Origin of the sequence: Tsukamurella spumae (assembly GCF_012396015.1) — a bacterium.
In the GTDB taxonomy this organism is placed as follows: Bacteria; Actinomycetota; Actinomycetes; order Mycobacteriales; family Mycobacteriaceae; genus Tsukamurella; species Tsukamurella spumae.
The window spans coordinates 113,220-169,627 of sequence record NZ_JAAXOQ010000001.1 but is presented as its reverse complement, the minus strand read 5'-3'; the positions used below and the strand labels follow the sequence as shown (position 1 = coordinate 169,627).

General features: G+C 71.0%; 56 protein-coding genes (1 of these 56 only partly in view). 21 read left to right on the top strand and 35 right to left on the bottom strand.

From position 1 onward, the window contains the following. The first annotated feature begins 32 nt into the window (after positions 1-32). Positions 33-749 carry a VIT1/CCC1 transporter family protein gene (locus HF999_RS00825; protein ID WP_168544043.1) on the top strand — a complete coding sequence of 239 codons (717 nt, stop codon included), beginning with the start codon at positions 33-35 and terminating at the stop codon, positions 747-749. Between the two features lie 12 nt (positions 750-761). On the opposite strand, the gene HF999_RS00820 is transcribed toward HF999_RS00825, so the two are convergent. The 8 genes from HF999_RS00820 to HF999_RS00785 form a co-directional block, all read right to left on the bottom strand. Beyond that, complete coding sequence (locus HF999_RS00820) at positions 762-2,390, bottom strand: ABC-F family ATP-binding cassette domain-containing protein (RefSeq protein WP_168544042.1); 1,629 nt, start codon at positions 2,388-2,390, stop codon at positions 762-764. 92 nt (positions 2,391-2,482) lie between these two features. Further along, a complete protein-coding gene (locus HF999_RS22905; protein WP_168544041.1) occupies positions 2,483-3,583 on the bottom strand; it encodes a GGDEF domain-containing protein in 1,101 nt (366 codons plus the stop codon). Between the two features lie 79 nt (positions 3,584-3,662). Next, entirely contained in the window at positions 3,663-4,445 is a 783-nt protein-coding gene (trpA, locus tag HF999_RS00810) for a tryptophan synthase subunit alpha (RefSeq protein ID WP_168544040.1), read from the bottom strand. After that, entirely contained in the window at positions 4,442-5,761 is a 1,320-nt protein-coding gene (trpB, locus tag HF999_RS00805) for a tryptophan synthase subunit beta (protein WP_312853962.1), read from the bottom strand. Before trpB ends, trpA begins: the two co-directional genes overlap by 4 nt. Positions 5,762-5,882: 121 nt before the next feature. Continuing rightward, positions 5,883-6,632 carry a GntR family transcriptional regulator gene (locus HF999_RS00800; protein WP_168544039.1) on the bottom strand — a complete coding sequence of 250 codons (750 nt, stop codon included), beginning with the start codon at positions 6,630-6,632 and terminating at the stop codon, positions 5,883-5,885. 69 nt (positions 6,633-6,701) lie between these two features. Further along, the gene (gene trpC, locus HF999_RS00795) at positions 6,702-7,520 is read right to left on the bottom strand and encodes an indole-3-glycerol phosphate synthase TrpC (protein ID WP_168544038.1); all 819 of its coding nucleotides are present in this window, start codon (positions 7,518-7,520) and stop codon (positions 6,702-6,704) included. A 40-nt stretch (positions 7,521-7,560) separates the two neighbouring features. After that, positions 7,561-8,253, bottom strand: a complete 693-nt coding sequence (locus HF999_RS00790; RefSeq protein WP_168544037.1) for a TIGR02234 family membrane protein — start codon at positions 8,251-8,253, stop codon at positions 7,561-7,563. Next, positions 8,250-9,806, bottom strand: coding sequence for an anthranilate synthase component I (locus HF999_RS00785; RefSeq protein ID WP_168544156.1), 1,557 nt, complete (start codon positions 9,804-9,806; stop codon positions 8,250-8,252). The genes HF999_RS00790 and HF999_RS00785 overlap by 4 nt, the downstream gene beginning before the upstream one ends. Positions 9,807-9,843: 37 nt before the next feature. Here HF999_RS00785 and HF999_RS00780 point away from each other — a divergent pair, with 37 nt between their 5' ends. Continuing rightward, on the top strand, positions 9,844-10,302 hold the full coding sequence (locus HF999_RS00780) for a peroxiredoxin family protein (RefSeq protein ID WP_168544036.1): 459 nt from the start codon (positions 9,844-9,846) through the stop codon (positions 10,300-10,302). 3 nt (positions 10,303-10,305) lie between these two features. Here HF999_RS00780 and hisI read toward each other — a convergent pair whose 3' ends face one another. The 9 genes from hisI to HF999_RS00740 form a co-directional block, all read right to left on the bottom strand. Continuing rightward, positions 10,306-10,653, bottom strand: coding sequence for a phosphoribosyl-AMP cyclohydrolase (gene hisI, locus HF999_RS00775; protein WP_168544035.1), 348 nt, complete (start codon positions 10,651-10,653; stop codon positions 10,306-10,308). Beyond that, complete coding sequence (hisF, locus tag HF999_RS00770) at positions 10,650-11,426, bottom strand: imidazole glycerol phosphate synthase subunit HisF (RefSeq protein WP_168544034.1); 777 nt, start codon at positions 11,424-11,426, stop codon at positions 10,650-10,652. Before hisF ends, hisI begins: the two co-directional genes overlap by 4 nt. 25 nt (positions 11,427-11,451) lie before the next feature. Beyond that, positions 11,452-12,312, bottom strand: coding sequence for an inositol monophosphatase family protein (locus tag HF999_RS00765; protein ID WP_168544033.1), 861 nt, complete (start codon positions 12,310-12,312; stop codon positions 11,452-11,454). After that, positions 12,312-13,046, bottom strand: a complete 735-nt coding sequence (gene priA, locus HF999_RS00760) for a bifunctional 1-(5-phosphoribosyl)-5-((5-phosphoribosylamino)methylideneamino)imidazole-4-carboxamide isomerase/phosphoribosylanthranilate isomerase PriA (RefSeq protein WP_168544032.1) — start codon at positions 13,044-13,046, stop codon at positions 12,312-12,314. The genes HF999_RS00765 and priA overlap by 1 nt, the downstream gene beginning before the upstream one ends. Before the next feature lie 9 nt (positions 13,047-13,055). After that, positions 13,056-13,301, bottom strand: coding sequence for a hypothetical protein (locus HF999_RS00755; RefSeq protein WP_168544031.1), 246 nt, complete (start codon positions 13,299-13,301; stop codon positions 13,056-13,058). Then, positions 13,298-13,927: an imidazole glycerol phosphate synthase subunit HisH gene (gene hisH, locus HF999_RS00750; protein ID WP_168544030.1), complete on the bottom strand. Its 630-nt coding sequence runs from the start codon at positions 13,925-13,927 to the stop codon at positions 13,298-13,300. The genes HF999_RS00755 and hisH overlap by 4 nt, the downstream gene beginning before the upstream one ends. Positions 13,928-13,980: 53 nt before the next feature. Further along, positions 13,981-14,082 (bottom strand): hypothetical protein, encoded by a 102-nt coding sequence (locus HF999_RS23145; protein WP_343953936.1) that lies wholly within the window; start codon positions 14,080-14,082, stop codon positions 13,981-13,983. Further along, positions 14,079-14,471, bottom strand: a complete 393-nt coding sequence (locus HF999_RS00745; protein WP_168544029.1) for an MDR/zinc-dependent alcohol dehydrogenase-like family protein — start codon at positions 14,469-14,471, stop codon at positions 14,079-14,081. The genes HF999_RS23145 and HF999_RS00745 overlap by 4 nt, the downstream gene beginning before the upstream one ends. 181 nt (positions 14,472-14,652) lie before the next feature. After that, complete coding sequence (locus tag HF999_RS00740; protein ID WP_168544028.1) at positions 14,653-15,417, bottom strand: IclR family transcriptional regulator; 765 nt, start codon at positions 15,415-15,417, stop codon at positions 14,653-14,655. 456 nt (positions 15,418-15,873) lie between these two features. On the opposite strand from HF999_RS00740, the gene HF999_RS00735 reads away from it, so the two are divergent. From HF999_RS00735 to HF999_RS00705, 7 genes are all read left to right on the top strand, one after another. Then, positions 15,874-17,358 (top strand): NCS2 family permease, encoded by a 1,485-nt coding sequence (locus tag HF999_RS00735; RefSeq protein WP_168544027.1) that lies wholly within the window; start codon positions 15,874-15,876, stop codon positions 17,356-17,358. A 242-nt stretch (positions 17,359-17,600) separates the two neighbouring features. Continuing rightward, positions 17,601-19,079: a xanthine dehydrogenase small subunit gene (locus tag HF999_RS00730; RefSeq protein WP_312853961.1), complete on the top strand. Its 1,479-nt coding sequence runs from the start codon at positions 17,601-17,603 to the stop codon at positions 19,077-19,079. After that, positions 19,076-21,490, top strand: a complete 2,415-nt coding sequence (xdhB, locus tag HF999_RS00725; protein ID WP_168544025.1) for a xanthine dehydrogenase molybdopterin binding subunit — start codon at positions 19,076-19,078, stop codon at positions 21,488-21,490. Before HF999_RS00730 ends, xdhB begins: the two co-directional genes overlap by 4 nt. A 7-nt stretch (positions 21,491-21,497) precedes the next feature. Further along, positions 21,498-22,307, top strand: coding sequence for a xanthine dehydrogenase accessory protein XdhC (xdhC, locus tag HF999_RS00720; RefSeq protein WP_168544024.1), 810 nt, complete (start codon positions 21,498-21,500; stop codon positions 22,305-22,307). Next, positions 22,304-23,608: a guanine deaminase gene (gene guaD, locus HF999_RS00715; RefSeq protein WP_168544023.1), complete on the top strand. Its 1,305-nt coding sequence runs from the start codon at positions 22,304-22,306 to the stop codon at positions 23,606-23,608. The genes xdhC and guaD overlap by 4 nt, the downstream gene beginning before the upstream one ends. Positions 23,609-23,735: 127 nt before the next feature. Further along, complete coding sequence (locus tag HF999_RS00710) at positions 23,736-25,007, top strand: DUF6986 family protein (RefSeq protein ID WP_168544022.1); 1,272 nt, start codon at positions 23,736-23,738, stop codon at positions 25,005-25,007. Beyond that, on the top strand, positions 25,004-25,825 hold the full coding sequence (locus HF999_RS00705) for a bifunctional allantoicase/(S)-ureidoglycine aminohydrolase (RefSeq protein WP_168544021.1): 822 nt from the start codon (positions 25,004-25,006) through the stop codon (positions 25,823-25,825). Before HF999_RS00710 ends, HF999_RS00705 begins: the two co-directional genes overlap by 4 nt. 22 nt (positions 25,826-25,847) lie before the next feature. Here the strand turns inward: HF999_RS00705 and HF999_RS00700 are convergent, their stop codons facing one another. Both HF999_RS00700 and HF999_RS00695 read right to left on the bottom strand, forming a co-directional pair. After that, entirely contained in the window at positions 25,848-26,570 is a 723-nt protein-coding gene (locus HF999_RS00700; RefSeq protein WP_168544020.1) for an aspartate/glutamate racemase family protein, read from the bottom strand. 11 nt (positions 26,571-26,581) lie between these two features. Further along, positions 26,582-28,126 carry an NCS1 family nucleobase:cation symporter-1 gene (locus HF999_RS00695; protein ID WP_168544019.1) on the bottom strand — a complete coding sequence of 515 codons (1,545 nt, stop codon included), beginning with the start codon at positions 28,124-28,126 and terminating at the stop codon, positions 26,582-26,584. A 244-nt stretch (positions 28,127-28,370) separates the two neighbouring features. Here HF999_RS00695 and allB point away from each other — a divergent pair, with 244 nt between their 5' ends. After that, positions 28,371-29,720, top strand: a complete 1,350-nt coding sequence (gene allB / locus HF999_RS00690) for an allantoinase AllB (RefSeq protein WP_168544018.1) — start codon at positions 28,371-28,373, stop codon at positions 29,718-29,720. A gap of 46 nt (positions 29,721-29,766) precedes the next feature. Here the strand turns inward: allB and hisB are convergent, their stop codons facing one another. Genes hisB through hisD form a run of 3 tightly spaced genes read right to left on the bottom strand, consistent with a single transcriptional unit; the run spans position 29,767 to position 32,848 of the window. After that, positions 29,767-30,381, bottom strand: coding sequence for an imidazoleglycerol-phosphate dehydratase HisB (gene hisB / locus HF999_RS00685; protein WP_168544017.1), 615 nt, complete (start codon positions 30,379-30,381; stop codon positions 29,767-29,769). Continuing rightward, the gene (locus HF999_RS00680; protein WP_168544016.1) at positions 30,378-31,505 is read right to left on the bottom strand and encodes a histidinol-phosphate transaminase; all 1,128 of its coding nucleotides are present in this window, start codon (positions 31,503-31,505) and stop codon (positions 30,378-30,380) included. The genes hisB and HF999_RS00680 overlap by 4 nt, the downstream gene beginning before the upstream one ends. After that, positions 31,502-32,848, bottom strand: a complete 1,347-nt coding sequence (gene hisD, locus HF999_RS00675; RefSeq protein ID WP_168544015.1) for a histidinol dehydrogenase — start codon at positions 32,846-32,848, stop codon at positions 31,502-31,504. The genes HF999_RS00680 and hisD overlap by 4 nt, the downstream gene beginning before the upstream one ends. A 121-nt stretch (positions 32,849-32,969) precedes the next feature. Here hisD and HF999_RS00670 point away from each other — a divergent pair, with 121 nt between their 5' ends. Further along, positions 32,970-33,683, top strand: coding sequence for a lysophospholipid acyltransferase family protein (locus HF999_RS00670; protein ID WP_168544014.1), 714 nt, complete (start codon positions 32,970-32,972; stop codon positions 33,681-33,683). A gap of 45 nt (positions 33,684-33,728) precedes the next feature. Here HF999_RS00670 and HF999_RS00665 read toward each other — a convergent pair whose 3' ends face one another. From HF999_RS00665 to nadA, 4 genes are read right to left on the bottom strand one after another with little or no spacing between them, the layout of a single operon-like run. Next, on the bottom strand, positions 33,729-34,778 hold the full coding sequence (locus tag HF999_RS00665; RefSeq protein WP_281347293.1) for an NAD(P)-dependent alcohol dehydrogenase: 1,050 nt from the start codon (positions 34,776-34,778) through the stop codon (positions 33,729-33,731). Between the two features lie 39 nt (positions 34,779-34,817). Next, positions 34,818-35,681: a carboxylating nicotinate-nucleotide diphosphorylase gene (nadC, locus tag HF999_RS00660; protein ID WP_168544012.1), complete on the bottom strand. Its 864-nt coding sequence runs from the start codon at positions 35,679-35,681 to the stop codon at positions 34,818-34,820. After that, positions 35,678-37,147 carry an L-aspartate oxidase gene (gene nadB / locus HF999_RS00655; protein ID WP_168544011.1) on the bottom strand — a complete coding sequence of 490 codons (1,470 nt, stop codon included), beginning with the start codon at positions 37,145-37,147 and terminating at the stop codon, positions 35,678-35,680. Before nadB ends, nadC begins: the two co-directional genes overlap by 4 nt. Beyond that, a complete protein-coding gene (nadA, locus tag HF999_RS00650; RefSeq protein ID WP_168544010.1) occupies positions 37,144-38,196 on the bottom strand; it encodes a quinolinate synthase NadA in 1,053 nt (350 codons plus the stop codon). Before nadA ends, nadB begins: the two co-directional genes overlap by 4 nt. Positions 38,197-38,245: 49 nt before the next feature. Here nadA and HF999_RS00645 point away from each other — a divergent pair, with 49 nt between their 5' ends. From HF999_RS00645 to HF999_RS00630, 4 genes are all read left to right on the top strand, one after another. Next, entirely contained in the window at positions 38,246-38,968 is a 723-nt protein-coding gene (locus tag HF999_RS00645) for an NUDIX hydrolase (protein ID WP_168544009.1), read from the top strand. 42 nt (positions 38,969-39,010) lie between these two features. After that, positions 39,011-39,988: a patatin-like phospholipase family protein gene (locus HF999_RS00640; protein WP_168544008.1), complete on the top strand. Its 978-nt coding sequence runs from the start codon at positions 39,011-39,013 to the stop codon at positions 39,986-39,988. An 88-nt stretch (positions 39,989-40,076) separates the two neighbouring features. After that, entirely contained in the window at positions 40,077-41,210 is a 1,134-nt protein-coding gene (locus HF999_RS00635; RefSeq protein ID WP_168544007.1) for an LLM class flavin-dependent oxidoreductase, read from the top strand. 2 nt (positions 41,211-41,212) lie between these two features. Next, positions 41,213-41,866 carry an FMN reductase gene (locus HF999_RS00630; protein WP_168544006.1) on the top strand — a complete coding sequence of 218 codons (654 nt, stop codon included), beginning with the start codon at positions 41,213-41,215 and terminating at the stop codon, positions 41,864-41,866. 589 nt (positions 41,867-42,455) lie between these two features. Here HF999_RS00630 and bsaP read toward each other — a convergent pair. The 5 genes from bsaP to HF999_RS00605 all read right to left on the bottom strand — a co-directional run bounded on the left by bsaP (position 42,456) and on the right by HF999_RS00605 (position 46,963). Then, positions 42,456-42,674 carry a biotin synthase auxiliary protein BsaP gene (gene bsaP, locus HF999_RS00625; RefSeq protein ID WP_210733335.1) on the bottom strand — a complete coding sequence of 73 codons (219 nt, stop codon included), beginning with the start codon at positions 42,672-42,674 and terminating at the stop codon, positions 42,456-42,458. A 5-nt stretch (positions 42,675-42,679) separates the two neighbouring features. Then, complete coding sequence (bioB, locus tag HF999_RS00620; RefSeq protein ID WP_068569921.1) at positions 42,680-43,687, bottom strand: biotin synthase BioB; 1,008 nt, start codon at positions 43,685-43,687, stop codon at positions 42,680-42,682. Positions 43,688-43,804: 117 nt separating this feature from the next. Further along, a complete protein-coding gene (bioD, locus tag HF999_RS00615; RefSeq protein WP_312853976.1) occupies positions 43,805-44,506 on the bottom strand; it encodes a dethiobiotin synthase in 702 nt (233 codons plus the stop codon). Continuing rightward, positions 44,506-45,687: an 8-amino-7-oxononanoate synthase gene (locus HF999_RS00610; RefSeq protein WP_168544004.1), complete on the bottom strand. Its 1,182-nt coding sequence runs from the start codon at positions 45,685-45,687 to the stop codon at positions 44,506-44,508. The genes bioD and HF999_RS00610 overlap by 1 nt, the downstream gene beginning before the upstream one ends. Positions 45,688-45,691: 4 nt before the next feature. Further along, a complete protein-coding gene (locus HF999_RS00605) occupies positions 45,692-46,963 on the bottom strand; it encodes an adenosylmethionine--8-amino-7-oxononanoate transaminase (protein ID WP_168544003.1) in 1,272 nt (423 codons plus the stop codon). 32 nt (positions 46,964-46,995) lie between these two features. Here HF999_RS00605 and treY point away from each other — a divergent pair, with 32 nt between their 5' ends. From treY to HF999_RS00580, 5 genes are all read left to right on the top strand, one after another. Continuing rightward, complete coding sequence (treY, locus tag HF999_RS00600; RefSeq protein ID WP_312853960.1) at positions 46,996-49,353, top strand: malto-oligosyltrehalose synthase; 2,358 nt, start codon at positions 46,996-46,998, stop codon at positions 49,351-49,353. Between the two features lie 34 nt (positions 49,354-49,387). Next, on the top strand, positions 49,388-50,065 hold the full coding sequence (locus tag HF999_RS00595; protein WP_168544002.1) for a hypothetical protein: 678 nt from the start codon (positions 49,388-49,390) through the stop codon (positions 50,063-50,065). 18 nt (positions 50,066-50,083) lie between these two features. Then, entirely contained in the window at positions 50,084-51,823 is a 1,740-nt protein-coding gene (gene treZ / locus HF999_RS00590) for a malto-oligosyltrehalose trehalohydrolase (protein ID WP_168544001.1), read from the top strand. Positions 51,824-51,880: 57 nt separating this feature from the next. After that, positions 51,881-52,921: an LLM class F420-dependent oxidoreductase gene (locus tag HF999_RS00585; RefSeq protein ID WP_168544000.1), complete on the top strand. Its 1,041-nt coding sequence runs from the start codon at positions 51,881-51,883 to the stop codon at positions 52,919-52,921. 66 nt (positions 52,922-52,987) lie between these two features. Next, the gene (locus HF999_RS00580) at positions 52,988-54,013 is read left to right on the top strand and encodes an LLM class flavin-dependent oxidoreductase (RefSeq protein WP_168543999.1); all 1,026 of its coding nucleotides are present in this window, start codon (positions 52,988-52,990) and stop codon (positions 54,011-54,013) included. Positions 54,014-54,070: 57 nt separating this feature from the next. On the opposite strand, the gene HF999_RS00575 is transcribed toward HF999_RS00580, so the two are convergent. Then, a complete protein-coding gene (locus tag HF999_RS00575) occupies positions 54,071-54,586 on the bottom strand; it encodes a hypothetical protein (RefSeq protein WP_168543998.1) in 516 nt (171 codons plus the stop codon). 261 nt (positions 54,587-54,847) lie between these two features. On the opposite strand from HF999_RS00575, the gene HF999_RS00570 reads away from it, so the two are divergent. Beyond that, positions 54,848-55,348 carry a hypothetical protein gene (locus tag HF999_RS00570; RefSeq protein ID WP_168543997.1) on the top strand — a complete coding sequence of 167 codons (501 nt, stop codon included), beginning with the start codon at positions 54,848-54,850 and terminating at the stop codon, positions 55,346-55,348. A gap of 54 nt (positions 55,349-55,402) precedes the next feature. Here the strand turns inward: HF999_RS00570 and HF999_RS00565 are convergent, their stop codons facing one another. The 3 genes from HF999_RS00565 to HF999_RS23215 form a co-directional block, all read right to left on the bottom strand. Further along, positions 55,403-55,585, bottom strand: coding sequence for a PIN domain-containing protein (locus tag HF999_RS00565; protein WP_168543900.1), 183 nt, complete (start codon positions 55,583-55,585; stop codon positions 55,403-55,405). Positions 55,586-55,764: 179 nt separating this feature from the next. Further along, entirely contained in the window at positions 55,765-56,031 is a 267-nt protein-coding gene (locus tag HF999_RS23220) for a DUF1501 domain-containing protein (protein WP_281347292.1), read from the bottom strand. Next, a protein-coding gene (locus tag HF999_RS23215; RefSeq protein ID WP_168543995.1) for a DUF1501 domain-containing protein crosses the window boundary here: on the bottom strand, positions 55,943-56,408 show its 3' portion. The gene runs 173 nt beyond the window's last position; the window shows 466 of its 639 coding nt (coding positions 174-639); its start codon lies beyond the right edge, outside the window; the stop codon is at positions 55,943-55,945. Before HF999_RS23215 ends, HF999_RS23220 begins: the two co-directional genes overlap by 89 nt.

The following is a 56,408-nucleotide window of genomic DNA, read 5'->3' as shown; positions in this document are numbered from 1 at the left end:
GCACGGGTCCGTCCGCGGGTAGCATCACCGCAATGGTCGACGGTCCGCTCGCGCCGCGCCGGTCCGCCTGGTCGCGGGCCCGGTATCGGATGCGCCGATCGTCGTCGCCCCGGAGTTGGGCCGTCGACGCGAACGACGGCATCATCGGCACCGCCGGGCTCCTCGAGGGCTTCGTCGGATCGGGCGCCGGCGATGCGGTGCTGATGACGGCCGCCTGCGCGGCCACGGTCGCCGGATCGTTCGCCGTCGGGGGTGCGAAATGGGCGGAGGCCGAGGCCGAGCGCGAGTCCGAGGCGCACATCATCGACGAGGAGCGCGCTCAGCTGGCCGCGGATCCCGACGACGGGTTGGCGGAACTCGCGGCGTACTGGGAGTCGAGAGGCCTGGACGCGGCCGCCGCAGCGGACATTGCGGAGCAGCTCAGCGCACGCGACGCACTGGCGGCACAGCTGGAGTACGAGCACGGCATCGTCCGGCCGATCCCCGCCTGGCACCCTGCGTGGGCGGGGGCGTCGTCGTCCCTCGCGTACATCAGTGGCGCGCTCGTCCCCTTGGTACTGACGGTGTCGGTTCCGGTGGGTGTCGAGGTGTGGGCGATCGCGATCGCCGTGATCGCGTCGTTGATCCTGACATCGGTGATCGCCGGTCGACGAAGCCGCATCTCCGTCCGCCGGCTCATCGTGCGCACCGTGCTCGTCGGGGTCGCGACGATGCTGATCAGCTACCTGATCGGGTCGCTGCTCCTGTGACCCCGGACGGGCTCACGCCAGCTCGATGAGCTCCTGGTACTCGGCGTTCCAGTGGTCCTCGGTGCCGTCGGGCAGCAGGATGACGCGCTCCGGGTTCAGCGCCTCCGCCGCGCCCGGGTCGTGCGTCACCAGCACGACGGCGCCCTCGTAGGAGCGCAGCGCCTCGAGCACCTGCTCGCGGCTGACGGGGTCCAGGTTGTTCGTCGGCTCGTCGAGGAGCAGGACGTTCGCGGCCGAGGAGACGAGGCCCGCCAGAGCGAGTCGGGTCTTCTCACCACCCGATAACGTGCCCGCGGGCTGCTCGAGCTGCGGGCCCGTGAACATGAACGCGCCGAGCAGTCCGCGCAGGTCCTGCTCCCCCGCGTCCGGGGACGCGTGCCGGATGTTGTCCCACACGGAGGCCTCGTCGTCGAGGGTGTCGTGCTCCTGCGCGAAGTAGCCGATCTTCAGGCCGCGGCCGGGCTCGAGGCCCCCCGTGTCCGGCGTCTCGACGCCCGCCAGGAGCTTGAGCAGCGTGGTCTTACCCGCGCCGTTGAGACCCAACACGACGACGCGCGAGCCCTTGTCGATGGCGAAGTCGACACCGGTGAAGATCTCCAGGGAGCCGTAGGTCTTGGTGAGGTTCTTGACCATGAGCGGCGTCTTGCTGCAGGGCGCCGGAGCGGGGAACTTGATCCGCGCGGTCTTGTCCTCGACGCGCACGTCGTCGAGCTCGCTCATCATCCGCTCGGCGCGGCGCAGCATGTTCTGCGCGGCGACGGCCTTGGTCGCCTTGGCGCCCATCTTCGCGGCCTGCACGCGCAACGCGCCCGCCTTCTTCTCCGCGTTGGCGCGCTCACGACGACGACGCTGCTCGTCGGTGGCGCGGGCGTCGATGTACTTCTTCCAGCCCATGTTGTAGACGTCCGCCTCGCCGCGCACGGCGTCCAGGAACCAGACGCGGTTCACGACATCGGCGAGCAGGTCCACGTCGTGGCTGATCACGATGAGGCCTCCGTCGTGGTTCTGCAGGAAGGTGCGCAGCCAGCCGATGGAGTCGGCGTCGAGGTGGTTGGTCGGCTCGTCGAGGAGCAGCGTGGTGTCGGACTTGCCGCCCGAGCCGTCGGACGCGGCGAACAGGATGCGCGCCAGTTCGACGCGGCGGCGCTGGCCGCCCGAGAGCGTGCGCAGCGGCTGCTCGAGCACCCGGTCCGGCAGGGCCAGGCTGTTGCAGATCCTGGCGGCCTCGGACTCGGCGGCGTAGCCGCCCAGCGAGGAGAAGCGCTCCTCGAGATTGCCGTACTTGCGCACCGCCGTGTCGAGCTCGTCGCCGACGAGCTCCGCCATCCGGACCTGCTGCTTGGCCATCTGGGCGACGATCTGATCCAGCCCGCGGGCCGAGAGCACCCGGTCCTTCGCGAGCACGTCGAGGTCGCCCTCGCGCGGATCCTGCGGCAGGTAGCCGACGTCGCCGGAGGAGATGATCCGCCCCGCGTAGGGCTCGCCCTCCCCCGCCAGGATGCGCATGGTGGTGGTCTTGCCGGCGCCGTTGCGGCCGACGAGGCCGATCCGGTCGCCCGCCTGCACACGCAACTGGTCGCCGGGCGCGGTCAGCAGGGTGCGGACGCCGGCGCGCACTTCGAGGTCGGTCGCGGTAATCACAACGGTCCAGCTTACCGGTCCGCGGGTCCGATTCTCACCTCCGATTCCCTCCGGTGACGGCGCTCACTCCCACTCGTCGGCGGTACCCGCGCTCACCCGTCGCCCCGAACGTGCCCGGGGCGCCGCACGATGACGGCGTCGGTCGCACTGCGCTTCGCCTCGTACAGCGCCTCGTCGGCGTCCGCCGCCAGCGAATCGAGCCGGTCACGGTCGTCGACCGGGGCGAGCACGATGCCCATACTGGCCGGGAGCCCCGGGGCCTCGGGGCCACCCGTCCGCTGCCGAACGAGCGCGCGAAGCTGTTCGACGGTGCGCTGCGCCGCCTCCGCATCGGACCGGATGGCCAGAACACTGAACTCGTCCCCGCCGTTGCGCGCGACGATCAGGCGCGGTACCGAGTGCAGCCGGGCGGCGACGGTGCTGAGCAGCTCGTCCCCGGCGAAATGCCCGCGGGTGTCGTTGAAGAGCTTGAACTCGTCGAGGTCCAGTGCGCCCACCACGAAGACACCGTCGGAACCACCGTGCCGGGCCGTCGCGCGCCGAACCGCGAGATCCATGCCGCGCCGGTTGTACACGCCGGTCAGGCTGTCCATGTACCACTCCTTGGACACCCGCGTTATGCCGGCCCGGCCGGCCTCCACGACCACCTGAATGATCACGGGCAGTCCGACGACCGTCGCGATCGCGGGGGTCGTGTACACGTACAGATCGAGCAGCGTGCGCCCGTCGAACGCGATGGCGTAGGCGGTGAGACCACCGATGAGCAGCAGCGAGTAGATGCAGTGCACCAGGAGGACTCGCCAACCGAGGAAGAAGGCGGCGAACAGCCCCAGCATGGCGAGGTGGATCGCTCCGCAGATCCGCGCCGTGGGATCGGACAGCACGGACGCGGCGACGCCGATGAGGAGATCCGCGAGCAGGAGGAACTTGATCGCCTGCCGGGCGGTCGGCCATCTGCCCTTCAACCATTGCAGCCCGAGCCCGAATCCCAGCAGCGCCGAGCCGACTTGGACGGTCCGCAGGACGACGCCGTGCGGCCCCATCGGATTGAACTGCATGACCAGGGCCAGCGGCAGCATCATCATCGCCAAGGACGCGATGGCGATCCGTAGCAGACCGGTGCCGTGGATGAACCGGATCGCCTCCGTGGTGAAGGCGAACTCGGCTATGCCGGCGGTCCGCCACTCGCCCACATCCGTCAGCTCGCGCCAGGTGTACCGTGCGAGCCGCCGCCAACTCGTCCGGCGACGTGCGCCGCGGTGTCCGGTGGAATCAGCGGCCAGATCGCACCCCCACGGCCAGTTCCGCGGTGAGGTTGCGCACCGCGTCGAGCGACTCGCCCGCGGCGCTCACCAGTGCGGAGCCCACGATGACCGCGTCCGCGTACGCGGCGATCTCGGCGGCCTGCTCGCGCGAGCGCACGCCGAGGCCCACGCCCACAGGGATGTCCGACACCGCACGCACGCGGGCCACGAGCTCGGGCGCGACATTGTCGACCGCGTCCCGCGCACCGGTGACGCCCATCGTCGACGCGACGTACAGGAAGCCCGACGACGCGTCGGCCGTCATCGCGAGCCGCTCCGGGGTCGACGACGGCGCGACCAGGAAGATCTTGTCGAGTCCGTGCCGATCGGCCGCCGCGATCCACTCGTCGGCCTCCTCGGGAATGAGGTTCGGCGTGATCAGGCCCTTGCCGCCCGCAGCGGCGAGGTCGCGGGCGAAGGCCTCGACGCCGTACTTGAGCACGGGGTTCCAGTACGCCATCACGACCGGAGCGGCGCCCGCGGTGGCGACCGCCTCCGCGTAGGCGAAGATGTCGCGCACCCGGATGCCGCCGCGCAACGCGTCGTCGGCGGCGCGCTGGATGACGGGGCCGTCCATCACGGGATCGCTGTAGGCGACACCCAGCTCGACGATGTCGGCGCCGGACTCCGCCATGGCGACCACGGTATCGATGCCGCCCTGCTTGGTCGGGTACCCGCAGGGCAGGTAGGTCACCAATGCCGCGCGGTTGTCCGTACGGCACTGCTCGAAGACCGGTGCGAGTGCGCTCACTTGTTCTCCCCCTCGAACTCCGCGTTCCGCAGCTCCGTGTTCAGATCCGCGCCGACCACCTTCTGGCCGACGACCTCACCCTGTTCGTCGAGCAGTCCGAACCACTTCCCCGCCGTGTCGACGTCCTTGTCGCCCCGGCCGGACAGGTTCACCACGATCACCGCGCCGGGACCGAGCTCGCGTCCCAGTTCGAGCGCGCCCGCCACGGCGTGCGCCGACTCGATCGCGGGGATGATCCCCTCGGTGCGGCACAGCAGCGCGAAGGCGTCCATCGCCTGGGCATCGGTGATCGGCACGTACTCCGCGCGGCCGTCCTCCTTGAGCTGCGCGTGCTCCGGGCCGACGCCCGGGTAGTCCAGGCCGGCCGAGATCGAGTGCGACTCGATGGTCTGGCCGTCCTCGTCCTGCAGCAGATACGAGTAGGCACCCTGGAAGGCACCGGGGCTGCCACCGGTGAAGGTCGCGGCGTGCCGGCCGGTCTCGACGCCGTCGCCGGCGGCCTCACAGCCGACGAGCCGGACGCCCGCGTCGCCGATGAACGGGTGGAAGATGCCGATCGCGTTCGACCCACCGCCCACGCAGGCGACCACGGCGTCGGGCAGGCGGCCCGCGGCGTCGAGCACCTGCGCGCGCGCCTCCATGCCGACGATGCGCTGCAGATCGCGGACCATGAGCGGGAACGGGTGCGGGCCCGCGGCGGTGCCGAAGCAGTAGTACGTGGTGTCGGCGTTGCTCACCCAGTCGCGCAGCGCCTCGTTGATGGCGTCCTTGAGCGATGCGGAACCGGAGGCGACGGCGATCACCTCGGCACCGAGCAGACGCATCCGCGCGACATTGAGCGCCTGGCGATCCGTGTCGACCTTGCCCATGTAGACGACGCACTCGATCCCGAGCAGAGCGCAGGCGGTGGCCGTCGCGACGCCGTGCTGGCCCGCACCGGTCTCGGCGATCACCCGCGGCTTGCCCATGCGCTTGGCGAGGAGCACCTGTCCGAGCACGTTGTTGATCTTGTGGCTGCCGGTGTGGTTGAGGTCCTCGCGCTTGAGGTAGAGCTGCGCGCCACCCGCGTGCTCGTTCAGGCGCACGCAGGGGTACAGCGGCGACGGACGCCCGGTGTACTGCCGCTGCAGGCGGTCCAGCTCGTCGAGGAAGCCGTCGTCACTGCGGACCTTCTCGAACTCGGCGGTGACCTCCTCGATCACGGCCATCAGTGCCTCGGGCACGTGCCGACCGCCCCAGGCACCCCAATGACCGGCCCCGTCCGGCTCATAGGCCGATCGCTGGGACAGTCCGGTACTCGCTTCAGGGAGGCTCACACGACGATTATCCCCATCCCGTCAAAGTGGAATCACGGCGACGCCAATCATTCCGCGAAACCCTCTGCCCGACGAATGTTTCCGGGCATTACCACCACTCTCGCCGACGGTCCCCGATCCGCTATCGGCCCGTCGTCGCGGCCGGACCCGTCGTCGCGCGGGCGACGAACGTGAACCGGTCCCCCCGATAGACGCTGCGCGTCCACTCGAGAGCGATACCGTCCGCCCCGCGCGCCAGCCGGTGGACCATCAGCATCGGGTGCGCCGTCGGCACTTGCAGCAGCTCCGCCTCGTCCGGGGACGCGAGCGCCGTCTCCACCGTGTCCTCCACCGCCGCGATCTCCCGCGAGTAGTGCACCCGCAGCGCCTCGTACAGCGAGGCACCGTCCTGCGCCAAGCGCCCCGCCAGCCCGCGCAGTGGTCCGCGCAGGTGCGCGATCTCGATGGCGAGCGGCTCGTCGTCGACGATGCGCAGCCTCGTCACCCGGTACACGCGTGCCCCGCGCGGCAGACCGAGCGCCGCCTGCGTCTCCGCGTCCGCCGGGACGTGGTCGCACGCCAGCACTCGCGAGTCCACCGTTTTGCCGTCGACGCCGACGTCCTCGCTCAGCGAGGTCAGCTGCCGCACCCGCACCACCTTCGGCGGCGCCACGTACGTCCCGCTGCCGTGTTCGCGGCGCAGTACGCCCTCCGCGGACAGCTCGGCCAGGGCCTTGCGGAGCGTGGTGCGGGAGACGCCGAGATCCTCCGCGAGCCGGCGCTCGGCCGGCAGTGTGTCGCCGTGTCCCAATCGGTCGATCCGGCGTTGCAGTTCCAACTTCGCGCGAAAGTAGCGGGGCGGCTCGGCGTGCCTCGTGCGCGGGAGCATCATGTGGTGCACATTACCTTTGACGACGCAAGTGGTCTATGCCACTCCTGGGCGGACGACCTCGTCAGCGCATCATCGCGCGGGGCGCGGGCAGCTGGGGTGGGAGCCGGCCGTGACCAGGTCGGCGACCGCGGTCCGCGGATCGCCAGCCGTCACCAGCCCCTCGCCGACCAGCACCCCGTCTGCGCCCTGGCCCGCGTAGGTGAGCAGGTCACGGCTGTCGCGCACACCCGACTCGGCGATCTTGATCACCGAGGAGGGCAGGCCGGGCGCGATGCGGCCGAAGGTCTCGGGGTCGACATCGAGGGACTTGAGGTTGCGGGCGTTGACGCCGATCACGGTGGCGCCCGCCTCGAGCGCGCGGTCCGCCTCGTCCTCGGTGTGCACCTCGACCAGGGCCGTCATACCGAGCGATTCGACGCGGTCGAGCAGCGACACGAGAACGGGCTGCTCCAGCGCCGCCACGATGAGCAGCACCAGGTCCGCGCCGTGGGCGCGAGCCTCGTGGATCTGATACGGGCACACGATGAAGTCCTTGCGCAGCACCGGGATCCGCACCCGGTCGCGCACCGCGTCGAGATCGGCCAGCGAGCCCTTGAACCGGCGCTCCTCGGTGAGCACGCTGATCGCACGCGCTCCGCCCGCCTCGTACTCCGAGGCCAGCGCGGCCGGATTCGCGATACCCGCGAGCTCGCCCTTCGACGGGCTCGCCCGCTTGACCTCCGCGATGACCGCGATGCCGGGGGCGCGCAGCGCGGCGGTGGCGTCGAGCGCGGGCTCCGCAGCCTTGGCGGCGGCCTTCACCGCGGCGAGGTCGAGCCGTGCTTCACGGGCCGCCACGTCCGCGCGCACACCCTCGATGATCGAGTCGAGAACAGTGGGTGATGTCACGGCAGCGGGCCTTTCGTGGAGCGTGCAGCGTGCTCCAAGGTTAGCCCTCCGTCCGCGGGCGCTCGGGCGCGGCCCCTTCGCGCGAGGACTGCTGCCCCGGCGCCGCCTCGGCGACGCCCGTCGTCGTCGGGTCCTCGCCACCGTCGAGGGCGTCCCAGAGGTCCCGCTCCGAGGCCTCCTCCGCCGCGGCATCGTCGAAGACGCGCTGCTCCAGCTGGGCGCGACGGGCCGCGGGCGAGACGTACTTCGCCCCCATTCCTCCGGCGCGCAGTCCCCGCACCAGCAGGGCCGCGGCGAGGACGGCGAGGAGTGCCGCGACCAGCGCGACCGACGGGCCCGCCGGGGCCCTGGACACGGCGGAGATGTAGTCCTTGTTGCCCATCACGGCGCCGCCGCGCAGGATCTTCTCCAGGTATCCGATGTCGGGCTCCTGGGTGAGCACCGTCAGCGCGGGGTACGCCGTGCCGATCGCCGCGGCCGCGACGATCACCGCCACCAGCGCGCGAGCCCAGGTCTTGAGCGCCAGCCCGGCCGCGATGGCGGCGAGGAAGACCAGCCACAGCGCCGACAGCGCGGGCGCCCAGGTGTGCCCGGCGACCGACATCGATCGTTCGGCCGACAGCCCGTCGGCCAGCGTGACGCCCATCCACGACATCCGGCCCGAGCCCCAGGCGGCGCCCGCGGCGCCGGCCAACAGGAGCGCGACCAGTGCCAGGTTCCGTTTCGATTTCATCGTGCCTCCTCCGAGACCGCACGCATGGTGTTCGCCGCTGCCACCGCCTTGAGCGCGGCGAGCGCCTTGTTGCGCGACTCGTTGTACTCGTACTCGCCCACCGAATCGGCGACGACGCCACCACCCGACTGCACGTACGCGGTCCCGTCCTTGAGGATCGCGGTGCGGATCGCGATCGCGGTGTCCGCGTCGCCGGCGAAGTCGAGGTACCCGACGATGCCGCCGTACAGGCCGCGGCGGGTGATCTCGGCCTCGTCGATCAGTTCCATGGCCCGGACCTTGGGCGCCCCGGTGAGGGTGCCCGCGGGGAAGCACGCCGCGACGGCGTCGAGGGCCTGTTTGCCGTCCGCGAGGTCGCCCGACACGGTGGAGACGAGGTGCATGACATGGCTGTACCGCTCGATCCGGCGGTAGTCGGTGACCCGGACGGTGCCCGGCGTGCAAACGCGGCCGAGGTCGTTGCGGCCGAGGTCCACGAGCATCAGGTGCTCGCTGTTCTCCTTCTCGTCCGCCCGCAGGTCCTTCTCCAGCAGGAGGTCCTCCTCCGCGGTCGCACCGCGCCAGCGGGTTCCCGCGATCGGGTGCGTGGTGGCGACACCGTCGGACACCGTGACCAGCGCCTCGGGACTCGAACCGACGATGGAGAAGGCGAGCGCACCGTCGGGCGCCGGAACCTGCACCAGGTACATGTACGGGCTCGGATTCGAGGCGCGCAGCACACGGTAGACGTCGATCGGGTCGGCGTCCGAGGGCACGGAGAAGCGCTGCGAGGGCACCACCTGGAAGGCCTCGCCGGCCTCGATGTCGCCGACCAGCTTCTCGACGATCGCGCTGTACTCCTCGACGGTGCGCTGCGCGGTCACGTCCGGCTCGGGCCGGGTGAACGACGCGACGGACGAGGCCAGCGGCGCCGCGAGCGCCGCCTCCATGGCGTCGAGCCGGCGCACGGCGTCCGCATACGCCTCGTCGACCCGATCGGCGGAGCCGTCCCAGTTGACCGCATTGGCGATGAGCGTGATCGTCCCCTCGTGGTGGTCGATCGCCGCCAGATCGGTGGCCAGCAGCCAGACCATCTCGGGAAGGTGCAGATCGTCGACCGTGGTGTCGGGCAGCCGCTCCAGACGCCGCACGGCGTCGTAGGCGAGGTAACCGACCATGCCGCCGTTGAGCGGGGGCAGTCCCTCGATCCGCTCGGAGCTCAGGAGCCGCAGCACCTCCCCGAGTGCGGCGATCGGATCGCCGCCCGACGGTGCGCCGGCCGGCGCCTTCCCGATCCAGGTGGCGACCCCGTCGACCACGGTCAGCGCGGACGGCGCCGGAGCGCCGACGAAGGACCATCGGCTCCAGGACTGACCCGCGGCGGCGGACTCCAGCAGGAAGGTGCCGGGGCGGCCACCCGCGAGCTTGCGGTACGCCGACAACGGGGTCTCGGCGTCGGCGAGCACCGTGCGGATCACGGGCACCACGCGGTGCCGGTCCGCGAGCGCGCGGAACTCCTCCGGGCTGGTGGTCGCGCCATCGGGCTGCAGGTTCGGCTGCTGTGCGGTACTCATCGCCTGCCAGTATCCCAGTGCCGGTAGGTTCGTGGCCATGCGCATAGGCCAGCAGGCCCCCGAGTTCGCACTGCCCGACCGGACCGGCACCGTCCGGACCCTCTCCGAGCTCCGCGGCGACGGCCGCGCCGCCGTGTTCTTCTACCTCACCGCCGGTTCGCCCGTCTGCGTCGCCGAGGTCGACCGGTTCCGCGCCGCGGGTGAGGAATTCGACCGGCGCGGTGCCGCGCGGATCGGCATCAGCCTGGACCCGCCCGCCCGGACGCAGGCCTTCGCCGACGTCATGGAGCCCGGCTTCCCGTTGCTCACCGACGCCGACGGTGCCGTCGCGGCCGAGTACGGCGTGCTGCGCGGCCGGTACTCCGTGGCGCCGGTCAAGCGGCGGACCTTCCTCATCGACACCGACGGGACCGTGCTCCACATCGTGATCGGCGAGCTCCGCGCGGTGGCGCACGTCGAGGAGACGCTCGCCTTCCTCCGCACGCTCAGCGCGTAGCGCTCACTCCCGGCCGAGCAGCAGGTCGCCGTCGAAACAGGTGTGCGTGCCGGTGTGGCAGGCGGGCCCCGTCTGCCGGACGGTCAGGAGCACCGTGTCCCCGTCGCAATCGAGACGGACGTCGCGGACCTCCTGCACGTGTCCCGAGGTCTCGCCCTTGACCCACAGCTGCTTCCGGGATCGCGAGTAGTAGGTGCCCCTGCGGGTGGCGAGGGTGAGCGCGAGGGCCTCGTCGTTCATCCACGCCATCATGAGCACATCGCCGGTGCCCTCCTCCTGGGCGATGGCGGCGACGAGCCCGTCGGCGTTGCGCTTGAGCCGTGCGGCGATGGCACCGTCGAGCGCGGTCACCGTCGGACCACCAGACCGTGCGTCGCCATCTCGGCCTTGACCTGCCCGATCGTCATGTCCCCGAAGTGGAAGACACTGGCGGCCAGCACCGCGTCCGCGCCGGCCTCGACGGCGGGGGCGAAGTGGTCGACCGCGCCGGCGCCCCCGGACGCGATGACGGGGATGTGCACCGCTGCACGGGCCGCCCCGATCATCCGGAGGTCGAATCCGGCCTTGGTGCCATCGGCGTCCATGGAGTTGAGCAGGATCTCACCGACGCCGAGTTCCTCACCGCGGCGGGCCCATTCGATGGCGTCGAGGCCCGTGCCCCGGCGCCCGCCGTGCGTGGTGACCTCCCAGCCCGACGGTGTCGGCTCGTCACCGTCCGGGACGGTGCGGGCGTCGACGGAGAGCACGATGCACTGGCTGCCGAACCGGTTCGACAGTTCCTTGAGCAATTCGGGTCGATCGATCGCGGCGGTGTTGACGGACACCTTGTCCGCGCCGGCGCGGAGCAGGGTGTCGACGTCCTCGACGGAGCGCACGCCGCCGCCCACGGTGAGCGGGATGAACACCTGCTCCGCAGTGCGGCGCACGACCTCGAGCATGGTGCCGCGGCCCGAGCTCGACGCGGTCACATCGAGGAAGGTCAGCTCGTCCGCGCCCTGCGCGTCGTACGCGGCCGCGAGCTCGACGGGATCGCCCGCGTCGCGCAGGTTCTGGAAGTTGACGCCCTTGACGACGCGCCCGTCGTCGACGTCCAGGCACGGGATCACGCGCACGGCCACCGTCATCGGTTCCGCCTCCTTCGAAAGTGGTTCAGTAGCTGAGGGTTCCGTGCCCCGGATCACCGCGATAGTCCGACGGTGCGCCGACCGACCGGACGACGGTCAGCAGCTCGGCGTGGACGGCGGGTGACCCGGCGAGCACCGAATCGGCACCGACATGCCATTCCTCGCCCGCGAGGTCGGTCACGCGGCCGCCGCCCGCGAGCACCAGGGCGGCACCGGCGGCGTTGTCCCAGGGATGGTGGCCGAACACGACGGCGCCCCCGAGCACGCCCGCCGCGGTGTACGCGAGGTCCACCCCCGTCGATCCGAACTGCCGGACCCGAGCGACCCGACGCGACACCTCGCCGAGGATGGCGTAGCGGTAGTCGCCCGGGAAGTGCCCCTTGCTGCCTCGGCTGAAGCTGCCGACCGCGATCATCGCGTCGTCGAGTCCGCCGTCGTCCAGCGGCGGTAACGCCTTACCGCGGTTGCGGACCGGGCCCTGCACGTGGCCGGAGAAGGAGTCCCCGACCAGGGGGAACCACGCGAGCCCCGCGACCGGCCGCCCGTCGTGGAGCAGGCCGAGCAGCGTGCCCGTGGCCGGGTAGCCCGCGGAGTAGTTGAAGGTGCCGTCGATCGGGTCGAGCACCCAGACGGTGCCCTCGTCGACCGCCGGGCCGCCGTACTCCTCGCCGTGCACCGGCACCCCGGTGGACTCGGCGACGGCGCCCGCGATCCGGCGCTCGAGCTCGAGGTCGAGATCGGTGGCGAAGTCGGCCGGGCCCTTGGCGACCGATGCCGGCGCCCCCACGCCCTCGATGAACCGCTGCGCGGCACCGTCGAGCGCCTGACCCGCCAGCGCCAGGAGCCGGTCCGGGTCACCGGAGAAGCCCACGGGGAATCCGGCCACTAGCCCGACACCGCCGCCAGCGCCTCGGGCAGCGTGAACCGGCCCGCGTACAGGGCCTTGCCGATGATCGCGGAGTCGACACCCCTGTCGACGAGCGTCGCGATCGCGGTGAGGTCCTCGAGTGCGGAGATGCCGCCGGAGGCGACGACGGGCGCGTCGGTGGCGTTCGCGACGGCGGCCAACAGATCGAGGTTGGGGCCGGTCAGCGTGCCGTCCTTCGAGACATCGGTGACGACGTAACGGCTGCAGCCGTCCTTGTCGAGGCGCGCGAGCACCTCCCACAGGTCGCCACCGTCGGTGACCCAGCCGCGCCCGCGCAGGCGCCACTGGCCGTCGATCTGCTTGACGTCGAGGCCCACGGCGATCCGGTCGCCGTACCGGGCGATGGCGCTCGCGCACCACTGCGGGTTCTCGATCGCCGCGGTGCCGAGGTTGACCCGGGTGCACCCGGTCGCGAGAGCCGCCGCCAGCGAGTCGTCGTCGCGGATGCCGCCGGACAGCTCGACCTTGACGTCCAGCTCACCGATCACGCCGGCGAGCAGCTCGCGGTTGGAGCCCTTCCCGAACGCCGCGTCGAGATCGACGAGGTGGACCCACTCCGCACCGTCGTTCTGCCAGGCGAGGGCGGCATCGCGGGGTGACCCGTACGCCGTCTCACTGCCGGCCTCCCCCTGTACCAGGCGGACGGCCCGACCGTCGGCAACATCGACTGCGGGAAGAAGTACCAGACTCACGTCTCCAGCCTAGTGGGTCGCGTCATCCCGATTCTCGTCGTCCTGCCCCGCCGTGGCCCGCCCGACGATGCGGTTGGCGACGATCCCCATCGCGGCGACGGCCCCGACCAGCCCGGCAGCGACGATGAGCAGCGCGATCGGGGGGCTCGGGCGCAGCACGTTCAGGAGGACGACGCACAACGCGAGTACGGCGACCGCGGCTCCGAGTGAGAACAGTGCGAGCCGGCCCAGGGACAGACCGCGCTTGCCGGTCACAGGGTGTCCACCCAGTTCTTCAGGAGGATCGCACCGGCGTCCCCGCTCTTCTCCGGGTGGAACTGCGTGGCCCACAGCGGCCCGTTCTCGACGGCCGCCACGAACCGGCCGCCGTGGTCCGCCCACGTGACCTTGGGCGCACGAATGTGATCGGCGATGTCGAGTTCCCACCGCTGCACCGCGTACGAGTGCACGAAGTAGAACCGGGTGTCCGCATCGGTGCCGGCGAACAGCCTGGACCCCTCCGGGGCCTCGACGGTGTTCCACCCCATGTGCGGCACGACCGCCGCTCGGAGCCGTTCGACGGTGCCGGGCCACTCCCCGCAGCCGTCCGTCTCGACGCCGAACTCGATGCCCTTGTCGAACAGGATCTGCATGCCCACGCAGATCCCCATGACCGGCCGGCCGCCGGCGAGCCGCTCGCCGATGATCCGGTCGCCCTGCACCGATTTCAGACCCGCCATGCACGCCTCGTACGCGCCTACCCCGGGCACGAGGAGGCCGTCGGCGGCGAGCGCGACGGTCGGGTCGGCGGTGACGGTGACCTCCGCGCCGGCCCGCTCCATCGCGCGATGCGCGGACCGGATGTTGCCGGAGCCGTAGTCGAGGATCGCCACCTTCTTCATGCACTCCAGCCTAATCGGCCCCGCGGAGGCGCCGGCATCGCAGTGCCGCGGGGTCACGGAATCAGGATGAACTTCCCGATCGGGTGCGCCTCCTTCAGTTCGGTGTGCGCTGACGCGGCGTCGGCGAGCGGGAAGGTCTTGGCGATCGCGTTCACCACGGCCCCCTCTCCCGCAAGGTCCAACAGCGGGCCGCGGGCCTCATCCCGGATGCGCGCGCTCTCGGGGTCGGGGCCACCGATCGCGAGGAAGCCGTCCTGGGCGGCGCGGCCGAACCCCGCGATCGTGACGATCCGCTGCCGATCCGCCCCACCCCGCCGGCCGCGCCGTGGATGAGCACCGTGTCGCCCGCTGCGAGTCCGATGCGCTCGACGGCGTCCCATGCCGTCGCGCCCGTCAGCAGGAGTCCCGCCGCGTCCTCCCAGCCCAGTCCCGCGGGCTTCGGCAGCACCGCCCGCGCCTGCTGGATCGCGGCCGAGGCGTAGACCCCGTCGCCCCGGTAGACGACGACCTCGTCGCCGACGGCGATCGGACCTCGCGGCCCCACGGCGTCCGGACCGATCGCGGTCCTCCGTATGCCTGTGCCACTACCGCTTTCGCGATGGCCTGCACAACTGCGCGATGCCGCGATCCATTCCGGTTCCGATCACCGCGACTCCAATCCCCTCGAGCACCTCGACGCGAGCCGACACGGGCACCGCGGCGGCATCGAGTGGACGCTCTGATCGTCAGATCTCGCGGGCACCGATCAGTGCGTCGGAGATGATGGCGGTGGCGCGCTGCAGGGCGGGGATGGCGCGCTCCTCGAAGCCCTCGCCCAAGCGCGACACCGGACCCGAGATGCCGACCGCCATCGGAGTGGGCGCGCCGGGCACGGCCATGGCGAAGCAGCGGACACCGACCTCCTGCTCCTCGTCGTCGATCGAGTAGCCCCGCGCGCGCACGGCCTCGACCTCGGCGAACACACCCGACAGAGTGCTGACGCTGTGCGGCGTCGAGGCGGGGATGCCGGCCTGGCCGATGAGCTTGACGATCCGGGCGTCGTCCAGCTCGGCGAGCACCGCCTTGCCGACCCCGCTGTTGTGCAGGTTCACCCGGCGGCCCGCCTCGTTGTTGGTGCGCATGCTGTGGGGCGAGGGCACCTGCCCGGTGTAGATGACCATGTCGCCGTCGAGGACCGCGAGGCTCGCGGTCTCCTCCAGCTCGTCGACGAGCGACTGCAGAACCGGCACGGCGACCGCGCCGAGCTGCCGGTTGGCGACCTCACCGAGCCGGATCAGCCGCGGCCCCAGGGCGTACCGACGGTTCGAGAGCTGGCGGACGTACCCGATCCCGACGAGCGTGCGGAGCAGCCGATGGATGGTGGGCGGCGGGAGGGGCGTACCGGCCGACAGTTCACTCAGCGAGCACTCGCCGCCCGCGCGTCCCATCAGTTCGAGCAATTCGAAGGCGCGCTCGACGGACTGCACTCCGGTCGTGGACTTGCCCGCCATCCGCTCCCCCTGCCGTGCGATGCACTCCGTGCAGAATCCAACTGTTCCGTATCGAGAGTACCCACATTCATTCTGATCAATGTTCCGTATCGCGGTATCAGTTTCCGATTTCACTCACGCGCGTCCATTTGGGAACTCTCCGATACGAAACGTCACATCCACATCGCGGAACACGCCTCACGACTACCCCACCCCACCGGAGGGCGCCTGTGCCGCCGGGGCCGCGGCACCCGTTGTCGCACCTCACATGTCACGCAGGCGCTCCCGAAACACGTTCTTGACAGCCTCACGGCAGCGTGTTTCACTCAACGTGACTGGAATCACAATTCCGGAAGGCGGAACTGCAGTCTGCGCCGCCCGACGATCGTTCGCGATCGGCCCCCAGCATCTTCGCCGCTCCGCCGGAGCATCTGCGCCGACGGGTGCCACTCCCCGTTCCGGACCGAGAGGACCACCATGACCAGCCCCCAGACGGACGCGGCCGACGACCGCGTCGAACCGCCGGCCGCCACCGCAAGCGGTACTGGCTTCCTGGACAGATTCTTCGAGATCACCCGTCGCGGGTCGACGCTCCCGCGGGAGCTCCGCGGCGGCCTGGTCACCTTCGTCGCGATGGCCTACATCGTCGTACTCAACCCCCTGATCCTCAGCAGCTCGGCCGACGCCGCCCACGGCACGCTGGGATTCGTCCAGGTCACCGCCGTGACCGGCCTGACGGCGGGCGTCATCACCATCCTGTTCGGCCTGGTCGCGCGCTTGCCCTTCGCCCTGGCCGCCGGCCTCGGGATGAACTCCTTCCTCGCGGTTGCCGTGGTCAAGGACGTGACCTGGCCCGAAGCGATGGGCCTCGTGATCATCAACGGCGTGATCATCGTGGTCCTCGGCGCCACGGGCATCCGAACGGCGATCTTCCGCGCGGTTCCCGCGGAGCTGAAGACCGCGATCACGGTCGGTATCGGCCTGTTCATCGCCTTCATCGGCTTCGTGAACTCGGGTTTCGTGACCCGCACGCCCGCGGGTCCCCCCGTCCAGCTCGGTCACGACGGGTCGATCGACGCCCTTCCGACCGCGGTCTTCATCTTCGCGCTGCTGCTCATCGCGGTCCTGGTCGCGCGCCGGATCCCCGGCGCCATCCTGATCGGCATGATCGTGGCCACGCTCGCCGCGATCGTCGTGCAGCACTTCGCGAAGCTCGGCACCGTCGGCGACCCCCACCACCCCGACCCCAAGGGCTGGAACCTGAGCGCGCCGGAGCTCCCGAGCCACGTCGTCGCCCTCCCCGACTTCGGGCTGATCGGCCAATTCGACCTGGTCGGAGCGTTCGAGCGAATCGGCGCACTCTCGGCCACCATGCTGGTGTTCACGCTGGTCTTCACCAACTTCTTCGACGCCATGGGCTCGATGACCGGCCTGGCGCGGCAGGCCGGGATCGGGCAGCCCGACGGGACCTTCCCCCGCATCCGGTCCGCCTTCGTCGTCGAGGGTCTCGGCGCGGTCGCGGGCGGCGCCTCGTCCGGCTCGTCGAACACCGTCTTCGTCGATTCGGCCGCCGGAATCGCGGAGGGCGCGCGCACCGGCCTCGCGGCCTGCGTGACCGGCGTTCTGTTCCTGGCCTCGATGTTCTTCGCGCCGGTCATCGGCGTGATCCCGATGGAGGTCGGCGCCGCGGCGCTGGTCGTCGTCGGCTCGATGATGGTCGCCCAGATCCGCGAGATCGACTTCACGCACTTCTCGGTGGCGCTGCCCGCGTTCCTCACCATCGTCACCATGCCGCTGACCTACTCCATCGCCAACGGCATCGGCGTGGGCTTCATCACCTGGGCACTCCTGAGCGTCCTCAGCGGTCGCGGACAGAAGGCGCATTGGCTACTGTGGGCTGTCTCGATCGGATTCATCCTCTACTTCATCCGAGGACCGATCACCGTGTTGATCGGCGGCTGACCTGCAACGACGCAGCGTCCGGCCGGAACGGCTCCCGCGCACACTCCGTGATGCGGAAAGAAGATTCCAAAAACCACTTTCCAATGTGAGCCCCGTCACCTATCATGAAATGCACTGGATCGTGTTCGCATGGAAAACCAGCGGTCCAGCTCAGCCTCGCAAACCATGCCTGTCGGAACCGCGTGCGGCGGTTCAGTAGGGATGCAGCGGTGACCGAAACGCTGACCGGATGTCATGTGACCGTGAACGGTCGATCCCGACCCTTCACCGGCGCGGCGCACACCAGTGCCCTCGACTGGCTCCGCGACCAGGGCCTCACCGGAGCCAAAGAGGGCTGCGCCGAGGGCGAGTGCGGTGCGTGTTCGATCCTCGTCGCCCGCCCCGGCGACCCCGACGAACCCGCGGATCGGACCAGGTGGACGGCCATCAACGCCTGCCTGACCCCCGCCGCGGCGCTCGCCGACCAGGAGGTCATCACCTCCGAGGGGCTCGGAACCCCGGACCGATTGCACCCCGTTCAACAGGCCATGGCGCTGCGCGGCGGATCGCAGTGCGGCTACTGCACACCGGGATTCATCTGCAGCATGGCGGCGGAGTACTACCGGCCGGACCGCGCGGACGGGATCTCCCGCGCACCGGAGCAATCCGACGGCCGCTCCGCAGACGAAGAGGAGCACGGCCCCAACGGCTTCGACCTGCACGCACTGTCCGGAAACCTCTGCCGCTGCACGGGATACCGCCCCATCCGCGACGCGGCATACGGACTCCCCACGACACCCGCCGATGACGACCCGCTCGCGACCCGCAGGTCCGCACCCGCGCCGGCGCCGCAGCGGACGGAGATCCACAGCGGACAAGCACGTTTCGTCCGCCCGGCCGCCTTCGCCGAGGTCCTCGACCTGCTCGCCGCGGACCAGTCCCCCGTGCTCGTGGCGGGCTCCACGGACTTCGGCGTCGACGTGAACCTCAAGGGCCGCCGCGAACCACTCGTCGTGGCGATCGACCGACTCCCGGAACTCCGCGAGCTGACCGTCCACACCGACGCCGTGGAGATCGGCGCCGCGCTCACCCTCTCGGAGGTCGAACGCCGACTGGACGGCCGGATCCCGCTCCTGGCCCAGGTCTTCCCCCAGTTCGCGTCGCGCCTCATCCGCAACGCCGCCACGCTCGGCGGCAACCTCGGCACCGGATCGCCGATCGGCGACACCCCGCCCGCGCTGCTCGCCCTCGAGGCGCAGCTGATCCTCGCATCGCGGACCGGGGAACGCACGGTCCCGCTGTCGGAGTACTTCACCGGCTACCGGCAGACGGTGCGCCGCCCCGATGAGCTGATCAGGGCCGTGCGCATCCCGGTGCCGCTCAGTCCCGTCACGGCGTTCCACAAGATCGCCAAGCGCCGTTTCGACGACATCTCCAGCGTCGCCGTCGCGTTCGCGCTGACGGTCCACGACGAGACGATCACTCGCGCCTGCATCGGCCTCGGCGGCGTCGCCGCCACCCCGCTGCGCGCCACCGCCACCGAGCAGGCGCTGATCGGGCGACCGTGGTCGCGCGAGACGGTGCTCGCCGCCGCCGAGATCCTGCGCGCCGAGGGCACCCCGATGGACGACCACCGCGCATCCCGCCGCTACCGCGCCGAGATGCTGGGCCGCTCCCTCGAGAAGCTCTACGCGCAGTCCACCGCTTCGACCGGTACCGACGCCCGGGGAGATCGCTCATGAGCCACTTGTCCGAACGCCCCGCGCACGCCGTCGTCGGCCAGGACGTGCCGCACGAGAGCGCCGTCCTGCACGTGACCGGCACCGCCCTGTACACCGACGACCTCGTCGGACGGACCCCGGGCGCGCTGCACGCCTACCCGGTCCAGTCCGACCGCGCCCACGCCCGGATCGTCGCGCTGAACACCGAACCCGCCCTGCGCGTTCCCGGCGTGGTCCGCGTGCTGACCGCCGCCGACGTCCCCGGGGTCAACGATGCCGGTATCAAGCACGACGAGCCCCTGTTCCCCGAGGACGAGGTGATGTTCTACGGGCACGCCGTCTGCTGGGTGCTCGGCGAGACGCTGGAGGCCGCACGTCTGGGCGCCGCGGCCGTCGAGCTCGAACTCGAGCCGCTCGCCTCACTGATCACCCTGGGCGATGCGATCGCTGCGGAGAGCTTCCACGGCTCCCGGCCGACGGTGCGCCGCGGCGACCCGGAGGCCGGGTTCGCGGCGGCCGCGCGCACCTTCTCCGGCGAGTTCGAGTTCGCCGGGCAGGAGCACTTCTACCTCGAGACCCACGCCTCGCTGGCACAGGTCGACGAGGCCGGCCAGATCTTCGTGCAGTCCAGTACGCAGCACCCGTCCGAGACGCAGGACATCGTCGCCCACGTCCTCGGGCTGCCGAGCAATGCCGTCACCGTGCAGTGTCTGCGGATGGGAGGGGCGTTCGGCGGCAAGGAGATGCAGCCGCACGGCTTCGCGGCGATCGCCGCGCTCGGGGCGACCCTGACGGGGCGCCCGGTCCGACTCCGGCTCGACCGCACCCTGGACATGACCATGTCGGGCAAGCGGCACGGGTTCCACGCCACCTGGCGTGTGGGCTTCGACGAGGACAACCTCATCACCGCCCTGGAGGCGACGCTGACCGCGGACGGCGGCTGGAGCCTCGACCTCTCCGAGCCCGTCCTCGCCCGGGCGCTGTGCCACATCGACAACGCGTACTGGATCCCGAACATCGCCGTGCACGGTCGGATCGCCCAGTGCCACAAGACCTCGCAGACCGCGTTCCGCGGATTCGGCGGGCCCCAGGGCATGCTGGTCATCGAGGACATCCTCGGTGCGTGTGCCCCGCGCCTCGGGATCTCCGCCCGAGAACTGCGGCGTCGCAACTTCTACGGCGACGGCCAGAGCACCCCCTACGGCCAGCCCGTCCGGCACGCGGATCGCGTCCGGACCGCGTGGGAGCAGGTCATCGCATCCGGCGATGTCGAGGCCCGCGAGGCCGAGATCGAAGCGTTCAACGCGGCGCACCCGCACACCAGGCGCGCGCTGGCCCTCACCCCCGTCAAGTTCGGCATCTCGTTCAACCTCACCGCGTTCAATCAGGCCGGCGCGCTCGTCCTCGTCTACAAGGACGGCTCGGTCCTGATCAATCACGGTGGGACCGAGATGGGCCAGGGGCTGCACACGAAGATGCTGCAGGTCGCGGCGACCACACTGGGTGTCCCCCTGTCCCGAGTCCGGCTCGCACCGACCCGCACCGACAAGGTCCCCAACACCTCGGCGACCGCGGCCAGCTCCGGCGCCGACCTCAACGGCGGCGCGGTCAAGAACGCGTGCGAGCAGATCCGCGACCGGCTCGCGACGGTGTCCGCCGGGCTCCTCGGGACCAACCCGTCGGACGTGCGCTTCCACGACGGAATGATCAGCGGCCTGGGCGCATCGTCGGCGCGACTGACCTGGGAGGAGGTCGTGCATGCGGCGTACTTCCAGCGCGTGCAGCTCTCGGCCTCCGGTTACTACCGCACGGAGGGGCTGCACTGGGATGCGAAGGCCATGCAGGGCGAGCCCTTCAAGTACTTCGCCTACGGCGTCGCCGCGAGCGAGGTCGAGGTCGACGGCTTCACCGGCGCGTACCGGCTCCGCCGCGTGGACATCGTCCACGACGTCGGCGATTCCCTCTCGCCGCTCATCGACGTCGGCCAGATCGAGGGCGGATTCGTCCAGGGCGCGGGCTGGCTGACACTCGAGGACCTCCGATGGGACGAGAGCGAGCGGCCCACCCGCGGACGGTTGCTCACGCAGTCCGCCAGCACCTACAAGCTGCCGAGCTTCTCCGAGATGCCACCCGATTTCCGGGTCGCGCTGCTGGACAAGGCCCACGAGGACGGTGCCGTCTACGGCTCGAAGGCCGTCGGCGAGCCCCCACTCATGCTGGCCTTCTCCGTCCGGGAGGCGCTCCGCCAGGCGGCGGCCGCGTTCGGTCCGCCGGGAACGAGCGTCGAGCTCGCCTCCCCGGCCACGCCGGAGGCGGTGTACTGGGCGATCGAGAGCGCGCGCACCGCCGGACCGGAACGCAACGGTCACCGTCGGGACGAGGTCCCGGCCGCCGTCGCCTCGCACGCCCCGGCCGCCGCGCCGCTCGGCTGAGGACGACATGACCTGGCTGGGCGATGCCGCCCGCCTCCGCCGCGACCGGCGTCCCGCCGTGCTGATCACCCAGATCGGCGTGCGCGGTCACGCCCCGCGGGAGGCCGGCGCGAAGATGATCGCCTCTGCGGACGGCGAATTCGGCACGATCGGTGGCGGCAACCTCGAGCTGACCGCGATCGCCCGCGCCCGCGCGATGATCCACGACGGAGTGACGGTGCCGGAGACGCTCACGCTCCGGCTCAACGACAAGGCCCGGGCCGAACACGGGCGACAGTGCTGCGGAGGCGAGGTGGTCATCGTGCTGGAACCGTTGCCGGTGGTACCGGCGGTGGCGATCTTCGGGATCGGCCACGTGGGATTGGAGCTCGCGCGAATCCTGTCCCGACAGGACATCGAGCTCCACCTGACCGACTCCCGCCCCGAACAGATCACGGCGGCGGCACAGCTCGAGCCGGGCGAGGCCACCGTGCACCTGCGGCACTCGATGCTGCCCGAATCGATCCTGGAGGAGCTGCCGGCCGGCACCCACGTCCTCATCATGACCCACGACCACGCGGAGGACTTCAACCTCTGCGACCAGGCCCTCCGCACACCCGGATTGGGCAGCATCGGACTCATCGGCTCCTCCGCGAAGTGGAGCCGATTCCGCACCCTGCTGACCGACTCCGGACACGAGGCCGAGGCCATCCGCACCATCCAATCCCCCATCGGGCTGAGCACCCTCGTCGGCAAGCACCCCGCGACCATCGCGGTGAGCGTGGCCGCCGACCTCCTCACCAGGTTCCCGATATCCGTTCCAGGAGAACACTCATGATCATCTACCGCAGTCGCGTCCTCGACACCCCCGACGATCCGTTCACCGGCGGAGTCCTCCGCGCGGAGGAGGACGCGGGCATCGCCGTCGAGGGCGGCGTGATCGTCGACCGCGGCGCCTTCCGGTCCGTCGCCGATCGCCGTCCCGCGGCCGAGATCGTCGACCTGCGGGACGGCGTGCTGCTGCCCGGCATGGTGGACACCCACGTGCACTACCCGCAGATCCGCGCGATCGGCGGGCTCGGCATGCCCCTCCTGGACTGGCTCGACCAGTGCGCCCTCCCCGAGGAGTGCCGCCTCGAGGATCCCGGGTACGCCCGCACCGTCGCTCGCGAATTCCTCACCGGCCTCGTCTCCGCGGGAACGACCACAGCGCTCGTCTTCGGATCCCACTTCCACGACGCCGTGGACGCGCTCTTCAGCGAGGCCGAACAGGTGGGCGTGCGGATGACTGCGGGGCTGGTCACCAGCGACCACAACCTGCCCGAGCCGCTGTTGAGCACCCCGGAGCGGTCCTACAAGGAGGGGCGTGATCTGGCCGATCGTTGGCACGGCCGGGGCCGGCTCCGGTACGCGGTGACGCCCCGGTTCTCGTACTCGACGACGCCGGACATGCTGGCGAGCGGCGCCGCCCTGATGAACGACGTTCCCGGACTGTGGTTCACCTCGCACATGAACGAGAACCCCGCGGAGATCGCCGCCGTCGCCGAGTTGTTCCCCGAGTCGGCGCACTACCTCGACACCTACCATCGGCACGGCCTGGTCCACGAGCGGACGGTCCTCGCCCACAACGCCCATCCGACGGACGCGGAGCTCACGCTCCTCGCCGACGCGGGGGCGTCGATCGCGCACTGCCCGACCTCCAATTCGGCGCTCGCGAGCGGCTCCTTCCCGCTGCGCCGCCACCTCGACCACGGCGTCCGCGTGGCGCTGGGCACCGATGTCGGCGCCGGAAGCGGCTTCTCCCTGTTCAAGGAGGCGCTCCAGGCGTACTTCATGCAGCAGTTGCTCCAGGGCGACGGTGTCCCCCTCACGGCGGCTCACCTCCTGCACCTCGCCACGCGTGCGGGCGCACTGGCCCTCGGGCTCGACGATGTCGGCGACCTGTCGGTGGGCAAGCAGTTCGACGCGGTCCTGGTGCGTCCCGCGGCGGGACAACCGCTCGACGTCTGCCTGCGCCAGGCCCCGACGGCGGAGAACGCACTCGCGAAGATCTTCTCGCTCGGCACCGCTGGGGACATCTCGCGCGTCTGGATCGGCGGCGAGGCGCCACTGATCCCGATCGCGACCCCGGCCGGGTAGGCATCGCGCGGCGCGACGGGCCCGCGCGGCGTGCGCTGCGGAACCTCCGAAACCCTTGTACGACCCCACCGATCGGCGTATTATCCACAATGCGGAATTGACTTTCCATTCGCTGACCGGAGGTTCCATGCCCATTCGATCGCTCACCGACGACGCCCTGGCCGCGATCGACGAGCGGCTGACGGACACCGATGCACTGCTGGCCCGCGGATATCCGGGGGACGACGGCCGCCGACAGCCCGTCCACACCGCGTACCTCCCGGCGGACCGGTTCACCCCTAACACCGCCCGCACGTGGGGCGTCGCCGCGCTCACCGCGGCCGAGGAGGTCGGGGGCGTCGCCGCGGTGGCGGAGATCGTGGGCCTGGCCGGCGATCCCGCGCTCGCCGACCTCGTCCGGCACAAACTCGGCACGGAGCCGCTCGAGGACCTGCGCCTGGACTTCGAGGACGGCTACGGCGATCGCGGCGACGCCGCCGAGGACGCGGATGTCCTCGCCGCCGCTGCGGCCGTGTCGAGGTCCGTCGCAGACGGGACGGCCCCGCCGTTCATCGGGATCCGGTTCAAGTGCTTCGAGGCGCCCACTCGGGCGCGCGGCCTCCGCACGCTGGACCTGTTCCTCGGCGCCCTCGTCGAGGCCGGCCCGCTCCCCGCGGGGCTGACGCTGACGCTGCCGAAGGTCACCACCGTCGGCCAGGTCGAGGCGATGGTGGACGTCGCCGGCCGACTCGAGCAGGCCCTCGACCTCCCGGACGGCCGCCTCCGGTTCGAGGTCCAGGTCGAGACCCCGCAGGTCATCCTCGGCGCGGACGGCACAGCACCGGTGGCCCGGCTCATCCACGCCGGTGCGGGCCGCGTCAGCTCGCTGCACTACGGGACCTACGACTACTCGGCCTCCCTCGGCATCGCGGCGCAGTACCAGTCGATGGAACACCCCGCGGCGGACCACGCGAAGAACGTCATGCAGCTCGCCGTCGCCGGCACCGGTGTCCACCTGTCCGACGGGTCGACGAACATCCTCCCGATCGGCGATGCCGCCCACGTCGCCGACGCCTGGCGCCTGCACGCACGGCTGGTCCGGCGCCACCTCGAGCGCGGGATCTACCAGGGCTGGGACCTGCATCCCGCGCAGCTCGTGACCCGCTACCTCGCGACCTACGCGTTCTACCGCGAGGGCTTCGCCGCCGCCGCGACCCGGCTGCGCAACTACGTGCACAAGGTCGACTCCGCCATCCTCGACGAGCCCGCGACGGCGCGTGCGCTGGCGTCCTTCATCCATCGCGGCGTGACCTGCGGCGCGGTCACCGCCGGCGAGGTCGCCTCCGCCGCAGAGGTCACGGTCGACACCGTGCGCGACCTCGCCCTGAACCGTCCCATCCAGCCCCAGGAGATCCGATGAGCGCCCCCGAGCCCTTCTACTACTCGCCGCAGGGCGGACACCCGCCGCAGACCGATCTGCTCACCGACCGCGCCATCGTGACCGAGGCGTACACGGTGATCCCCCGCGGCGTGATGCGCGACATCGTGACCTCGGTGTTCCCGGGCTGGACGAACACCCGCGCGTGGGTCCTCAACCGCCCCGTGGCCGGTGGTTCCACCACGTTCGCGCAGTCCATCGTCGAGGTCGGGCCCGGCGGCGGCTCCGACGCTCCGGAACCCCAGCCCGAGGTCCAGAGCTTCCTCCTGCTCACGCAGGGCGAGCTCGAGGTGACCATCGACGGCACCGCGCACCCGCTCACCTCCGGCGGCTACGCGTACATCCCCGCCGGGACCGGCTGGTCCGTCGCCAACCGGGCCGACGGTGCCGCCGTCTTCCAGTGGATCCGCAAGCGCTACGAGCCGCTCGCCGGCCACACGCCGAAGGTCGCCGTCGGCAACGAGCGCGACATCGAGCCCTCCCCGATGCCCGGCACCGACAACAAGTGGCGCACGACCCGGATCCTCGACCCGCAGGACCTCGCGTACGACATGCACTGCAACATCGTGACCTTCGAGCCCGGAGCCTCCATTCCGTTCGCGGAGACGCACGTCATGGAGCACGGCCTCTACGTCCTCGAGGGCAAGGCGGTCTACCGACTCAACGGCGACTGGGTGGAGGTGCAGGAGGGCGACTACATGTCGCTGCGCGCCTTCTGCCCCCAGGCCTGCTACGCGGGCGGACCGTCGAACTTCCGCTATCTCCTCTACAAGGACGTCAACCGCCAGATCGTCCTCTGACGGCGCGTTCGACGACGGTGCGTCAGCTCCGGATCGGCCAGCCGGTCACGACCTTCGGTCGTGGCGCGGCGTAGGTCCGGACCTTGGAGGTACGCAGTCCCATCCGGACCAACCCCTCCGCGATGGTGACGGCCGAGCGGACACCGTCGACGATGGGGACTCCCGTTGCGGCCGAGACCTTCTCCTCGAGCTCGGCCATGCCTCCGCAGCCCAGGCAGATGACCTCGGCGTGGTCGCGCTCGACCGCGGCACAGGCCTGGGCGACGATCGCCTCGACGGCGCGCTCGGGCTCGGATTCGAGTTCGAGCACGCCGAGCCCCGAGGCCCGGACCGAGGCGCACCGTGCGTCGAGGCCGGCCAGCTTGAGCCGGTCCTCGATGAGCGGGACCGTGCGATCGAGGGTGGTGACGACGGAGTACTTGTGGCCCAGGTACATCGCGGTCGATGCCGCGGCCTCGGTGATGTCGACGACCGGGACCTCGAGCAGCTCCTGGAGGCCCTCGCGCCCGTGCTCGCCGTAGCCCGCCTGGATGACGGCGTCGTAGGGGCCCTCGTACCGGGTGATCGCGTCCATGACGGCGATGGCCGCGAGGTAGGACTCGAAGTTCCCCTCGCAGGAATCCGCCCCGAACCGCGGTGTGATGCCGATGATCTCGGTACCCGGGGACGCGACGGACCGGGCGGATTCCGCGATGGCCGCGGTCATGGACTCGGTGGTGTTGACGTTGGCGACGAGAATGCGCACGGCGGTCTCTCCTAGTGCTTGCTGGGAACGGCGATCGGCTCGCCGGAAACGTCGACGAACGGGCCCTTGCGGTCGGCGACGAGCAGGTAGACGATCGCGCCGAGCGCGGCTCCGATGAACCACGAGTAGTTCGACACGACGTGGAACGCGGGCACGAAGGCCATCAGCAGCGCGGCACCGGCGGTGGGGATCAGGGCGATCACCGCGCGCGGGTTGACCCCGTTGCGGTAGTAGTACGGCGCGTCGGGCAGATCGCAGTACAGATCGGGCACGTTGACCCTGGATGCCCGGATCAACCAGTAGTCGGCCATGACGATGCCGAACAGCGGGCCGAGCAGGGCACCGAGGCCGCCGAGGAAGTAGGTGATCACCGCGGGCGAGTCGTACAGGTTCCACGGCAGGATGACCAGCCCGATGACGCCGGAGATGAGGCCGGCGCTGCGGAAGTTCAGGTGCTTCGGGAACAGGTTGTTGAGCGCGTAGATCGGGGCGACGAAGTTCGCCATCAGGTTCACGGCCACGGTCAGCACGAGCAGTGCCAGGCAGGCGAGGACCAGCAGCGCGGTGTTGGGGACGGTCTTGACGATGTCCGCCGGCGACTCGATGACCTGGCCGTTGATCGTGAACTGCGCCCCGGCGAGGGTGATCACGATGCCGCCGAAGAGCAGCATGTTGAGCGGGATGCCGAAGAAGTTGCCGCGCACGATGGACTTCCTGGACGTGGCATTGCGGGTGAAGTCGCAGAAGTTGAGGACGAAGGTGCCGTAGATGGCGACCCACAGACTCGCGCCGCCGACGATCTGCAGCCACATGTCCAGGCCGGTCTTGGACGTGGGCGTGGTCCACGCGATCGACCAGCCGGCCTTGCCGAACATCCAGAACGCCAGCGAGGCCATCGTGATGAGGATGACGGGACCGGCGAAGGCCTCGTACTTGCGGATCATCTCCATGCCGTAGCTCACGATCACCAGCTGGATCGCCCAGAGCACGACGAACGCGATCCAGCCGAGCGTGGACAGGCCCAGGAAGCGGTTGTGATCGAGCGTGTCGGCACTCGGGATCACCGCGACGATCATGATGCGCAGGACGACCGACGCGAGATAGGTCTGGATGCCGAACCAGGCGATGGCGACCACCCCGCGGATGAGCGCGGGGATCTGCGCGCCGCGGATGCCGAAGGAGATCCTGCTCATGACCGGGAACGGCACGCCCGTCTTCTCCCCCATGAACCCGGACAGATTCAGCAGGAGGAAGAGGAAAACGCCGCCGAGGCCGAGCGCGAGGAGGATCTGCCACCCCCCGAGGCCGAGTGCGAACAGCCCGATCGCGAAGGCGTAGTTCCCGAGGCTGTGCACGTCGTTCGCCCAGAGGGTGAAGATGTTGTAGCCGCCCCAGGTGCGCCCGGCGCGTTTGGTGGGGGCCAGGTCCCGGTTGTAGAGGCCGTCACTGAGCCGGTTCAGCGCATCCACGTCCGGGAGATCGTCGACCGGGGCGTCTCCGAGTCGGATCGGATTCGCCTCGGGCGCACCGGGGTGGGGAGAGAGTTCTTCTGTCATGCTGGGCCTTCGTTCCTGCTGGCTGACCACTCATACATCGTTCCGTTGTACGGAACTGTTCTTCCACTTGTAGCGATAAGTAAGACCTATGCCTGCGCCTCTGTCATGAGGTGTATCGCATGTCGGAATATGATCTTCACACGGCGGAAATCAGAATCTTGACACGTGGCGCAGGTCACACCTAGTGTTGGCCCAAGATCGAGACGGAATTCCGCGACTCGGAATTTCGAGCGAAGGAGAGCTCATGAGCACGGACACCCCCGAGTACGACCTCGTGGTCCGCGGCGGTCGCATCGTCACCACTGCCGGAACGGTCGCCCGCGAGGTCGGCATCCGCGACGGCCGGGTGGCCGCGATCGAACCGCTGGGCAACGGGCTGGCCGGACGGGAGATCATCGAGCTCACCGACGACCAGGTGATGATCCCCGGCCTCGTCGACACCCATGTGCACGTCAACGAGCCCGGCCGCACCGACTGGGAGGGCTTCGAGTCCGCGACGAGGGCCGCCGCCGCGGGCGGCGTCACCACCCTCGTCGACATGCCGCTCAACTCGATCCCGCCCACCGTCGACCGCGAGGCCCTGCGCCTCAAGCGCGAGGTCGCCGGCCCCAAGGCCTACATCGACGTGGGCTTCTGGGGCGGCGCAGTACCCGGCAACAAGGATCGGCTGCGCGGCCTGCACGACGACGGCGTGTTCGGCTTCAAGTGCTTCCTGCTGCACTCCGGGGTCGACGAGTTCCCGGCACTCACGGTGGACGAGATGCAGGAGGACATGGCCGAGCTGGCCACCTTCGACTCGCTGATGATCGTGCACGCGGAGGATGCGTGCTCCATCGAACACGCCCCCGAGCCCACCGGAGCCGAGTACGCGGGCTTCCTCGCCTCGCGGCCCCGCGGGGCGGAGAACAAGGCGATCGCCGATGTCATCGAGCGCGCCCGCTGGACCGGCGCCCGCGCACACGTGCTGCACCTGTCGTCATCCGACGCGCTGCCGATGATCGCGAGCGCGCGGCGCGACGGCGTCAAGCTCACCGTCGAGACCTGCCCGCACTACCTGACGCTGCTCGCGGAGGAGATCCCGAACGGCGCGACGGCGTTCAAGTGCTGCCCGCCGATCCGCGAGGCGTCGAACCGCGAACTGCTGTGGGACGGACTGCAGAACGGCACGATCGACTGCATCGTCTCCGACCACTCCCCCTCGACGATCGACCTCAAGGACATCGAGAACGGCGACTTCGGCGTCGCGTGGGGCGGTGTCGCCTCGCTGCAGCTCGGCCTGTCGTTGATCTGGACCGAGGCCAAGCGCCGCGGCATCGGCCTCGAGCAGGTGCTCGAATGGATGTCCGCGAACCCCGCCCGGCTGGCCGGGATGACGCGCAAGGGCCGGATCGCCCTCGGCTTCGACGCGGACTTCGCGATCTTCGAGCCCGAGGCCGCGCAGGTCGTGGACGTGCACCACCTGTACCACAAGAACGCCGTCTCCCCGTACGACGGCCGCGCTCTCGCCGGCGTCGTCGACGGCACGTGGGTGCGCGGTCGGAAGTTCGACTTCGAGACCCCGCACGGCAACCTGCTCCGGCGGGGCGAGGCCTAGCGTTCCGGGGGCCGGCGGCGCACCGTCGGCCCCGGGGAGCGTTTCGCTACAGCGTGCCCTTGGTCGACGGGACGCCGGTGACCCGAGGGTCGGGCTCGACCGCGGCGCGCAGGGCACGCGCGACGGCCTTGAACTCCGCCTCGGTGATGTGGTGCGGGTCGCGGCCGTAGAGCACGCGCACGTGCAGCGCGATGCGCGCGTTCATCGCGAGCGACTCGAAGACGTGGCGGTTGATGACCGTCGAGTACGGGACCCCCGGGTAGCCGCCGATCACGGAACTGACCAGGTACTCCGGCTCGCCGGTGTGCACCGCGTAGGGCCGCCCGGAGACGTCCACCGACGCGTGCGCCAAGGTCTCGTCCATCGGGATGAAGCAGTCGCCGAAGCGGCGGATGCCGCGCTTGTCGCCCAGCGCCTCCGCGAACGCCTGGCCCAGCACGATCGCGGTGTCCTCGACGGTGTGGTGCGCGTCGATCTCGATGTCGCCCTTGGCCTGCACGGTCAGATCGAAGCTGCCGTGCTGGCCGAACGCCGTGAGCATGTGGTCGAAGAAGGGCACACCCGTGGAGATCTCGGTCGTGCCGGTGCCGTCGAGGTTGAGCTCCACGACGATGGACGATTCGCGTGTCGTGCGCTCGATGCGGGCGATGCGGTCGGTCATGAGCGGTCTCCATCGTTCTTCGGTGCCAGTCTCTCGCTGATCGCGAGGAAGGCGTCGTTCTCGTGGTCCAGGCCCACCGAGACCCGGAGGAACCCGGGGATGTGCATGTCGCGCACCAGGACTCCCCCGTCCAGGTAGGTGCGCCAGGCGGCGGCCTCGTCGGCGAAACCGCCGTAGAGGATGAAGTTCGCGTGCGACTCGATGACCTCGTAGCCCAACGCACGCAGCCGAGCCGTGATCCGGTCGCGCTCCGCGGCCAGGTGCGCGACGGAGGCGAGGGTCTCGGCGCGGTGGTCGATCGCGGCGATCGCCGCGGCCTGCGTGAACACCGACAGGTGATAGGGCAGGCGCACCAGCTGGATCGCGTCGACGATCGCCGGCGCGGCCACGAGGTACCCGACCCGCCCGCCCGCGAACGCGAAGGCCTTGCTCATCGTGCGGCTGACGATCAGCTTGTCGCCGAACCGGTCCAGCAGGCGCACCGCCGAAGGCCCGGAGCTGAACTCGCCGTACGCCTCGTCGACGATGACGATGCCCGGCGCCGCCTCGATCATGCGCACCAGGTCGCTCTCCGCGATGAGGTGCCCGGTGGGGTTGTTGGGGTTGGTCAGGAACAGCACGTCGGGACGCAGCTCGCCGATCGCGCCGACCGCGTAGTCCACATCGAGCGCGAAATCCGCGGTGCGCTTGCCCGGGATCCACTGCGTGTCGGTGCCGTCCGAGATGATCGGGTGCATCGAATAGCTGGGCACGAAGCCCATCGCCGTGCGACCGGGACCGCCGAACACCTGCAGCACCTGCTGCAGGATCTCGTTGGAGCCGTTCGCCGCCCACACGTTCTGCGGCCCGACGACGGTGCCCGTCCGCTCGGTCACGTACTCCGCCAACCTGTTCCGCAGGGCGGCCAGGTCGCGGTCGGGGTACCGGTTCATCGCCGCGGCGGCCTCGCCGACGGCCCTCGCGATGTCCGCGACGAGCGCGGGGCTCGGCGCGTGCGGGTTCTCGTTGGTGTTCATCGCGGCGGCCACCGGCAACTGCGGCGCCCCGTAGGGCTCCTTGCCCCGCAACGTGTCGCGGATCGGGAGCTGGTCCAAGGTCACCGATTCGCCGGGAAGCGGGGTCACGCGTCGCCACCCTTCAGCGACTCGAAACGCAGTCGCACGGCCTCGCCGTGCGCCGGCAGGTCCTCGGAGTTCGCGAGGGTGATCACGGTGCCGGCGATGTCCTTGAGCGCGGCCTCGTCGTACTCGACGACGTGCACTCCCCGCAGGAAGGTCTGCACGGACAGGCCGGAGCTGTGCCGGGCGCACCCCGCGGTGGGCAGTACGTGGTTGCTGCCCGCGGCGTAGTCGCCGAGGCTCACCGGCGAGTGCGGGCCGACGAAGATCGCGCCGGCGGCGCGGACGCGACCGGCGACCGCGCGCGCGTCCGCGGTCTGGATCTCGAGGTGCTCCGCGGCGTAGGCGTTGACGACGTCGAGGCCCTCGTCGATGCCGTCGACGAGGACGGCGCCGGACTGCGGGCCGCGCAGGGCGGTGTCGACGCGCTCGCGGTGGCGAGTGACCGCGAGCTGCGCGGACAGGGCCTCGTCGACGCGGTCGGCCAGCTCCGGCGACGTGGTGACCAGCACGGACGCGGCCATGACGTCATGCTCGGCCTGGCTGATCAGGTCGGCCGCGACATGCACCGGGTCCGCGGTGTTGTCCGCGAGGATGGCGATCTCCGTGGGCCCGGCCTCCGCGTCGATGCCGACGAGGCCGCGGCACAGCCGCTTGGCAGCGGTCACGTAGATGTTGCCGGGGCCGGTGATGAGGTCGACGGGGGCGAGTTCGGCACCGTCGAGATCAGTACCTCCGCGCGCCGCCAGCGCGATGCCCTGGGCGCCGCCGGTGGCCCACACCTCGTCGACGCCGAGCAATGCGCAGGCGGCGAGGATCGTGGGGTGCGGCAGGCCGTCGAAGTCCTTCTGGGCGGGCGAGAGCACGACGAGCGAGCCGACGCCCGCGATCTGGGCCGGGACGACGTTCATGACCACGGAGGACGGGTACACGGCGTTGCCGCCGGGGACGTACAGGCCCACGCGGTCGACGGGGATCCAGCGCTCGGTGACGGTGCCACCGGGCACCACCTCGGTCACGGTATCGACGCGGCGCTGATCGGAGTGCACCTTCCGGACCCGCCCGATCGCGGTCTCCAATGCCTCCCGGATCGCCGGATCCAGCTCCGCGAGCGAACGCTGCAGCGCCGCTGCGGGAACGCGGACCGTGGGCGGGCGGACACCGTCGAACGTGGCACCGAACTCGAGGGCGGCCTCGGCACCGCGCTCGGCCACCGCGTCCACGATCGGGCGGACCTGCGCCACCACGGCATCGACGTCGACGCCACCGCGCGGAAGCGCCGCGCGCAATTCGGTGAGCGACGGGCGGCGACCACGCAGGTCGAGACGGGTCAGCTGCAGATCAGGCATGAGCCCATTCTATGGGTCCGCCGCCACCGCGTTTCCGCCCAGGGCATCGCGCGCCGCCGTGCCCGTCACGGCGGGTGCGGCCGGTCCGCACATCACCTGACGGTCCGGTAAGTTACCGGCCATGGCTGAGAGCAACCACGGCGACCAAGGACTGTTGTACTGGCTGGTCAAGCACGTCTCGGTGGGGCCGACCATCCGCGTGATCAACCGGCCCGTCGTCGAAGGGCTCGAGAACATCCCCGTCGACGGTCCGGCTCTGCTGGCCGGCAATCACCTGTCGATCGCCGACTGGCTCTTCGTGCCGCTGGTCGTGCCGCGTCGCATCTCCTACCTCGCCAAGAGCGACTACTTCACCGCACCCGGGATCTCCGGGAAGCTGCAGAAGTTCTTCTACACGCAGACCGGGCAGGTGCCGATCGACCGCACCGGCGGCGACGCCGCGACGGCCGCACTGAACACCGCGAAGAAGCTGCTCGCCGAGAACCGATTGGTCGGCATGTACCCGGAGGGCACGCGCTCCCCGGACGGCCGGCTCTACCGGGGCCGCACGGGCCTGGTCCGGATCGCCTTCGAGGCGAACGTGCCGATCATCCCCGTCGGGGTCATCGGCACCGACAAGGTCTCCCCGCCCGGCCCCTTCAGCTGGCACGCCGAGCGCGTGCAGGTGAAGATCGCCAAGCCCATCGAACCGATCGAGTACGACATCCCGTCTGATCCGGACGAGCGGCACGCCCTCGAGCGCTCCGTGACGGACCGGTTGATGCAGGAGATCCAGGCGCTGACGGGTCAGGAGTACGTCGACGAGTACGCGAAGAAGTGGCGCCCGCAAGCCTGATCTCGCGCGGCGCACACCCCACAACCGGCCACCTGCGCTCGGTCGCTACCCGAGCGTCGCGGTGTCGATCACGAAGCGGTATCGCACGTCGGAGGCGATCACGCGCTCGTAGGCCTCGTTGATCCGGTCCGCGGAGATCAGCTCGATCTCGGAGGCGATGCCGTGCTCGGCGCAGAAGTCGAGCATCTCCTGGGTCTGCGCGATGCCGCCGATCATCGAACCGGCGAAGCTGCGGCGGTTGCGGGTGAGGTCGAAGACGTTCACCGGGACCGGGTGCTCGGGCAGACCCACCTCGACCAGCGTGCCGTCGACGGCCAGCATCCCGAAGTACTTGTGCATGTCGAGGTTGGCCGACACGGTGTTGATGATGACATCGAACCGGTTGCGCAGCACCTTGAAGGTGTCCGGATCGGACGTGGCGTAGTAGTGCGCGGCACCGAGCCGGAGCCCGTCCTCCATCTTCTTCAGCGACTGGCTGAGCACCGTGACCTCCGCGCCCATCGCGGCGGCGAGCTTGACGCCCATGTGCCCGAGTCCGCCGAGACCGATGATCGCGACCTTGGTGCCCGGCCCGACCTTCCAGTGCCGCAGCGGGCTGAACAGGGTGATCCCGGCGCAGAGCAGGGGCGCGGCGGCCGCGTAGTCGATGCTCTCCGGCACCCGCAGCACGTAGTTCTCGTCGACGACGATGCCCGTCGAATAGCCGCCCTGCGTGGGCAGCCCGTCCCGGCCCTTGGCGTTGTAGGTGCCGACCATGCCGCGCTCGCAGTACTGCTCCTCGCCGCGCAGGCACGCGGCGCACTCGCGGCACGAGTCGACGAAGCAGCCGACACCGACGCGGTCGCCGACCGCGAACTTCGTGACCTCGGAACCGACCGCGGTGACCTCGCCGGCGATCTCGTGCCCCGGCACGACGGGGTACCGCGCGGGACCCCACTCGCTGCGCGCGGTGTGGATGTCGCTGTGGCAGATCCCCGCGTAGCGCACGGCGATCTGGACATCGTGCGGCCCGGGATCGCGTCGCTCCACGGTCATCGGCTGCAGCGGCTCGGCGGCCGACACGGCCCCATATGCGTTGACGATCATGGGTTCCATTGTGCGCTGTCCGAAGCACCGCCCGCCCCGTGCCCCTCGCTACATGTCCAGCCCCAGGTCGAGGGCCCGCACCGAGTGGGTGAGGGCACCGACGGCGAGATAGTCGACGCCCGTGCGCGCGTAGTCCCGCGCCACGTCGAGGTGCAGTCCACCCGACGACTCGAGCTTGGTGCGCGGCGCCGTCGTGTTCCGGCGCTGCACCGCGGACTGCGTCATCCACAGCGGCATGTTGTCCAGCAGAACGAGATCGACGCCGAGCGCGAAGGCCTCGTCGAGCTGCTCGAGCGAGTCCACCTCGACCTCGAGCGGCACCCCCGGTGCACGACGGCGCACGGCCTCAACCGCGGCCGTCACCGAGCCCGCGGCCACGACGTGGTTGTCCTTGATCAGCGCGGCATCGCCGAGTCCCATCCGGTGGTTGACGCCGCCGCCCGCGCGGACCGCGTACTTCTGCAGCACCCGCAGTCCGGGCAGCGTCTTACGGCTGTCACGGATCTTCGCCCCGGTGCCGTCCACCTCGTCGACCCACGCCGCGGTCGCCGTGGCGATGCCGGACAGGTGGGTCAGCAGGTTGAGCATCGTGCGCTCCGCGGTGAGCAGTGCGCGGGTCGGCGCCTCGATGGCCATCGCCACATCGCCCGGGGAGACGACGGTGCCATCGGCGATCTTGGCCGGCACGCGGTAGTTCCCGGGGCCGACGACCTCGTCGAGCACCCACTCCGCGACGGGCACGCCGGCCAGCACCCCGTGCTCGCGGCTGATCACCTTCGCGAGGGTGGTGGCACCGTCGGGCACCGTGGCCTCGCTGGTGACGTCCGGGCCGTACCGGAGGTCCTCGTCGAGCGCCGTGCGGATGAGTCGCACCACCTCCGCGCGGTCGGGCTCGAGCGTCAGTTCCGTCATCGGGTCGCCTCCAGTGCCTCGGTCGTGGTCTCCTCGCGCGCGAGCGCCTGCGCCGCCATCAGTCGCGCGACGGCGGCGAGCACGCCGTCCTCGTGGTCGCGCGGGGTGACCGCGGGCTCGTCGACGACGAACCCCGGGTCGGCGAGCAGCGCGCCGAGTTCCTCCAGGCCGTCGACGGTGCGCCGCACCCCGCACAAGCGCGTCATCGCGTCCTGCAGTGCGGTCCGCTCCGCCCGAGCGGGCGAGGGCGGGATCGGGTGCACGGCGCCGTCGGGCACCGCCGACGCGACCTGCGCCGCGGACGCGACCCGCAGGCCCATGACCAGCGCCTCGAGCAGACTGTTGGAGGCCAGACGGTTCGCGCCGTGCAGGCCGGTGTGCGCTACCTCGCCGGCGGCGTAGAGGCCCGGCACGGTCGTGGCGCCGTCCAGGTCGGTGACCACGCCGCCGCACAGGTAATGCGCGCCGGGGACCACCGGGATGAGATCCGTCTGCGGATCGAGACCGGCGGCCCGGACGGCCTCGGTCACCGTCGGGAAGCGCTGCGCGACATCGGGGATCATCGTGGCATCGAGGTACACGCAGGGCGCGCCGGTGCGCTCCATGGCGTCGGTGACGGCCCGCGCCACGACGTCGCGGGGAGCGAGGTCGCCCATCGGGTGCACGCCGGCCATGACCGACTCGCCGTTCGCGTCCTGCAGGTGCGCGCCCTCGCCGCGGACGGCCTCCGAGATCAGCGGCCGCCGGCCGCGCGCCCCGGGTGTGTACAGCATCGTCGGGTGGAACTGGACGTACTCGAGCTCGCGGACCTCCGCGCCGGCGGCGGCCGCGAGCGCGATGCCGTCGCCCGTCGCGCCGAGCGGATTGGTCGTGCTGGAGAACAGGTGCCCCGCACCGCCCGTGGCGAGGAGCACCGTCCGGCCGAGGACGTCGCCGTCGGGCGTGCGCACCCCGACGATCCGGTCGCCGTTCGCGAGCAACGCGTAGGCCTGGCCGGCCTGCGCGGTCAGCGTCGCACGGGTCTTCGCGGCCGCGGTCAGCGCGCGCTGCACCTCCGCGCCCGTGGCGTCGCCGCCTGCGTGGATGATCCGGGACAGGCAATGCCCACCCTCGCGGGTGCGCTTGAGCGTGCCGTCGGGGCGGCGGTCGAACTGCGCGCCCCAGGCGATGAGCCGGTCCACCGCGGCCGGGCCGTCGGCCAGGATCGACCGGGCGGCATCGACGTCGACGAGCGGGCCGCCGGCCGCGACGGTGTCCGCGACGTGCCGCTCGATCGAGTCCTGCGGATCGGTCGGATCGACCACCGCGATCCCGCCCTGGGCGTACGCCGTCGAGGTCGACGGTGCGCCGCCCACGGACGGCTTGAACAGCACCGTGACCGTCAGGCCCGCGTCGGCCGCTGCGATCGCGGCGGTGAGACCCGCGACGCCCGCCCCGACGACGAGCAGGTCGGCCGGCGTCGTCATTCCCCGCCGCCGGGCTGCCCGATACCGATCATGCGGGTCACGGCCTTGCGACCGGCGTCGGCCATCTCGGCGTCGACGAACACCTCGTCGCGGCCCTCGACGAGGCAACGCAGCAGGGCCGCGGGGGTGATCATCTTCATGTACTTGCAGGACGCGCGGTCGTTGACGGCGCGGAACTCGACGCCGGGCGCGGCCATCCGCAGCTGGTGCAGCATGCCGACCTCGGTGGCCACGAGGACCTCCTTGGCGCCGGTTTCGCGGGCCGCGTCGAGCATGCCGCCGGTGGAGAGGATCTTCACCCGGTCGTCGGGGACGGCGCCCTCGCCGGCCAGGTAGAGCGCGGAGGTGGCGCAGCCGCACTCCGGGTGCACGTAGAGGTCGGCGTCCGGGTGCGCCTTGGCCTGCGCGGCGAGCTCGTGGCCGTTGATCCCGGCGTGCACGTGGCACTCGCCCGCCCAGATGTGCATGTTCTGCCGGCCCGTGACGCGCTTGACGTGCGCGCCGAGGAACTGATCCGGGAGGAACAGGATCTCGGTGTCCTCGGGGATCGACTGCACGACCTCGACGGCGTTGCTCGACGTGCAGCAGATGTCGGTGAGCGCCTTGACCTCGGCGGTGGTGTTGACATAGGAGACGACGACGGCGCCCGGGTGCTCGTCCTTCCACTCCTGCAGCTCGACGGCCTTGATCGAATCGGCCAGGGAGCAGCCGGCGCGCTGGTCCGGGATGAGGACCGTCTTCTCCGGGCTGAGGATCTTCGCCGTCTCCGCCATGAAGTGGACGCCGCAGAAGACGATCGTCGAGGTCGAGACGTCGGCGGCGATGCGGGAGAGCGCCAGCGAGTCGCCGACGAAATCGGCGACGTCCTGAATGGCGGGCAACTCGTAGTTGTGCGCGAGGATCGTGGCGTCGCGGAGCTTCGCGAGTCGCTTGACCTCGGCGGCCCACTCCCGGTCACCGTCGACGCCGGTGTACATGCCACCGTTCTCGACGATCCGGTCGTAGAGGGGCGAGCTGAATTCGGCGGCGGCGGACGTGGCTGTGGTCATCGCGGCGCCTCCCTTTCTCTCGGACTATTTATCGACCTATGATCGATATATGGCCGATGCTAGCACCGCTCCCCCGCACCGGGTCGCACACGAGGTCCTCTCCGCTGTGTTCCGGGTCACACCCCCGTCGGGGGCAAGGACGTCGGGCGTCCTCGAGGTGCTGCTGTGGCAGCGCGCGATGGCACCCGACCAGGGTGCGTGGTCACTGCCCGGCGGCCTGCTCGATCCGCGCGAGGACCTCCCCACGAGCGCGCGCCGCCTGCTCGCCGAGAAGGTCGACCTCACCGAGATCGCACACCTCGAGCAGTTCGCCGAGTTCTCCGATCCACACCGCGTGCCCGCGACCGACGATGCCGACCGCACCCTGGCGTCCACCTTCCTCGGCCTCGTCCGGTCCGGTACCGACCCGCGGCTGCCCGACGACACCACCTGGCACCCCGTCGAGACCCTCCCCACGATGGCCTTCGACCATGCCGCGATGGTGCACCGCGCTCGCACGCGCCTGGCGGCGCGCCTGTCGTACTCGAACATCGGCTTCGCGCTGGCGCCGCGCGCCTTCCCGGTCTCGCAGCTCCGCGATGTCTACGTCGCGGTGCTCGGCTACCCCGTCGACGCGACGAACCTGCTGCGCATCCTCTCGCGCCGCTCGGTGATCACCGCCACCGGGGAGACCGGCCAGACCACCCGCGGGCGCCCGCCCGCGCTGTACCGGTTCACCGACTCCTACCTGCGGATCACCGACGAGTTCGCGACGCTGCGTCCGCCCGGCTGACGAAGCCGCGGAACCGCGCCCCCGGAGGTCTACGGTGGCGATATGAACGCCGCGCGGAAGGTCGATCTCGTTCTCGAAGGGGGCGGCGTCCGCGGGATAGCGCTGCTCGGAGCGATCTCCGAACTGGCGGCCGCGGGCTATCGCTTCCCGCGGATCGCCGGCACCAGTTGCGGCGCCGTGATCGGCGCGCTGGTCGCCGCCTACCAGTCGGCGGGCCGGCCGATCGACGACCTGGTCGACGCGATGCACGCCGTCGACTACCGGCGGTTCGCCGAGGAGCCCCGCCTGCAGCGCGCCTTCGGTCCGGTCGGCGACGGAGCTGCCGTACTCCTGCACGACGGGATGCACTCGGGCGACTACCTCCTCGAATGGCTCACGCCGCTCCTCGCCGAGGCGGGCGTGCGCACCTTCGCGGACCTGCGGATCCTCGACGATCCCGAGTGCGGCCTGGCGGACTACCAGCGCTACTCGCTGGTGGTGAACGTCTCCGATGTCAGTCGCCGCGTCCTGGTCCGGCTGCCCTGGGACTACGACCAGTACGGCCTGCACGCGGACGAACAGCCCGTGGCGATGGCGGTCCGCGCGTCGATGGCGGTGCCCTTCTACTTCCGGCCGGTGCGGGTGAACACCGACCGGGGCACGGTCACCTGGGTCGACGGCGCACTGCTGTCCGCCTTCCCGGTGCGGATGTTCGACCGGTCCGATGGACGCGTCGAGCGCTGGCCCACGTGGGGCATGAAGCTGTCGGCACGGCCGAGCGGGCACGCCCCGGACGAACCACTCGACGGTCCGCTGCAGCTCGCCATCGGGTGCCTGCGCACCGCACTGGACCAGGAATCGAATCGGTACCGCCTCGCCGACGAGGGAATCAGCAACCGCACCGTCTACATCGACACCGGCGCCGTCCGGAGCCTCGACTTCGATCTCGACGCCGCGGCCCGCGAGGGGCTGCTGGACGCCGGACGGCGCGCCGCGGGCGAATTCCTCGCGACTCGGGCGCCGGCTCCGGGAGCGCCGTGACTGGCTGCCACCGTCGGGAACACAATCGGACCATGGTCCGTTACAGTTCTCGAAGGGCTCGACCGGGGCCCGAACGGGAAGGATGGACATGCAGTTCGGAGTATTCACCGTCGGCGACGTGACCACGGACCCGACCACCGGCACCACCGTCGGCGAGCACGAGCGCATCGAAGCGATGACCGCCCTCGCGCTCAAGGCCGAGGAGGTGGGCCTGGACGTGTTCGCGACCGGCGAGCACCACAACCCGCCGTTCGTGCCCAGTTCCCCCACCACGCTGCTCGGCTGGATCGCCGCCCGCACGGAGAAGCTGCGGCTGAGCACCGCCACCACGCTGATCACCACCAACGACCCGGTGAAGATCGCCGAGGACTACGCGATGCTGCAGCACCTCTCGAACGGTCGCGTCGATCTCACACTGGGACGCGGCAACACCGGCCCCGTCTACCCGTGGTTCGGCAAGGACATCCGCCAGGGCATCCCGCTGGCGATCGAGAACTACCACCTGCTGCGCCGGCTGTGGCGCGAGAGCGTCGTCGACTGGGAGGGCCAGTTCCGCACGCCGTTGCAGAGCTACACCTCGACGCCCGCGCCGCTGGACGGTACGCCCCCCTTCGTGTGGCACGGCTCGATCCGGTCGCCCGAGATCGCCGAGCAGGCCGCGTTCTACGGCGACGGCTTCTTCCACAACAACATCTTCTGGAACTCCGAGCACACCGAGCAGATGGTGCGCCTGTACCGGCAGCGCTTCGAGCACTACGGCCACGGATCGGCGGACCAGGCGATCGTCGGACTCGGGGGCCAGGTGTTCATGGCCGGGACCGAGGCCGAGGCCAAGCGCCGCTTCCGCCCCTACTTCGACAACGCGCCCGTGTACGGGCACGGCCCGTCGCTGGAGGACTTCGAGACGATGACCCCGCTCACCGTCGGCACGCCCGAGCAGGTGATCGAGAAGACGCTCGGCTTCGCCGACTACGCCGGCGACTACCAGCGCCAGCTCTTCCTCGTCGACCACGCCGGCCTGCCGCTGGAGCAGGTGCTCGAGCAGGTCGAGATCCTGGGCACCGAGGTGGTCCCGGTGCTGCGCAAGGAGTTCGAGCTGCGGCGCCCGTCCCACGTCCCGTCGGACCCGCCGACGCACGAGTCGCTGGTCGCGGCCGGTCCCGGCGCTCCGCACCACGACGTGGTGCCCTCCGGCGCTCTGCTCGCGGGACAGGAGGCCTGACGGTGTCGCGTTCCCTCGTCGTCGTCGCGGCCGGAGTGTCCGAGCCCTCGTCCACCCGGCTACTGGCCGACCAGCTGGCCGATGCCGTCCGGGCCGGCGTCTCGGCGCGGGGTGAGGCACTGGACGTGACGGTCATCGAGGTCCGCGAGCTCGCCCGCGATCTCGCGACCGTGATGACCACCGGCGTCCCCACCCCCGCGCTGACCGCGGCGAAGGACGCGCTGGCCGAGGCGGACGGGGTCATCGCCGTCACCCCGGTGTTCACGGCGAGCTACAGCGGACTGTTCAAGATGTTCTTCGACGCCCTCGACCCCGACTCGCTGACGGGGGTGCCCGTCCTCATCGCCGCGACCGCCGGCACGCCGCGGCACTCACTGGTGCTCGATCACGCGCTGCGGCCCCTGTTCGGCTACTTGCGCGCGCAGACGCTCCCGACCGGCGTCTTCGCCGCCACCGAGGACTTCGGTTCGTCGGAGCTCGCGGCCCGGATCTCACGGGCCGGGGCTGAGCTCGCCGGCGCGCTGGTCACCTCCGACGGTGCCGTGGCCGGGTTCGGCGGACCGTCGGACCTGGGTGCCCCACGGCGCTCCGGGAAGGCCACCGACCTCGGCCCCGTCACCGACTTCGCCGACCTGCTCCGCGGGCACACCGGCTAGAGCATCGGCCGGCAGCCGGCCGAACAGGGCGATCACCGTGCACCACAGGGCGGCGGCACCCGGCCACACCAGCACCAGCACCCACGCCGCCAGATCTCCGATCGTGCCGCCGGAGCGGTCTGCCGGGGCGAGGAGGTTGGCACCGTCGAGGCGGACCGACGGTGCCTTGGTGAAGTCCAGGCCGGCGGCGACGGGGCCCGTGAACCGGGCGTTCACGACCGCCTGGCCGAGCAGCACGGCGACCACGACGCCGATCACCGCCGCGCCGAGCGTGATCCCGACGCCCCGCGGCGTTCGGCGCGCGCCGCGGAACAGCGCCGCCCCGGTCAGCAGCCCGCCGACCACCGACACCGCTGCGAAGGCGGCGGTCGCGACGAAGAAGTTGTCCAGGTAGTCCGTGCGCAGCACCGTCTCCCCGGACGAGAGCACGACACCGCGCACGCCGGGCACCGTCGTTCCCCAGACGAGGGCGGCGGCGGCGCCGAGCACCGCACCGACCACGATCGGCACGACGACGGAGGAGGTCGCGCTGTGCGCGGTTCGAGTAGCCATCGGGGTCAGCGTATCGACCGATCCTGTGGGGACGGCGTCAGCGCTCGCGGCTCTTCGAGTCCAGCTCGCCGTGCCGGGAGCAACGGGCGGTCCAGCCGTCCGGGCTGACCTGCACGATCATCCGGCGAGCGCAGTAGGCGCAGTAGCGCGGCGGCTCGAGACCGAGCAGCGCCGCCGCGAAGACGGGCGCCCCCTCGGTGAGCGGCTTGCCGGTGAACTCGTTGTACACCGGCTCCTTGCCGGGCGCGGCGGTCATGACCGTCACAGGGTCTCGTTCAAGGCCTTGATCGGCATCTTCAGCTCGCCGAGCAGGTCGAGATCGGTCTCGGCGGGGCGGCCCAGCGTGGTCAGGTAGTTGCCCACGATCACCGCGTTGATGCCGCCGAGGATGCCCTTCTCGGCGCCGAGGTCACCGAGGGTGATCTCGCGGCCACCGGCGAAGCGCAGGATGGTGCGCGGCAGCGCCAGCCGGAACGCGGCGATGGAGCGCAGCGCCTCGTTCGGCTCGAGCACGTCCAGGTCGCCGAAGGGCGTGCCGGGGCGCGGGTTGAGGAAGTTGAGCGGCACCTCGTCGGGCTCGAGCTCGGCGAGGTTCGCCGCGAACTCGGCGCGCTGCTCGAGCGTCTCCCCCATGCCGAGGATGCCGCCGCAGCAGACCTCCATGCCCGCCTCCCGGACCATCTGCAGGGTGCCCCAGCGCTCCTCCCAGGAGTGGGTGGTGACGACCTTCGGGAAATGCGAGCGCGAGGTCTCGAGGTTGTGGTTGTAGCGGTGCACCCCCATGGCCTTGAGCTCGTCGACCTGCTCCTGCGTGAGCATGCCGAGGCTGCACGCGATCTGGATGTCCACCTCGTTGCGAATGGCCTCGATGCCGGCGGCGACCTGGCTCATCAGCCGCTTGTCGGGACCGCGCACGGCGGCGACGATGCAGAACTCCGTCGCGCCGGTCTTGGCGGTCTGCTTGGCGGCCTCGACCAGCGACGGGATGTCGATCCATGCCGAGCGCACCGGCGACTCGAACAGGCCCGACTGGCTGCAGAAGTGGCAGTCCTCGGGGCAGCCGCCGGTCTTGAGGCTGATGATGCCCTCGACCTCGACCTCGGGGCCGCACCACTTCATCCGCACCTCGTGCGCGAGCTGGAGCACCTCGTCGAGCTTCTCGTCGGGCAGCTGCAGCACGGCCAGGACCTGCTCCTGGCTCAGTCCCTCGCCGCGCTCGAGCACCTGCTCGCGTGCGACCTCGATGATGTCGGCCAGGACCCCGGTCATGTGATCTCCCTCGTCGGCGTGGGCTGTCGGCTGTGGCGTGCGACCCCGGAGCGTCGCGGTTACCGAGCACTGTACAGCGTTCAATTCATGAACGGCGTTCAAGGGTCGACCGCGGCCTCAGGCGAGTCCGGCCAGCCACACCGCGTCGAACCACGACGGGGCGTGCGCGCCGAACCGGTCCGGAGCGAGCGCGGGGGCACCGTCGGGCACCCTGCCCACGATCGGCACTCCGGTGAGCTCGGGCAGGTCGACGAGGTTGCAGCGTTCCGCCAGGCCGGGCGCCTCCGGCCAGCGGGAGAGCACGATCCCCGCGCAGGAGACCCCGCCCGCCGCCAGCGCGCGGACGGTGAGCTCGGTGTGGTTGAGCGTGCCGAGCGCCGGATCGGCCACCACCACGACGGCCGCGCCGAGTTCCCGCGCCAGGTCGATCAGCGTGAACGGCGTTCGATTCCCGTCGAGGCCGAGGCGCACCAGGACGCCGCCGGCACCCTCCACGAGCACCGTCCCCTCGGCCGCGCGCACCACGCCGACGGACTCCTCCAGGCCCAACGCCGGCAGCCCGGCGCGACGGGCCGCGGTGAGCGGCGCCAGCGGCTCCGGATACCGGCGATGCTCGACGGTCGCCACCCCGGGAGCCAGCCGCGCGACCTCGGCCGCGTCGGACAGCGCACCGTCGGCGTCGCGATCGGCACCGTCGGGCAGTCCGGTCTGGGCGGGCTTGACGACGGTGACCGGCCCTCCTGGCCGCAGCGCCGCGGCGAGGGCCGCCGTGGCCACCGTTTTGCCCACGCCGGTGGACGTGCCGGTCACGCCGAGGATCACGCGATCGCCCGTCGGATCACTGCGACCGCGGTGTCCACCTCGGCGTCCGTGAGGTCGGCCCGGACGGTGATCCGCAGCCGCGAGGTCCCCTCGGGCACCGACGGGGGCCGGAAGCAGCCGACGCGCACACCCTGCGCCGCGCACGCATCGCGGGCGGCGACGGCGCGCTCCGGCTCGCCGAGGACGAGCGAGACCACCGCGGAGGTCGGCTCGGGCGCCCCGATACCGGAGGCCACCGCGCGGGCACGGTCGAGGACCCGGGCCGCGAGCGCGGGCGCGGCTCGCAGCTCGGCGAGCGCGGCGTCCGCCGCCGCGACGGCCACGGGGGCTAGGCCCGTGTCGAAGATGAACGGCCGAGCGGCGTCGATCAGGTGCGCGCGAACCGGCTCGGGTCCGAGGACCACCCCGCCCTGCGAGCCGAGCGCCTTGGACATCGTGGCCGTGACGACGAGGTCGGGCGCGCCGGCCAGGCCGAGTTCGTGGACCAGGCCGCGTCCGCCGGAGCCCCGGACACCCAGGCCGTGTGCCTCGTCGACGACGAGGACCGCGCCGTGCGCGCGAGCGGCGTCGTACAGCCCCGCGACCGGGGCGAGCGCGCCGTCGGCGCTGTAGACCGAGTCGGTGAGGACGAGCGCGCGGTCCTCGGTGCGCGCGGCCAGGGCCGTCCGAACGGCGTTCACATCGCCGCGCGGCGTGACCACGACGCGGGCGCGCGAGAGGCGGCAGGCGTCGACGAGCGACGCGTGCGAGCCGCCGTCGGAGACGACCAGGGCCCCGCGGCCCGCGAGCGCGGTCACGACGCCGAGGTTCGCGAGGTACCCCGACGAGAAGCACAGCGCCGCCTCCGCGCCCAGGAACTCGGCGATGCCGCGCTCGAACGACTCGTGCAGTTCCGTTGTGCCGGTGACCAGGCGCGATCCGGTGGCGCCGGCGCCCCACAGATGCAGGGCATCGGCGGCGGCGGCGAGCACGCGCGGGTGCCGGCTCAGGCCCAGGTAGTCGTTCGACGCGAGGTCGAGCCCGGGCTCGGCCGGGCGGCGCGCCGACAGCGTGCGGCGCAGGCCGGCCTCGGCACGGTCCGCGGCGTAGCCGTCGAGCCACCCCAGCGCGCCCCCGCGGGCGTCCCCGCGGGCCGGATCTCGATCTCCTCGGCGGGCGGAGACTTGAACACCGTTCATGTCATCACTGTAGCGCCGCGCGCACGGCGGCCGAGACCCCTCCGCAGATCGCGGCCACGTCCGCGGGGGTGCTGATGAACGGCGGCATCGTGTAGACGAGGTCGCGGAAGGGGCGCAGCCAGACGCCCGCCGCCACCGTCGCCGCGGTGGCGACGGCCATATCGACGGGGCGGTCGAGCTGCACGACGCCGATCGCCCCGAGGACCCGCACGTCCACGACGCCGGGCAGCGCGCGCAGCGGTGCGAGCCCGTCGCGCAGCCCGTGCTCGATGGCCGCCACCCGTGCCGCCCAGTCCTGCGACAGCAGTAGTTCGGTGCTGGCCACGGCGATCGCGCAGGCCAGCGGGTTCGCCATGAACGTCGGCCCGTGCATGAGCGCCCCCTGGTCGGAGTTCGAGATGGTCAGCGCGACCTCGTCCGTGCAGAGCATCGCGGCGAGTGTGAGGTATCCCCCGGTCAAGGCCTTGCCGACGCACAGGATGTCCGGCGTGACCGCGGCGGCGTCGCAGGCGAACAGCGTGCCGGTGCGCCCGAATCCCGTCGCGATCTCGTCGCAGATGAGCAGGACGCCGTGCCGGCGGGTGATCTCGCGCAGCGCGGAGACGTACGCGGGCGGGTGGAAGCGCATGCCGCCCGCGCCCTGGACGACGGGCTCGATGATGACGGCCGCCAGCTCGTGGGCGTGCGCGCCGACCAGGCGATCCAGCTCGGCCACATAGGCCTCGTCGTAGGCCGCGGGCGGTGCCGGCGCGAAGACCTGCGTCGCCAGGACATCCGTCCACAGGGAGTGCATGCCGCCGTCGGGGTCGCACACGCTCATGGGGGTGAAGGTGTCGCCGTGGTAGCCGCCGCGCCAGGTCAGCAACCGGTTCCGGCCCTCGACCCCCCGGGCGCGCCAGTACTGCAGGGCGGTCTTCACGGCGACCTCGATCGAGACCGACCCGCTGTCGGCGAGGAACACCCGGTCCAGCCCGTCCGGCGTGATCCGGACCAGGAGCTCGCCGAGCCGGGCGGCGCTCTCGTGGGTGAGCCCGCCGAACATGACGTGCGACATCGTGTCGAGTTGGGCCTTCGCGGCGGCGTCGAGGACGGGGTTGCGGTAGCCGTGGATCGCGGCCCACCAGGAGCTCATCCCGTCGATCACCTGCGATCCGTCGCCGAGAGTCAGGCGCACCCCCTCCGCCGAGGTCACCACCCGGGCACCGGAGCCGCCCACCGCGCTGTACGGATGCCAGAGGGTGCGGGCGTCCAGGGCGAGGATCTGATCGGGCGTCATGTCGGGCCACCATAGCCGCGTACTCTGGCCGCGTGCGCGGCACGAGCGGGTTGGGCCCGAAGGAACGTCGGGTGGGTTCGACCTACCGCCTGCAGCTCTCCCCTGCCTTCACCTTCGACGACGCCGCAGCTCAGGTGCCCTATCTGGCCGATCTCGGGGTGACCCACCTGTACCTGTCGCCGGTGTTGGAGGCGGTGCGCGGTTCCGCGCACGGCTACGACGTCGTCGACCCGACGACGGTCCGCGGCGAGCTGGGCGGCCGCAAGGGCCTCGAGCGCCTCGCGGACTCGGCGCACGTCGACGGCCTCGGCCTCGTGATCGACATCGTCCCGAACCACCTCGGCGTGGGCCGTCCGGAGCAGAACCCGTGGTGGTGGGACGTGCTGCGCTTCGGCCGGAGGTCCGAGTACGCGCACATCTTCGACATCGACTGGGACCCGCGCAACGGCGCCGGGGGCAAACTGGCCCTGCCGGTGCTGGCCTCGGGCGACGACGGTGCCGCCCTCACGGTGGACCGGACGGGTCCCGAACCGCTGCTGCGCTACCACGACCGGGTGTTCCCCATCGGGCGCGATCCCGGCGGGGACGCCGGTCACGTGCACTACGCCCAGCCCTATCGCTTGGTCCCGTGGGACGCCCCGATCCGCACCTACCGGAGGTTCTTCACCGTCGACGACCTCGCGGGCGTCCGGGTCGAGGACCCCGAGGTGTTCGCCGTGACGCACGCCGAGATCGGCTCCTGGTTCGCGGACGGGATCGCCGACGGCCTGCGCGTGGACCACCCCGACGGGCTGGCGGATCCGATCGACTACCTGCGCCGGCTGCGGGCGCTCGTCGGGCCGGAGGCATGGATCGTGATCGAGAAGATCATGGCGGTCGACGAGCCCCTGGAGCCGACTCTGCCCGTCGCCGGGACCACTGGCTACGACGCCCTGCGCGAGCTCGGGCACGCGCTGCTCGACCCCGCCGGGGAGCCGGTCCTGACGGATCTGCACACGCGCTGGACCGGGGACGATGGTGCTGCGCTGTGGAACTCGGCATCCACGCTCCGGCTGCGCGACGAGCTCGCCGGGCGGGACCTGCGCCCGGAGTTCCTCCGGCTGGCCCGCTCCGTCCGCGAGGAGACCGGTACGTCCGTCCCGGTCGATGCGCTCGCCGACGCCGCTCTCGCGTGGATGAACGAGATCCCCTACTACCGTGATGACTACCCCGTCCTGCACGTCCCCGCCGCGAACACGGGCACCTACGCGCACTACCGGGCGACCTTCACCGACGCCCCTCCCGGATCGGCCGTGGCGACCGAGTCCGTGACGGCAGCGCGGTCCCTCGGCCGGGACAGCGCGCACCGATTCGCTCAGCTCACCGGGGCGCTCACCGCGAAGTCCCTCGAGGACACCGCGTTCTACCGCTCCGCTCGCCTGGTCTCGCTGCAGGAGGTGGGCGGCACACCGTCGGACTTCGGTCCCGCGGACCCGCACCCCGCCCTGTCCCGGCGCGCCGCCGAGTGGCCCGCGGCGATGACCGCCCTCTCGACCCACGACACCAAGCGCGGCGAGGACGTGCGTGCGCGGATCGGCGTGCTCAGCCAGTGCGCCGACGACTGGGCGGCGGTCGTCGACCGGTGGCTGCCGGAGCTGCCCTCCGCGCCGCATCCGGTGACGGCGCTGTTCCTGCTCCAGACGGTGTTCGGCGTCCTGCCCGACGACGGCGCGGTCACCGACGGCCTGCGGGGCCGGCTGCACGCGTACGCCGAGAAGGCCATGCGGGAGGCCCGGATCGGCACCTCCTGGACCTCGCCCGACGGTGACTTCGAGGCCGCCGGGCACACCTTCCTGGACGCGGTGCTGGGCAGTCCGGTCGGCACCGAGATGGCGGAGCTGGTCGCCGGACTCGCACCCCACGGCCGTTCCGACTCCCTCGCGCAGAAGCTGCTGCAGCTCGCCGGGCCGGGCGTGCCCGATGTCTACCAGGGCACGGAGCGGTGGGAGGACTCGCTCGTGGACCCCGACAACCGCCGCCCCGTCGACTGGACGGCGCTGCCGGGCGGCTCGAGTCCCAAGCGCGAGGTCGTGCGCGCGGCGCTGCGGCTGCGCCGCGAGCGTCCGGACAGCTTCGTCGGCGGGTCCTACACTCCGCTCCGAGCGGACGGCCCCGCCGCGGATCACCTGCTCGGATTCCTGCGCGGGCCACAGGGCGGGGCGCCCGATGTGGCCGCCCTCGCGACGCGCCGATCCCTGGTCCTCGACCGCGCCGGGGGCTGGCGCGGCACCCGCGTGGATCTCGGCGCGGGTGAGTGGACGGATCGCCTCACGGGGAATGTCTTCGCAGGTCGGGTGCTGCTCGCCGAGGTCCTCCTCGAACATCCTGTCGCCCTGCTGGTGCGCGAGTAGAAAACTTGTCAGTGGGTCCGCGCACACTCGGGGCATGAACAGCGAAACCCCGCGGCCGCTCAGGACGGCACTCGCCCAGTCCGCCACCGCGCGCGTCGGCGTCAGCGGCGCTCGGATCCGCGCCTCGTCCCTGGCGCGGGTGGCGGAATCGCTCCGGGAGCACGGCCTCCCCGCCGATCTGCTGCCCACGGGCCGCCTGGTGATGACGGTCGCCACGTCGCGGCTCACGGCCCAATCCCTGCCCGGCGGCGCGATCGAGGTGCGGGCGCTGCGCGAGGGCCGCAACTCGATCCTCGGGCTGCTGGAGGATCCGGAGGAGGTTGCCCACCTGCTCATCCGCTGCGCCGGCATGGCCACCGCCTGGGAGCTCACGGCGGACATCCACGACCGGCTGGTGATGGACGGGACCCGGTCGGTCCTCAGCGAGGTCCCGATGGGTGACACGCTCTACGTCCGGCTCGGGGAGCGCACCTTCGCGGAGTTCTTCGCGGAGGACGGCAACGCCTGCCTCGGCGTTCCCGCCGTGGTCACCCTCACCACCCACATCTGCGCCGGCTCGCTCGACGAGGTGTGGCGGTTCCGCCTGTTGGACCAGCACGAGTTCCGGTCCGTCGGATGCATCTCGGGCGGTCGGCACGAATCCGTCGAGTCGGCGGTCGCCGCCCTCGCACTGCATCGTTCCCGCACCGCGGAATGGGAGGCGCTGCATTGACGCTATCGTTCTTCACCGATGTCCACGCCGTCCGCTGCTCCCGCCGATCATCGGTTCGAGGTGTGGGCTCCGCGGCCGGAACGGGTACGGCTGTGGCTGGACGGCGCGGTCCACCCGATGCGGGCGGACGCCGGCGGCTGGTGGCGCACCACGGTACCGGCGCCGGGGAGCGCGCGGTACGGCTACCTGCTCGACGATGACGAGACCGTCCTCCCCGATCCGCGCTCGCCGCGCCAGCCCGACGGAGTGCACGCACCGTCGGCATTGATCCCGCAGGTCGCGCCGCCGCGCTGGGCGGGCCGGGAACTGCCCGGCGCGCTCGTCTACGAGCTCCATATCGGCACGTTCACCCCCGAGGGCACCTTCGATGCCGCGGTCGAGAGGCTCCCGTACCTCGTCGAGATGGGCGTCGGTTTCGTCCAGGTCATGCCGGTCAACGCCTTCAACGGCACGCACGGCTGGGGCTACGACGGTGTCGGGTGGTACGCCGTGCACGAGCCGTACGGCGGACCGTCGGGCCTGGAGCGCTTCGTCGCGGCCGCGCACCGATCGGGGCTGGGCGTGTTGCTCGACGTGGTGCACAACCACCTCGGACCGTCCGGCAACTACCTCGGGCGGTTCGGCCCCTACGAGACGGACGGTGCGACACCCTGGGGCCGCACCATCAACCTCGACGGCGCCGGCAGTGCCGAGGTGCGGCGCTTCATCCTCGACGACATGGCGTGGTGGCTGCGCCGCTACGGGGTGGACGGCCTGCGGCTCGACGCCGTGCACGCCCTGGTCGATCGCTCGGGCCGGCACCTTCTCCAGGACGCCGCCGACCTCACCGCCGAACTGTCCGCCGAGCTCGGCAGGCCGCTCGCGCTGGTCGCCGAATCCGATCTCAACGATCCGCGCCTGGTCACGGCCGCGGACCGCGGCGGGTACGGGCTCACGGCGCAGTGGAACGACGACATGCACCACGCGGTCCACACCTTCGTCTCCGGAGAGAGGCAGGGCTACTACGCCGACTTCGGCAGCCCGGAGTGCCTGGCGACCGTGCTCACCGAGGGCTTCTTCCACGCCGGCACCTTCAGCTCCTTCCGCGGACGGGTGCACGGCGCACGGATAGACCCGGCTCTGGTGGCACCGTCGCAGCTCCTGGCCTACACCTGCACGCACGACCAGGTGGGCAACCGAGCTCGGGGCGACCGGCCCGCCGAATACCTGTCCCCCGGGCGGCTGGCGATCAAGGCCGCGCTGGTCCTGTTCTCCGCCTTCACGCCGATGCTGTTCATGGGCGAGGAATGGGGCGCTCGCACGCCCTTCCGGTTCTTCACCAGCCACCCGGAGCCCGAGCTGGCCCGCGCCACGGTCGAGGGCCGCACGGCCGAGTTCGCGGAGCACGGCTGGCCGCCGGGCGAGGTGCCCGACCCGCAGGACCCGGGCACTTTCGCTGCGTCCCACCTGGACTGGACCGAGCGGGAACGCCCCGAGAACGCGCGGCTGCTGCGCACCTATCGCGCACTCATCGCGCTGCGTGCGGACCCGGCGCTCGCCGACGACGACCTGCGGTCCGTCTCCACCGATCACCCCGGCGAGGCCTCGTGGTTCGCGGTGCATCGCGGCGACCTGACGCTGATCGTCAACGTCTCCGCCGCGCCGGTCACGGCGCCGTTCGGGGGCGTCGCGGTGCTGGAGTGGGCGGCATCGTCCGCCCAGGGCGACGCGACGATCGTGCCGGGCGAGTCCTTCGTCGTCCTGCGCCGCGCGGCCTGAGGTCACTTTCCCCGCCACCCTGTTGCTAAGCGATCGCTTTGTGAGAACCTTGCCCGTATGCGAATCGGATTGGGCATCAACTACACGGACGGGTTCAAGGCGACGGCCGACGAGGTCCTCGACCTGGAGCGGGCGGGACTCGACATCGTCTTCGTCCCCGAGGCGTACTCGTTCGACGCCGTCAGCGCGCTCGGCTACCTCGCCGCGAAGACCGAGCGCATCAAGCTCGCGTCCGGCATCCTGCAGATCTACACCCGCACGCCCACCCTCACCGCGATGACCGCCGCCGGACTCGACAACGTCTCCGACGGCCGGTTCATCCTCGGCCTCGGCGCGTCCGGCCCGCAGGTGATCGAGGGCTTCCACGGCGTCAAGTACGACGCCCCGATCGGGCGCACCCGCGAGATCATCGAGATCTGCCGCAAGGTCTGGCGCCGTGAGCGGCTCGAGCATCGCGGCAAGCACTACACGATGCCGCTGACCGCGGAGGACGGCGGCACGGGCCTCGGCAAACCGCTCAAGCTCATCAACCACCCTGTGCGCGAGCGCATCCCGGTCCTGCTGGCCGCACTGGGACAGAAGAACGTGGCGCTGGCCGCCGAGATCGCCGAGGGCTGGCAGCCGATCTTCTTCCTGCCCGAGAAGGCCAAGGACGTATGGGGTGACGCCGTCGCTGAGGGCAAGGCCAAGCGCGATCCCGCGCTCGGCGAGCTCGACGTCTACGCGGGCCCCGCGCTGGCGATCGGCGAGAACGTCGATCACCTGCTCGCCTTCGTCAAGCCGCATCTCGCGCTGTACATCGGCGGCATGGGCGCCAAGGGCAAGAACTTCTACCACACCCTCGCCACCAACTACGGCTACGGCGCCGAGGCGGACCGGATCCAGGAGCTCTACCTCGCGGGCGACAAGGCCGCCGCCACCGAGGCCGTGCCCGACGAGCTGGCGCGCAACATCTCGCTGATCGGCCCGAAGGGCTTCGTCAAGGAGCGGATCGCGGCCTTCCAGGAGGCCGGTGCCACCGTGCTCACCGTGGCGCCGATCGCGGAGGACGCCGCGGGCCGCGTGCGGCAGGTCGAGCTGCTGCGCGGGCTCATGTAGCCTCCGCCACAGTCCGATGAGGGGCGGTCCGGGAAGATTCCCGGGCCGCCCCCGGTTGTCTCTGCTGTGACCGAAGCCTCCTTCCCGCGCCCCCGTCTGTCCCTTCTCGAGCTCGCCCCCGTCGTCGACGGTGCGTCCTTCGGCGATGCTCTGCGCGACACGATCGGGACCGCGCAGGCCGCGGAGCGGATGGGGTACGAGCGAGTGTGGGTCGCCGAGCACCACTCGATGCCGGGCATCGCGAGCTCCGCTCCGGCGGTGCTCATCGGCCAGATCGCCGCCGCCACCGATTCGATCCGCGTCGGCTCGGGCGGCGTGATGCTGCCGAACCATCAGCCGCTCGTCGTCGCCGAGCAGTTCGGGACGCTCGACGCGCTGTTCCCGAACCGCATCGACCTCGGCATCGGCCGGGCGCCCGGCACCGACCAGCTCACAGCGCATGCGCTCCGCGGCGGCAAGGTCAGCGAGTCCGTCGACGACTTCCCTCAGGCGCTCGCGCACCTGCGCGCCTTCCTCCGCGACGACTTCCCCGCCGACCACCCGTACGCGGCGATCACCGCCACTCCGGGCACCGGTTCGAATCCCGAGATGTGGCTGCTCGGCTCATCGACGTTCAGCGCGAAGCTCGCCGGACTGCTCGGCCTGCCCTTCGCCTTCGCGCGACACTTCGCCCCGCAGGCCACGCTGCCCGCGCTGGCGGAGTACCGCGAGACCTTCCGCCCCGGCGACCTGGACTCCCCCAACGCCATGCTGACGGTGACCGTGATCGCCGCCGACACCGATGCGGAGGCCCAGCGCATCGCCGCGCCGGCGCGGGCGTCGATGTACCGGGTGCGCACCGGTAACCCCGGCCGGATGCTGACCTTCGATCAGGCCGCTGCGCAGCCCCTGACGCCCGACCAGGAGCAGGCGATCGCGCCCACCACCTCCGCGTGGATCGTCGGCTCGCAGGACACGGTCCGCGACGAGCTGCGCGAGTTGCTGATCCGGACGCAGCCGCAGGAGCTCATGGTCGCCGGGATGATCCCGGGGCGCGCCGAGCGCACGCACAGCCTCAAGCTGATCAAGGGCGCGGTCGACCAGTTGGGCTGAGATGTAGACCAGTGCCGTCGTGCCAGTGGACACGATCGCGATTGGTCCGGGGCGTACTCACTGCCAGGTTGCGGGATGGTGGCGTCGCCACTCCGCCGCAACCAGCTTGCTGAACGGCGCACCGGTATAGGTGGCATCGAAGTACTCGTAGTTCGCCATCGCGAGCAGCGTGGCATACAGCTCCTCAGGGAACGCCACGTCGTGCTCAACGCACATCTCGAGAGCCCAGATCGCCGCCTCGTAGGGCTCACCGACTTCAGCGAGTGTCGCAGCCACCCACAGGCGAGCGTGGCCCGGCTCATCGCGACCGAATCCTGGTAGCGACGCAACGAAGCCGATCATCGCGGACGCCACCTGACACGCCGGATACGGCTCGGCCGGCGGTGGATTGATGACAACTCCGGGATCCCCGGGAAGCGGAAACGCCGTGACGATCTCCCACATCTCGTCCTCGTCGAACCGACGCAGCAGCACGCACGTGTGACCGTCGATCTCCTCGCGGAGATGGAGGACGCTCGTGCCGCATTCGTACCCGATTGTGGGATCGTCGAGCGCAGCGTCGAGCCGCGCCATGACCTCTTCCTCCCCCAGCGTCGCCGGGAACTCCGCGACACCCGAGAACCCCGTCCCGTGACCGTGCCCGCCACTGGGAGCCCTGCGATCGAGACGTGCGCGGATCGTGGGGTCCTCGGTTCCGAATATCGCCATACATGCAGAGTCTCAAAGTGGACTGACATGTTCACTCGGTTTCTCAGCGGCCGGGGCCGCGTCTCCACCCGGATCTCCACCCGTCGGTCGATCCGATGCGGGCCGGATGGCGGCAGATTCATCGGCATGAACTCAGCGACCACCGCCGTCATCGCCGTCCTCGTCATCGGCTGGATCCTCTACCGCCAGTTGCAGGCCCGGCCCCTCAAGGAGCGCACCGCCCGGGTCGCGCTGATTCTCGCCGCGCTGGGCCTGGTCCAGACGGTGCAGTACGTCTCGCACGGCGGTCCGGTGGGCGCCGGGCACGTGATCGCCGCGATCCTGGGCCTGATCATCGCCGTGGCCCTCGCCTACCCGCGGGCCCTGACCACGAAGGTCTTCCCCGGCCCCGACGGCGCCTACCTCCGGCAGGGCACCGCCGCCACGGTCGGACTGTGGATCGTCGCGATCGCGCTGCACGTCGCGGTCGACTTCATCGTTCCCGCCGCGATGGGCGACCACACCGGCCACGGCTTCGCCGGCGTCACCACGATGCTGTTCATCGGCGTCACCCTGTTCGCGCAGAATTGGTTCCTCCAGCAGCGCGTCGCCGCGCACCGCGAGCAGTCGGCGGTCCCGGTCGGCTGATCGGCCCCGTCCCCGAGCCCGACGGTGCGCAGTCCCCGACCGCGCACCGTCGGGCTACGACGCCCAGGGGTCCACGACCGGGACGCCGAGCGGCTCGAAATCCCGGACGATCCTGGTGGCGACAGTCATCCCGTTGGCCTGCGCGACCGCCGCGAGCAGCGCATCGTCGAGTGGGGTGCGTTCCGGGACGCGGAAGGCGGCGAGCTCCCTCGCCGCTGCCAGGTCGAACGCGAGCACCCGTCCGGCGAACGCCGGGAGGACTCTGACGGCGAACCACTGCCGCAGGATCGCGCCCTGCGGTGATTGCGTTCCGCCCGCGCGCAGAGCACCGCCTTCGTTCCGACCGGCAGATTCCTGATGAGGAGCTGTTCCATCTCGCCTCCTGATATCAGAAGAGTGATATCAGTATCCGGGACTCAGGCGAGGAATCCCACGTCCCGCCGGCCCGCGCCCACCGAGGTCGTCGGGTCGGCGCCGATGCCCCTGGACAGCAACTCGTGATAGACGTCGCGGAAGTCGCCGGTGTACTTCAGGTCGCCCTGATCGAGATCAGTGAGGCTCGGCTCGTCGCCGTGGAAGCCGCCGCGCACCGACTCACCGAGCACGAACACGGGCCCGGCCGTGCCGTGATCGGTGCCCTCCGACGCATTGGCGCGCACCCTGCGCCCGAACTCGGTGTACATCATGACGACGGTGCCGCGGCCCCCGTGGATCCGCCTGCATACGCCGATGGAAGTCGGTGAGCGCGGCGTCGACCTCGGCCAGCAGACGATGCTGTGTGTCGCGCTCCGCGGAGTGGGTGTCGAAGCCGCCGAGCGAGACGGAGTAGACCCGGGTGGGCACGCCCGCCAGGATGCAGCGCGCGACCAGATCGAGCTGGCGCGCGAGCTGATTCGTCCGCTCGGCGGCACCGTCGTCCTTCGCCCCGGCCGGCCCCGCGAAGGTGCCGTCGACGACCTGCGCCGCACGATACGAGGCCCGCACGGTCGCCATGGTCGACGTGTCCGCGTGATCAGGAGTCCCGAGTGCCTTCACCGACATCGCGAGGGAGCTCTTCGGG

What these genes read in the sequence shown, in the direction of transcription:
- HF999_RS00575 (WP_168543998.1), bottom strand. Translation starts at nt 54,586, where the DNA reads ATGGCGCGGCTCGACGCTGCGCTCGACGATCCCACAATCGGGTACGAA.
- bioB (WP_068569921.1), bottom strand. Translation starts at nt 43,687, where the DNA reads ATGACCGGGGTCCTGGCCGACATCATCGAGGTCGCACGCGAGCAGGTG.
- HF999_RS23220 (WP_281347292.1), bottom strand. Translation starts at nt 56,031, where the DNA reads ATGTACACCGAGTTCGGGCGCAGGGTGCGCGCCAATGCGTCGGAGGGC.
- HF999_RS00735 (WP_168544027.1), top strand. Translation starts at nt 15,874, where the DNA reads ATGACCAGCCCCCAGACGGACGCGGCCGACGACCGCGTCGAACCGCCG.
- HF999_RS00645 (WP_168544009.1), top strand. Translation starts at nt 38,246, where the DNA reads ATGGCCGATGCTAGCACCGCTCCCCCGCACCGGGTCGCACACGAGGTC.
- xdhB (WP_168544025.1), top strand. Translation starts at nt 19,076, where the DNA reads ATGAGCCACTTGTCCGAACGCCCCGCGCACGCCGTCGTCGGCCAGGAC.
- HF999_RS00790 (WP_168544037.1), bottom strand. Translation starts at nt 8,253, where the DNA reads ATGAAATCGAAACGGAACCTGGCACTGGTCGCGCTCCTGTTGGCCGGC.
- HF999_RS00610 (WP_168544004.1), bottom strand. Translation starts at nt 45,687, where the DNA reads ATGAACGGTGTTCAAGTCTCCGCCCGCCGAGGAGATCGAGATCCGGCC.
- bsaP (WP_210733335.1), bottom strand. Translation starts at nt 42,674, where the DNA reads ATGACCGCCGCGCCCGGCAAGGAGCCGGTGTACAACGAGTTCACCGGC.
- HF999_RS00705 (WP_168544021.1), top strand. Translation starts at nt 25,004, where the DNA reads ATGAGCGCCCCCGAGCCCTTCTACTACTCGCCGCAGGGCGGACACCCG.
- allB (WP_168544018.1), top strand. Translation starts at nt 28,371, where the DNA reads ATGAGCACGGACACCCCCGAGTACGACCTCGTGGTCCGCGGCGGTCGC.
- nadA (WP_168544010.1), bottom strand. Translation starts at nt 38,196, where the DNA reads ATGACCACAGCCACGTCCGCCGCCGCCGAATTCAGCTCGCCCCTCTAC.
- HF999_RS00670 (WP_168544014.1), top strand. Translation starts at nt 32,970, where the DNA reads ATGGCTGAGAGCAACCACGGCGACCAAGGACTGTTGTACTGGCTGGTC.
- hisF (WP_168544034.1), bottom strand. Translation starts at nt 11,426, where the DNA reads ATGACGGTGGCCGTGCGCGTGATCCCGTGCCTGGACGTCGACGACGGG.
- nadB (WP_168544011.1), bottom strand. Translation starts at nt 37,147, where the DNA reads ATGACGACGCCGGCCGACCTGCTCGTCGTCGGGGCGGGCGTCGCGGGT.
- HF999_RS00740 (WP_168544028.1), bottom strand. Translation starts at nt 15,417, where the DNA reads ATGGCGGGCAAGTCCACGACCGGAGTGCAGTCCGTCGAGCGCGCCTTC.
- hisD (WP_168544015.1), bottom strand. Translation starts at nt 32,848, where the DNA reads ATGCCTGATCTGCAGCTGACCCGTCTCGACCTGCGTGGTCGCCGCCCG.
- xdhC (WP_168544024.1), top strand. Translation starts at nt 21,498, where the DNA reads ATGACCTGGCTGGGCGATGCCGCCCGCCTCCGCCGCGACCGGCGTCCC.
- HF999_RS00695 (WP_168544019.1), bottom strand. Translation starts at nt 28,126, where the DNA reads ATGACAGAAGAACTCTCTCCCCACCCCGGTGCGCCCGAGGCGAATCCG.
- HF999_RS00710 (WP_168544022.1), top strand. Translation starts at nt 23,736, where the DNA reads ATGCCCATTCGATCGCTCACCGACGACGCCCTGGCCGCGATCGACGAG.
- hisB (WP_168544017.1), bottom strand. Translation starts at nt 30,381, where the DNA reads ATGACCGACCGCATCGCCCGCATCGAGCGCACGACACGCGAATCGTCC.
- treZ (WP_168544001.1), top strand. Translation starts at nt 50,084, where the DNA reads ATGTCCACGCCGTCCGCTGCTCCCGCCGATCATCGGTTCGAGGTGTGG.
- HF999_RS00640 (WP_168544008.1), top strand. Translation starts at nt 39,011, where the DNA reads ATGAACGCCGCGCGGAAGGTCGATCTCGTTCTCGAAGGGGGCGGCGTC.
- HF999_RS00780 (WP_168544036.1), top strand. Translation starts at nt 9,844, where the DNA reads ATGCGCATAGGCCAGCAGGCCCCCGAGTTCGCACTGCCCGACCGGACC.
- HF999_RS00595 (WP_168544002.1), top strand. Translation starts at nt 49,388, where the DNA reads ATGAACAGCGAAACCCCGCGGCCGCTCAGGACGGCACTCGCCCAGTCC.
- HF999_RS00605 (WP_168544003.1), bottom strand. Translation starts at nt 46,963, where the DNA reads ATGACGCCCGATCAGATCCTCGCCCTGGACGCCCGCACCCTCTGGCAT.
- hisH (WP_168544030.1), bottom strand. Translation starts at nt 13,927, where the DNA reads ATGAAGAAGGTGGCGATCCTCGACTACGGCTCCGGCAACATCCGGTCC.
- HF999_RS00570 (WP_168543997.1), top strand. Translation starts at nt 54,848, where the DNA reads ATGAACTCAGCGACCACCGCCGTCATCGCCGTCCTCGTCATCGGCTGG.
- HF999_RS00665 (WP_281347293.1), bottom strand. Translation starts at nt 34,778, where the DNA reads ATGGAACCCATGATCGTCAACGCATATGGGGCCGTGTCGGCCGCCGAG.
- HF999_RS00585 (WP_168544000.1), top strand. Translation starts at nt 51,881, where the DNA reads ATGCGAATCGGATTGGGCATCAACTACACGGACGGGTTCAAGGCGACG.
- guaD (WP_168544023.1), top strand. Translation starts at nt 22,304, where the DNA reads ATGATCATCTACCGCAGTCGCGTCCTCGACACCCCCGACGATCCGTTC.
- HF999_RS00825 (WP_168544043.1), top strand. Translation starts at nt 33, where the DNA reads ATGGTCGACGGTCCGCTCGCGCCGCGCCGGTCCGCCTGGTCGCGGGCC.
- HF999_RS00800 (WP_168544039.1), bottom strand. Translation starts at nt 6,632, where the DNA reads ATGATGCTCCCGCGCACGAGGCACGCCGAGCCGCCCCGCTACTTTCGC.
- HF999_RS00785 (WP_168544156.1), bottom strand. Translation starts at nt 9,806, where the DNA reads ATGAGTACCGCACAGCAGCCGAACCTGCAGCCCGATGGCGCGACCACC.
- HF999_RS00635 (WP_168544007.1), top strand. Translation starts at nt 40,077, where the DNA reads ATGCAGTTCGGAGTATTCACCGTCGGCGACGTGACCACGGACCCGACC.
- nadC (WP_168544012.1), bottom strand. Translation starts at nt 35,681, where the DNA reads ATGACGGAACTGACGCTCGAGCCCGACCGCGCGGAGGTGGTGCGACTC.